Here is a 57671-nt window from a genome sequence, read left to right as displayed (position 1 = left end):
GGCGACCTTCTGCGGGCCCTTGCCCTTCTGGGCCTTCTTGATGAAGATCCAGCCGATCAGGCCGAGCAGCCCGGCCACGAGCACGTTCACGGCGAAGGACAGGACGAAGCAGATCGCCATGTTCCAGTGGGTCCACGTACGGAATCCGTACGCGAGGGCGAAGCTCAGCATCGGCAGCGAGAAGATCAGCACCCCGATGGCCGCCGCGATCGCACCGGCGCCCATCCCGCCGCGCTTGACGTCCTGCCGCAGCTGCGCCTTGGCCAGGGCGATTTCGTCGTGTACGAGCGCTGACATCTCGGCCGTCGCCGAGGCGACCAGCTGACCGAGGCTGCGGTCGGTGGTGCCGGCGGTGCTGCCAGGCTCGCTCATGACTGACTCTCCCTCATCTTCAACTTCGTGTCCGATGTCAGATCATGCCGGACGCTCGCCCTTGTCGCCCGCCGCCCCCGCCAGTTCGGCGAGACGCCGGTGCTCGGCCGCCTTCCCCTCGTAGATCGCGGCCATGCGCAGGTGGTACTCGGGTTTGTCCTGCTCGTAGATGTCGGGGATGCCGTCGTGGTCGTCGTCGCGCTCCTCGTCCTCGCAGAGCGCGCGGTACTTGCGGTTGCGGGCCTTGAGGAGAACGGAGGCCACGACGGCCGCGATCAGCGATCCGACCAGCACAGATGCCTTGATCTCATCGGTCATCAGCTCGTCGCCGTCGAAGGCGAGCTCGCCGATGAGCAGCGAGACGGTGAAGCCGATCCCGGCGAGCGAGGCGACCGCGAGTACGTCGGGCCAGGCCAGGTCGTCGTTGAGTTCGGCCCGGGTGAAGCGGGCGGTGAGCCAGGTGCCGCCGAAGATGCCGACGGCCTTGCCGACGACCAGCCCGAGGACGACACCGAGGGTCTCGGGCTTGGTGAAGACATCGCCGAGGACCCCGCCGCCGACGACGACTCCGGCGGAGAACAGCGCGAACAGCGGCACCGCGAGCCCGGCGGAGAGCGGTCGTACGAGGTGCTCGATGTGCTCGCCGGGGGAGTGGTGCTCCCCGTCGCGCTTGGTGCAGCGGAGCATCAGGCCCATGGCGACACCGGCGATGGTGGCGTGGACGCCGCTGTTGTACATCAGCCCCCAGATGACCAGGGCCAGGGGGACGTACACGTACCAGCCGCGTACGCCCTTGCGTAGCAGCAGATAGAAGACGGCGAGGCCGACGACTGCGCCGCCGAGCGCGGCGAAGTTGATCTCGCTGGTGAAGAAGACCGCGATGATCAGGATCGCGAAGAGGTCGTCGACGACGGCGAGGGTGAGCAGGAAGGCACGGAGCGCGGACGGCAGCGAGGTCCCGATGACCGCCAGTACGGCGAGTGCGAAGGCGATGTCGGTGGCCGTGGGCACGGCCCAGCCGTCCATGGAGCCGCCGCCGACGGTGTTGACGACGACGTACACCACGGCGGGCACCGCCATGCCGCAGACGGCGGCGACGACGGGCAGGACGGCGGCCTTGGGGTCGCGCAGTTCGCCCGCGACCAGTTCGCGCTTGAGCTCGATGCCCGCGACGAAGAAGAAGACCGCCAGGAGACCGTCGGCCGCCCAGTGCTGGATGGAGAGATCGAGGCCGAGGGAACCGGGGCCGAGGTGGAAGTCGCTGACGTTCTCGTAACTGCCGCCCCAGACGTTGGCCCAGATGACGGCGACGACGGCGGCGACGAGCAGCAGCACACCGCCGACGGTCTCGGCGCGCAGGGCGTCGGCGACGTACGTCCGCTCGGGGAGCGAGAGCCGTCCGAGGACCTTACGGCCGTCGTTGTTGCTGGGGGCGGGCGCGGTCATCGCGGGGCGACCTCCGGTCGGTTGGGCAGCACAGAACACATGCCGACCAGACTTCCCGGCGCACCTTTTTGACGTGATGTTGACGCGTCCATCACCTTACCGGGTGCACACAGGGGGGTATCCGGTGATCTTCACCCTATGCGCAGGAAGGGCACCCGGCGCGCTGCCGGATGCCCTTCGGGTGCTCTGCGCTGTTCCGCGCCGCTACGGGGTCAGTCTTCGCTGCCCGCGCTCGGGAGCTTGTTCTGGATGAGGTCCATGACGGAGGAGTCGGCGAGGGTGGTGACGTCGCCCACGGCCCGGTTCTCGGCGACGTCGCGCAGGAGGCGGCGCATGATCTTGCCGGAGCGGGTCTTGGGGAGCTCGGCGACGGGCAGGACGCGCTTGGGCTTGGCGATCGGGCCCAGGACCGTGCCGACGTGGTTGCGGAGGTCGGCGACGAGGTTCTCGTCGTCGGCGTTGGCGGTGCCGCGCAGGATGACGAAGGCGACGATGGCCTGGCCGGTCGTCTCGTCGGTCGCACCGACGACGGCGGCTTCGGCGACGGCGGGGTGGGAGACGAGCGCGGACTCGACCTCGGTGGTGGAGATGTTGTGGCCGGAGACGAGCATGACGTCGTCGACCCGGCCGAGCAGCCAGATGTCGCCGTCGTCGTCCTTCTTCGCGCCGTCGCCGGCGAAGTACTTGCCCTCGAAGCGCGACCAGTAGGTGTCGATGAACCGCTGGTCGTCGCCCCAGATCGTACGGAGCATGGAGGGCCACGGCTCGGTGAGGACGAGGTAGCCGCCCCCGCCGTCGGGGACCTCGTTGGCCTCGTCGTCGACGACGGTGGCCGAGATGCCGGGCAGGGCGCGCTGGGCGGAGCCGGGCTTGGTGGCGGTGACGCCGGGGAGCGGCGAGATCATCATCGCGCCGGTCTCGGTCTGCCACCAGGTGTCGACGATCGGGGTGATGCCGGCGCCGATGTGCTCCCGGTACCAGATCCACGCCTCGGGGTTGATCGGTTCACCGACCGAGCCCAGGACGCGCAGCGAGGAGAGGTCGAACTTGGCGGGGATGTCGTCTCCCCACTTCATGAAGGTGCGGATCGCGGTCGGCGCCGTGTAGAGGATGGTGACGCCGTACTTCTGCACGATCTCCCAGAAGCGCCCCTGGTGCGGGGTGTCGGGGGTGCCCTCGTAGATGACCTGCGTGGCGCCGTTCGAGAGCGGCCCGTAGGTGATGTAGGAGTGCCCGGTGACCCAGCCGATGTCGGCGGTGCACCAGTAGACGTCGGTCTCCGGCTTGAGGTCGAAGACCGCGTGGTGGGTGTACGACGCCTGGGTGAGGTATCCGCCCGAGGTGTGCAGGATGCCCTTCGGCTTACCCGTCGTGCCCGAGGTGTAGAGGATGAAGAGCGGCTGCTCCGCGTCGAAGGCCTCGGGGGTGTGCTCGGCGGACTGCTTGGCGACGACGTCGTGCCACCACACGTCGCGGCCCTCGGTCCAGGCGACGTCCTGCTTCGTGCGCTGCACGACGAGGACCTTCTCGACCGATACGCGGGTCAGCGCCTCGTCGACGGCGGGCTTGAGCGCGGAGGGCTTGCCGCGCCGGTAGCCGCCGTCGGAGGTGATGACGACCTTGGCGTCGGCGTCCTCGATGCGCTTGGCGATCGCGTCGGCCGAGAACCCGCCGAAGACCACCGAGTGCGCGGCACCGATGCGCGCGCAGGCGAGCATCGAGATGACGGCTTCGGGGATCATCGGCAGGTACACGGCGACGCGGTCGCCCTTGGTGACGCCGAGCTCGGTGAGGGCGTTCGCGGCGCGCGACACCTCGTCCTTGAGCTCGGCGTAGGTGATGGCGCGGCTGTCGCCGGGCTCGCCCTCGAAGTGGATGGCGACCCGGTCGCCGTTGCCGGCCTCGACGTGCCGGTCGACGCAGTTGTAGGCGACGTTGAGCTTGCCGTCCGCGAACCACTTGGCGAACGGCGGGTTGGACCAGTCGAGCGTCTCGGTGGGCTCGGTCGCCCAGCTGAGCCGCCGTGCCTGCTCGGCCCAGAAGCCGAGGCGGTCCGTCTTCGCCTGTTCGTACGCCTCCGCCGTGACGTTGGCGTTCGCGGCCAGCTCGGCGGGCGGCGCGAAGCGACGCTCCTCCTTGAGCAGGTTGGCCAAGCTCTCGTTGCTCACGACATCGCCCTTTCTGCAAAACCCTCGTGTCCCAGGTCATACCTCATCAGCCCGTGCCGCTCCCTGACAAGAGCTCACGGCAAGAAATTGGTTTAGACCTATCGAGACCTATGCGGGAGCAACCTGAGCGAAGATCCCTTCCGGCTCGGAAACGTGTGCGTCGGTGAGCAGATACGCCTGGGCCTCGGCCACGTGGAAGTACATGCCGTGCAGCTCGAGCGTGCCCTCGGCCAGCCGCCTGGCCACGGACTCGTGGGCCCGCAGATGCTCCAGCTGCTGTACGACGTTGGTCAGGCAGAGCTGCTCGACGGCATCGGCGGGGAGCCGCCCGGAGATCCGCGCCCAGGAGTGGTGGCGGCTGCGCATCCGCTGCAGGCTGGGCAGCCCGTGCCGCAGCCAGCGCCGCAGCGGGGTCATCGGGGCGTCCGGGCTCGCGTTGAGCAGCGCCTGCATCGCACCGCATCCCGAGTGCCCGCAGACGGTGATCGAGTCGACCCGCAGGACGTCCACCGCGTACTCGATGGCGGCCGCGACGGAGTCGTCCGCGGCCTCCTCGCCGGGCAGCGGCACCAGGTTTCCCACGTTCCGTACGGTGAAGAGATCGCCCGGGCCGCTGGAGGTGATCATGCTGGTGACCACGCGGGAGTCGGCGCAGGTGAGGAAGAGCTGGGAGGGCTGCTGGCCCTCGCGGGCGAGGCGCGCCAGTTCTTCCCGTACGAGCGGGGCGGTATTGCGCTGGAACGAGCTCACACCGCTGGCCAGTTGACGGCTCGCGGGCCGCTGCCTGGGGTGGTGGTCGTCGCAGTGGTGGTTGCGCCACGGCGTCCAGGGGCGGCAGCAGCCCTGTGTGGCGGACGCGGGCTCGGCGATCCGGCCCCCGGCGCGCCCGGTCACCTCGACGCGGCCGCCGTGGGCGGTGTGCGCCTCCTGCCAGTGCTGCAGCGTCTCGTACGCGGCGTGATCCATGAAGGAACCGTCCAACTCCACCACCACATGCGCTCCTTGAGGGATGTGTCCCAGCGTCCGGCTCAGCCGGGGGACAGCGAGGAATGTCAACTGGCCGCGAGCCCGCACCCGGTGGAGCCCGCTCTCCTCCTCCGTGCAGACGATCCGCGTCCGGGCGAGGCGGTGCAGTGCGACGCCGACGGCGACCGCGATCCCGAGGACCACGCCCTGCAGGACACCGAGCAGCACGACCCCGGAGACCGTGGCCACGTACACGAGGAACTCGCGGTGCTTGTGGACGTTGCGGATGTGCGCGAAGTTGACCATCTGGATGCCGACCATCATCACGAGCGCCGCCAGCGCGGCGAGCGGGATCCACTCCAGGACCGTGACCAGCAGACCCGCTGCCAGCAGGACCCACACTCCGTGGAGCACGGTCGAGGCGCGGCCGGTGGCTCCGGCCCGTACGTTCGCGGTGCCGCGCACGGCGCCGCCCGACACGGGCAGTCCGCCGAGCAGCCCGGAGACGGCGTTGGCGATGCCCTGTCCGCGCAGCTCGCGGTCGAGGTCCGCCCGCTTGCCGGTGGCGCCGGGGCGGTCCGCGCTCAGCTTGTCGATGGCCACCGCGGAGAGCAGCGACTCCAGGCTGGCCACCAGCATCACCGTGAAGACGGCCGTGATCAGGCCGAGGACCGGCCCCTTCGGCATCTCCGGCAGCGCGTGCGAACTCCAGGACGGCAGGTCCACGCGGGCGATTCCGGGCGCGGCGAAGGCGGCGACGGCGGTGGCCAGGACGACCGAGGCGAGTGCGGCGGGGATCTTCCGCAGCGCCTTGCCCGTACGGCCGGGAAGGCGCGGCCAGCCCACCAGTACGGCGATGGTGAGCGCCCCGATGAGCGGGGCGGCGGGGCCGATGCGGGCCAACTGGCTGGGCAGGGCGAGTGCGTTGTCCACGGCCGAGCTCTGCGGCGTGCCGCCGAGGACGATGTGGAGCTGGGCCAGCGCGATGGCGACGCCGATGCCGGCGAGGGTGCCGTGCACGATGGCGGGGGAGACGGCGAGTGCGCTGCGGGCGGTGCGCAGCGAGCCGAGGAGGACCTGGAGCAGACCGGCGCAGACGGTGATGGCGCAGGTGGTGCGCCATCCGTACACCTGGATCAACTCGGCGGTGACGACGGTCAGTCCGGCGGAGGGGCCGCTGACCTGGAGGGCGGATCCGCCGAGCAGTCCGGCGAGGATCCCGCCGACGGCCGCGGCGACGAGGCCTGCCTCCAGCGGGGCGTTGATGGCGACCGCGAGCCCCAGAGACATCGGGACGGCGATCAGGAAGACGGTGATCGAGGCGGAGAGATCGGCTCCGGCGATACGGAGCCTGAAGCGCGGTCGGCGGCCGTTTCCGTCGCCGTCCCCGCCGGGCGGCGGGGAGTGGGGGCGCTGGGAGCGCGGAATGCGCAGACGTGCGCGGGAACGAGTGCGAGTGGGGGCGCAGGCAGACATGGTTTCCCGTCTTTTCCGGGGCAGCGCGGTCGCGGACAAGTGGTGACGCGGCCGTGGGTCACGGCGTGCAGCGGCGGGATTTATCAACTCTCGGTAAACGGATCGTAATGCAGAGTAAAGAGCAGGGCAGGGCAAATGGTGCAAATGGTCTAATGGTTCACTCGATTCAGTGACTGTGTCGCTCCACGTCCGTAAAGCCGGAGGGGCAAGGGTGGGGCGCATGATGGCCACAACCCGAAAAATCGCACTCTGGTCGGTTTCCACGGCGCTGCTCGCCGGCGCGGCAGGCTGCTCGGGCGGCGCGGAGCCCGCGGCCCCCACGGGGAAGAAGGGCGCAGCCGCGGCCCAGCCCCAGAAGGCCCCGGCCGCGCCGCCGGTACGCCTCATCGGCGACGGCTCCACGGCCAACACCGGAGCCCAGCCCCATCTCATGCGTCCCGAGCGGCTGAAACCAGGTCAGCAGCCGCCGCAGTTCGTCGTCTTCTCCTGGGACGGCGCGGGCGAGGACAGCCAGAAGCTCTTCTCGCACTTCCGCAAGGTCGCCAAGGAGAGCGACGCGACGATGACCTTCTTCCTCAGCGGCGTCTACATGCTGCCGACCGAGAAGCGCGACCTCTACTCCCCGCCGCAGCACTCCCAGGGCCGCTCCGACATCGGCTTCAACGACATCAAGTCGATCCGGAACACCGCCGAACAGGTCCGCGGGGCCTGGGAGGAGGGCAACGAGATCGGCACCCACTTCAACGGCCACTTCTGTGGGCCCGACGGAGGGGTCGGCACCTGGTCCGTACCGGAGTGGCAGAGCGAGATCCGCCAGGCCAAGTCCTTCGTGAAGACCTGGAAGACCACCACGGGCCTCAAGCACGAGAAGCCGCTGCCCTTCGACTACGAGCAGGAGCTCGTCGGCGGCCGCACCCCGTGCCTGGAGGGCCAGCAGAACGAGATGCGGGCCGCCCGGACGATGGGCTTCCGCTACGACTCGAGCGGGGTCGGCACCCAGGTCTGGCCGCAGCAGCGCGAGGGCATGTGGGACATCCCGATGCAGACGGTGCCCGTGCCGGGCCGGGCGTTCGAGACGCTCTCCATGGACTACAACTTCATGTTCAACCAGTCGGGGACGGTGCACGGCGACCCGTCGAAGCACGAGTACTGGGGCAACCAGATGCGCGACGGCCTGCTGCAGGCCTTCGACCGCGCGTACAAGGGGAACCGCGCTCCGCTGATCATCGGCAACCACTTCGAGTCCTGGAACGGCGGCACGTACATGCGTGCCATCGAGGAAGTGGTCCGCTCGGTCTGCAAGAAGAACGGGGTGCGCTGTGTGTCCTTCAAGCAGCTGGTGAACTGGCTGGACAAGCAGGACCCGTCGACGATCAAGAAGCTCCAGAAGCTCTCGGTGGCCCAGGAGCCGAAGGAGGGCTGGGCGGCCTACCTGGCCGCCCACCCGCACCAGTTGGGCATCAAGAAGCAGCAGCACCACTGAACTCGGGCAGTTTCTCGCCGAGCATGAACGCGGGGTCGACCTGGGCAGCCAGGCAGATTCCTCTTTTTGCACCCCTCGCACCGTTCGGCGCCGGGGCGCCTCACGGGCTTCGAGGTGCGGCGCCGGCCTCCGGCCGTCGGTTTCGGCCGACGGCCGTGGCTGTCATGACGAGTGGGCGACCAGCAGTTTCTCGCCGAGCATGAACGCGGGGTCGACCTGGGCAGCCAGGTCGGCCCCCGTTTTTTCGTTGCCCCAGCTCTCCGCGTTCTTCAGGTGGAAGTGCACCATCTGGCGGGTGTAGCGCTCCCAGTCGCGGTTCTCGTACGAATCCTCCGCCGCGTCCTGAAGCGCCTGCAGCGCCAGCCGGTTGTCGGCCTCCAGGAGTTCGAAGCGGGGCGGGCGGCCCTTCTCCATCGCGCGGACCCAGTCCGAGTGGCCGACGGTGACCAGCAGGTCCTCGCCGACCTCCGCGCGCAGGAAGTCCAGGTCGTCCTCGTCGCGGACCTTGTTGCCGACGACCTTGAGCGCGATCCCGAAGTCCCGCGCGTACTCCTTGTACTGGCGGTACACCGACACGCCCTTGCGGGTCGGCTCCGCCACCAGGAAGGTCATGTCGAAGCGGGTGAACATCCCCGAGGCGAAGGAGTCCGAGCCGGCCGTCATGTCGACGACCATGAACTCCTCGGGTCCGTCGACGAGATGGTTGAGGCAGAGCTCGACCGCGCCGACCTTGGAGTGGTAGCAGGCCACGCCCAGGTCGGACTCGGTGAAGGGCCCCGTCGCCATCAGCCGGATCACGCCGTCGTCGAGCTGGACGGGGCGCGCGCAGGCGTCGTAGACCGGATTGGATTCGGTGATCCGCAGCAGACGCGAGCCCTCGCCGGGGGGCGTCGTCTTGATCATCGTCTCGGCGGAGGCGATGCGGGGGTTGGAGCCGCGGAGGTAGTCCTTGATGAGGGGGAGGTGCGCGCCCATGGCGGGGAGCGCGGCTGCCTCCTCCTCGCCCAGGCCGAGCGCGGCGCCCAGGTGCTGGTTGATGTCGGCGTCGACGGCGACGACGGGGGCTTCGTTGGCGGTGAGGTGGCGGATGAAGAGCGAGGACAGCGTGGTCTTCCCGCTGCCGCCCTTCCCCACGAAAGCGATCTTCATGTTCACGAAGGGTAGCCGGATGATTGCGGTGCGTGGGTGTCGTCAGTGAAGAAGACCACTCCAAGGTGGGGCGGGTGGTAGGGACGCGTAGCCTCCCTACCTATGAGTACGTCTTCAACGGATCCCCTTGCCGCCCTTGGCTCGCTGCCGGGTGTCGGCGATGCCGTGGACTCCGTACGCAAGGCCGTGGACCAGGTCTACGGGCACCGCGTCATGCGGCGCCGCAGCAACGAGGTGACGGCGGAGGCGGCGCTGCGCGGCTCGCGCGGGTCGGCCGCGCTGTCGGGGGCGGACTGGGCGCTGGAGGAGGTACGGCGGCGTACCGACTTCAGCGGCGAGGCCGAGGCCCGTACGGTCGGCGCCGCCCTGCGGCTGACCGCGGAGGCGGGTCAACTCCTGTCCATCTGGCGGCAGTCGCCGCTGCGGGTCCTGGCCCGGCTGCATCTGGTCGCGGCGGGCGGTGTGACCCCGGAGGACACCGTTGGCCGGCCGCGGCTCGCGGGCGAGCCGGTGGACGAGCCGCTGGTGGAGCTCGCGGTGCCCGGCGCGGACGAGGTCGCGGGCCGGCTGGACGGGCTCGCGGAGCTGATCATCGCGGGGAGCTCGGCGCCGGCGCTGGTCACGGCCGCGGTCGTGCACGGTGAGCTGCTCGCGCTGCGCCCCTTCGGTTCGTACAACGGTCTGGTCGCGCGTGCCGCCGAGCGGATCGTGCTGATCGGCAGCGGGCTCGACCCGAAGTCGATCTGTCCGGCCGAGGTCGGCCACGCGGAGCTGGGGCGGGCGGCGTATGTCGCGGCGCTGGACGGCTATGCGTCGGGGACCCCGGAGGGCATGGCGGCCTGGATCGCGCACTGCGGGCGCGCGGTGGGTCTCGGGGTGCGGGAGTCGACGGCCGTCTGCGAGGCGCTGCAACGGGGCGCGGCCTGACGAGGTCGGACGGGAAGTCCTGGAAAGGGTTGCGGCGGTACCGGAATCGGTACCGCCGCTGGCATGTCTGCCGAGTTACCAAGCGTCCTCGAATGTTGCCCATCAGGTCGGGTTCTTTATGCCCGTCACCTGGTGCGGCTGGCCCGTAATCGACGGGTCGACGTCGCGTGGGTGCTCAACTTCCATGCTCGGTCCGTGGGGCCTTACTGCGTCTTCAGGTGATCCTCTCGGATGTCCTTGGTCTCGCGGGCCGTTGAATCCTTTGTACTCCTGATGGCGGGGAAGCGGAACCCCTGGCTGCACTTCTTTACTTTTAGGTTCAAATACGGGCAAATGCACTGCGTCGTCGACCGGCCCGGTTCACGTACCAGACAAGGCCCGCGGTCGCGGCGGCCGCACCGACCGCGGCGGCCGCGACGAGGGCGGGGCGGGGCGGGATCCGGAAGCCGGGCAGTCGCTGCTTGAGCCTGACCGGACGGTTGAAGACGAGAATCGGCCAGTCGCGGGCCGTCGCCTCGCGGCGCAGCGCGCGGTCGGGGTTGACCGCGTAGGGATGGCCGACGGAGGCGAGCATCGGGACGTCGGTGGCGGAGTCGCTGTACGCGTAACAGCGCGCCAGGTCGTAGCCCTCGGAGGCGGCGAGTTCCTTGACGGCCTCCGCCTTGGTGGGTCCGTAGGCGTAGTACTCCACCTCGCCGGTGAAGCAGCCGTCCTCGCCGACGACCATGCGTGTGGCCACCACGCGGTCCGCGCCGAGAAGCTCGCCGATCGGCTCGACGACCTCGGCGCCGGAGGTGGAGACGATCACCACGTCGCGGCCCGCGGCGTGGTGCTCCTCGATGAGGGAGGCCGCCTCGTCGTAGATGATCGGGTCGATGAGGTCGTGGAGCGTCTCGGCGACGATCTCCTTGACCTGCTGGACGTTCCAGCCTTTGCAGAGCGCGGAGAGGTACTCGCGCATCCGCTCCATCTGGTCGTGGTCGGCGCCGCCCGCGAGGAAGACGAACTGTGCGTACGCGGTGCGCAGCACGGCCCTTCGGTTGATCAGTCCGCCTTGGTAGAAGGACTTGCTGAAGGTCAGCGTCGACGATTTGGCGATGACCGTCTTGTCGAGGTCAAAGAAGGCTGCGGTGCGCGGAGAGGAGTGGTTTTCCACGACGCCGAGCATAGGCGCCCACCATTCGGCGTACTCTGTGGCGCGTGGGTTTGCCTGAGAAGGCCTTCGGGTACACCATGGAAGTCACGGATCGTTCGCGACCGTGCTACCCCGGTTCGGCTCCTCCCCCCCCGAGTCGACCGTGGGGACGACCCCAGCTCTCCCCCCCGGCTGGGGTCGTCGCATGTCCGGACGCATTTTCGGCTCCGGTGTCTTTTCTCTTCCCGTCGGTCTCCTTCGCGCTCCGCCGTGCCGGCGCCTTCCTCTGACCATCAAGACTCGTCACGTTGTGTAGCGGTTGCGCTGCGCTCCGGAAGTCACCGGTAAGAGTGGCCGACATATTCACAACCGTTCGCTTGTCCACAGTTTTTGAGCAAGATCCACTCAATATCCAGGATCCCTGCACGGTGATTGCGAGCCCGAACTTCGCGGCTCGAATCAATCGCAGTGAGAGGGGGCGGAGATCGTGGCTGGATCCATCACGCCTGATCGTCTGTCGACTGCAGGGGAACGCAGGGGCGGACCACTGATCGTCACCGAGGATGCGGAACTTCTGGACGACCTGCTGCGCCTGTGCGCGGCGGCCGGAGCGGAACCGGAAGTCCATCACGGGGTGCCGGACCGTAAGGGCCACTGGGAGGGTGCGCCGCTGATCCTGGTCGGCGGCGATGCGGCGTCCCGGGTGCGCGGTGCCGTGCGCAGACCCGGGGTGTATCTCGTGGGCAAGGACCAGGACGATCCCGATGTCTGGCGCCGTGCCGTGGAGATCGGCGCCGACCATGTGCTGATGCTTCCCGACGCGGAGGGCTGGCTCGTCGAGCGGATCGCCGATGTGGCCGAGGGGGTCGGGAAGCAGGCGCTGACCGTCGGGGTGATCGGCGGGCGCGGCGGGGCCGGGGCGTCGACGCTCGCCTGCGCGCTGGCGGTCACGGCCGCACGCAGCGGGCAGCGGACCATGCTGATCGACGGGGATCCGCTCGGCGGCGGCCTGGACGTACTTCTCGGCGGAGAGCAGGCGAAAGGGCGGCGGTGGCCGGATTTCGCCCGGTCCAAGGGGCGGGTCGGCGGGGCCGCGCTGGAGGAATCGCTGCCGCAACTTCACGCACTGCGGGTGCTGAGCTGGGATCGCAAGGACGCCGTGATGATCGCGCCGGACGCCATGCGCACGGTGCTGGCGGCCGCGCGCAGGGGCGGCGGGGTGGTCGTGGTGGATCTGCCGCGGCGGGTCGACGAGAGCGTGGCGGAGGCGCTGGCGCAGCTGGATCTGGGGCTGCTCGTGGTGCCGGGAGAGCTGCGGGCGGTCGCGGCGGCCGGGCGGGTCGCCTCGATGGTGTCCATGGTGCTCACGGATCTGCGGGCGGTGGTGCGCGGCCCCTATGGGTCGGGGCTCGACGAGGAGTGGGTCGCCCGCGCGCTGGCGCTTCCCCTCGCGGGTGAACTTCCTGTGGAGGAAGGGCTGTTGGAGGCGCAGGGCGGAGGGGCTCCGCCGGGAAGCCGGGTGCGGGGGCCGCTGGCGCGCTTCTGTACGGCCTTCTGGGAGCAGGCGCTGGCCGGGGGTGGGGTGGCATGAGTGCGGGACTTCTGGAGGCGGTACGGCAGCGGCTGGCGGAGAGCGGGGCCGAGCCGACTCCGGCCAGGGTGGCGGAGGCGTTGCGGGAGCAGGGGCGGTTGCTGGGGGACGCCGAAGTGCTGGGTGCGGCCGACGAGTTGCGCTCGGAACTGGTGGGCACGGGGCCGCTCCAGGCGCTGCTCGCCGATCCCTCCGTGACGGATGTGCTGGTGGCCGGGCCCGACCGGGTGTGGGTGGACCGGGGCGGCGGGCTCGAGCTGACGGGGGTGGTCTTCGCGGACGCGGCCGCTGTGCGGCGCCTGGCGCAGCGGCTGGCCGCGGTGGCGGGGCGGCGTCTTGACGATGCGCGGCCGTGGGTGGACGCACGGCTGCCGGACGGGACGCGGATGCATGCGGTGCTTGAGCCGGTGGCCGTCGGGTCGACGTGCCTTTCGCTGCGGGTGGTGCGGCCGAAGGCTTTCACGCTGGGCGAGCTGGTGGCGGCGGGGACGGTTCCGCCGGGCGGCGAGGAGGTGCTGCGGGCGCTGATCGGGGCCCGGGTCTCCTTCCTGGTCAGCGGTGGGACGGGCAGCGGCAAGACCACGTTGTTGTCCTCGCTCCTGGGGCTGGTCGGGGCGGGGGAGCGGATCGTCCTGGCCGAGGACTCGGCGGAGCTGCGGCCCGACCATCCGCATGTGGTGCGGCTGGAGTCGCGGCCGCCCAACCAGGAGGGCGCCGGGCGGGTGACCCTCCAGGACCTGGTGCGGCAGGCGCTGCGGATGAGACCCGACCGGCTGGTGGTCGGGGAGGTGCGGGGCGCCGAGGTGACCGAGTTGCTGGCCGCTCTGAACACGGGCCATGAAGGGGGCTGCGGGACGGTCCATGCGAATGCGGCGGCCGATGTGCCGGCGCGGCTGGAGGCGCTGGGGACGGCTGCGGGGCTCGACCGGGCGGCGCTGCACAGCCAGTTGGCGGCGGCGTTGGCCGTGGTCGTCCATCTCGTACGGGACCGGGCGGGGCAGCGGCGGATCGCGGAGGTCAGGGTGCTGGAGCGGGACCGGGCGGGGCTGGTGGTGACCGTGCCCGCGCTGCGGTGGGGTGCGGCGGGATTTGTGCACGAGCGGGGCTGGGAGCGGCTGCGCTCGATGATCGGGGGAGATGCGGGATGAACGGGGCGATGTTCGCGGCGGTGCTGTGTTCCGGGGTGGCGTTGTGGCTGCTCGTGGGCCGCGACCAGGGGCTGCGGAGGGCGCGGCTGCTCCTCGCGGACGGGGCGGTGGTGGAGGCTGCCGGGCCGGTGTGGAAGGCGCCCGTGTGGGCCGCCTGGCGTCGGCTGCGGCGGGAGTGGCTGTGTCTGCCGGTGGCCGTGGTGGTGGCCGTACTGGGCGAGTCCGTACTGCCGTTGATCGCGGGTGCGGTGGCGGTGCCCCTGGTGGGGCGGCGGTTGAGGCGGGCGGCTGAGGCGCGGGTGAGGTTGAGGCGGGTCGATGCGGTGATCGCGCTGTGCGGGGCCATGGCGGGCGAGCTGCGGGCGGGGCGGCAGCCGGGGCAGGCGTTGCTCGCCGTGGGACGGGACTCGGGGGCGCTCAGCGGGGCGGAGGCGGCGGTTCTGGCGGCGGCGCGGTTCGGCGGCGACGTACCCGGTGCGCTGCGGCTGGCGGCGCGGGAACCGGGCGCCGAGGGGCTGGTCGGGGTCGCGGCCTGCTGGCGGGTCTCGGTGGACGGCGGGGCGGGGCTCGCGGCCGGGCTCGAGGGCCTGGAGCGGGCGTTGCGCGCGGAGCGGGACCAACGGGCCGATCTGCGCGCCGAATTGGCGGGGGCGCGCTCGACCGTGGTGATTCTCGCCGTGCTGCCGGTGATGGGGCTGCTGCTGGGGACGGGTCTTGGCGCCGACCCGTTGCGGACGCTGCTGCACTCGCCGGCGGGGATCGGCTGTCTGGTGGTGGGCGGGGCGCTGGAGGCGGCCGGGCTGGTGTGGGCCGGGCGGATCGTACGAGCGGGGGAGTGTGCATGAGCGGCGAAGTTGTCCACAGGCTGGGGGTGGTGGTGTGCGTGATGGCCGCCCTGGGGTGGCTGGTCTTCGAGGCGGAGGAGCGCCGCCGGGACCGGCTGGTGCGCCGGCGGATGGCCGCGCTCCTGGCGATGGAGCGCGAGCGGCGGCCTCGGTGGCGGCCCGCGTACGGAGTGTGGGGGAGGCGATGGGGCGGGCCGCTGGGGGCCGTGGTCACCGGATATGTGCTGGTGGGCGGGGTGGCCGGGGGTGTGGTCGGGCTGTTCGCGGCCTGTGGGGTGTGGCGGTGGCAGCGACGGCGCAGGCCTACCGGGGGTGGCGAGAAGGTCGGGGCCGGTGAACTCCCGCTTGCCGCGGATCTGTTGGCGGCCTGTGTCGCTGCCGGGGCGAGTCCGCGCGAGGCGGCCGGGGCGGTCGGGGAGTCGCTCGGGGGGCGGGTCGGCGAGGCGCTGGCGCAGACGGCGGCGGAGCTGCGGCTCGGTGGTGAACCGGCCCGGGCGTGGGGGCGGTTCGGGGCGATACCCGGGGCGTCGGCGCTGGCCCGCTGTCTGGAGCGGGCCGGGTCCACCGGAGCCCCGGCGGCCGGACCGGTGGCCCGGCTGGCCTCGGGGCTGCGGGCCGAGCAGGCCCGGGCGGCCAGGGCCCGCGCCCAGCGGGCGTCGGTGCTGATCACGGCTCCGGTGGGGCTCTGCTTTCTGCCGGCCTTCCTGGCAGTGGGAGTGGCGCCGGTGGTCATCGGCCTGGCGAGCCATCTGTTGTACGGCAACTGAGTCACGGCAAGTGCAGTACGGATCAAGGGGGTTGTTGACATGTGGAACTGGATGCGGGCCCGGGTGCGGGCGGGCGGCAAGGACACGGGGATGTCCACGTCGGAGTACGCGGTGGGGACGATCGCGGCGTGCGCCTTCGCCGCGGTGCTCTACAAGGTGGTCACGAGCGGGTCGGTGGCGGCCGCGTTGCAGGGGCTTGTGGAGAAGGCACTCCATGCGCCGTTCTGAGGCGGACCGGGGCTATGTGACCGCGGAGGCGGCGATGGTCGTCCCGGCGCTGGTGCTGTTCGTGCTGGCGCTGGTGTGGGCGCTGATGGCGGCCGCCGAGCAGATCCAGTGCGTGGATGCGGCGAGAGCCGGGGCTAGGGCGGCCGCGCGGTCGGAGCCCGAGGACGCTGCGGTGGCCGCCGCCCGGTCGGCGGCGCCGCGGGGGGCGTCCGTGACGGTGGAGCGGGCCGGGGAGCTCTGGCGGGTGCGGGTTGCCACGCCGGCCCCGGGGCCGGGTCCGCTGGGGCTGACGCTCAGCGCCGAGGCCGCGGCGCTGGCCGAGGACGAGGTGGGGGTGGAGCGGTGAACGGGGCAGGCGGGGACCGGGGGTTCGCGACCGTGTGGGGCGTCATGGTGACCACCGCGCTGGGCGTTGTGTTCGCCGTCGTACTGGCCATGGGACAGGTGGTCGTCGCCCGGCACCGGGCCGGCGGGGCCGCCGATCTGGCGGCGCTCGCCGCGGCCGACCGGGCGCTGCGGGGGCAGGCGGACGCCTGTGCGGCCGCCGCTCGGGTCGCCTCGGCGCAGGGGGCGCGGGTCGTGCGGTGCGGGGTGGACGGGGAGATCGCGGATGTGACCGTACGGGCCGCGTTCGGGCCGTACGCGCCCGAGGTCAGGGCCCGGGCGGGGCCTCCCGCAGCAGTTCCGTGAGGAGGCGGATGGCGCCGCGTTTGTGCAGGGGGTCGTTGCCGTTGCCGCACTTGGGGGACTGGATGCACGACGGGCAGCCCGCGTCGCACTCGCAGGAGGCGATGGCCTGGCGGGTCGCTGTGAGCCACTCCCTGGCCGTGTGGAAGGCGCGTTCGGCGAATCCGGCGCCGCCGGGATGACCGTCGTACACGAAGACCGTGGGAAGGAGGGTGTCGGGATGGAGGGGGATGGAGACGCCGCCGATGTCCCAGCGGTCGCAGGTGGCGAAGAGCGGGAGCATCCCGATGGAGGCGTGTTCGGCGGCGTGGAGGGCGCCGCCGAGGATCTCCGGGTTGATGCGGGCGGCGTCCAGCTGGTCCTCGGTGACCGTCCACCAGACGGCGCGGGTGCGCAGGGTGCGGGGAGGGAGGTCGAGCTTGGACTCGCCGAGCACCTCGCCGGTGATGAGCTTGCGGCGGAGGAAGGAGACGACCTGATGGGTGACCTCCACGGAGCCGTAGCAGAGGCGGCCCGATCCCCAGGGGATCTCGGTCTCGGTCTCCAGGACGGAGATGGCCGTCGTGTCGCGGGCGGTCGTGGAGTAGGGCGGGTTGGCCTCCTCGACGAGGGCGGCCGAGTCCTCCAGGTCCAGGTGTTTCACCAGATACGTACGGCCCTGGTGGAGGTGGACCGCGCCGTCGTGGACGGCGGTGTGGGCGGAGCCCTCGTCGACCGTGCCCAGGAGGCGGCCCGTGCCGGCCTCGACGATCTGGACGGGGCGACCGCCCTCGCCCCGGATGTCGGCGAGGTCGGCGGCCCGCTCGCGGCGGGTCCAGTACCAGGACGCGCCCCGGCGGCGGAGCAGCTTGGCCCCTTCCAGCTGGGGCATCAGGTCGGCGCTCGCCGGGCCGAAGAGCTTCAGGTCGGCCGCGGTGAGCGGGATCTCGGAGGCGGCCGCGCAGAGATGGGGGGCCAGGACGTAGGGGTTGTCGGGGTCCAGGACGGTGGACTCGACCGGCTGGTCGAAGAGCGCCTCGGGGTGGTGGACGAGATACGTGTCCAGCGGGTCGTCGCGGGCGACCAGGATCGCCAGGGCGCCCTGACCCGCGCGGCCTGCCCGTCCGGCCTGTTGCCAGAGCGAGGCGCGGGTGCCGGGATAGCCGGCGATGATCACGGCGTCGAGGCCGGAGACGTCGATGCCGAGTTCGAGGGCGGTGGTGGCGGCCAGGCCGAGGAGTTCACCGGAGTGCAGGGCGCGTTCCAGGGCGCGGCGTTCCTCGGGGAGGTAGCCGCCCCGGTAGGCGGCGACGCGGCGGGCCAGGGTGCGGTCGACCTCAGCGAGGCGTTCCTGGGCGATGACGGAGATCAGTTCGGCGCCGCGTCGGGAGCGTACGAAAGCGACCGAGCGCACGCCCTGGACGGTGAGGTCGGTGAGGAGGTCGGCGGTTTCCGCGGTGGCGGTACGGCGCACGGGGGCGCCCTGTTCGCCGTGGAGGTCGGTGAGCGGGGGCTCCCAGAGGGCGAAGACCAGTTCGCCGCGGGGCGAGGCGTCGTCGGCGACCTCCTTCACCGGCAGGCCGGTGAGGCGGCCCGCCGCGACCGCGGGGTCGGCGGCGGTGGCCGAGGCGAGGAGGAAGACGGGCTCCGAGCCGTAGCGGGCGCAGAGGCGGCGCAGTCGGCGCAGGATCTGGGCGACGTGGGAGCCGAAGACGCCGCGGTAGGTGTGGCACTCGTCGATCACGACGTAGCGCAGGGCGCGCAGGAAGGAGGCCCAGCGGGGGTGGGAGGGCAGTATCCCGCGGTGCAGCATGTCGGGGTTGGTGAGGACGTAGTTCGCGTACTGGCGCACCCACTCGCGCTCCTCGACGGGGGTGTCCCCGTCGTACACCGCGGGGCGGATCGCGTTGCCGAGCGGGGCGGCGAGCTCCTTGACCGAGCGGCGCTGGTCGGCGGCCAGAGCCTTGGTGGGGGCGAGGTAGAGGGCGGTCGCGCCGCGGCCGTTGGGGGCCTCGGAGCCGTCGAGGAGGGTCGAGAGGACGGGGGCGAGGTAGGCGAGGGACTTGCCGGAGGCGGTGCCGGTGGCGATGACCACGGATTCGCCGTCCAGGGCGTGCTCCGCGGCAGTCGCCTGGTGGGTCCAGGGGTGCTCGATGCCACTCGACTGGATGGCGTTGATCACTTCCGGCCGGATGCGGTCCGGCCAGACGGCATGGGTTCCCGCACGCGGGGGCAAGTGCTCCGTATGAGTGATGCGCGCAGACCGGCTCGGCCCCGCCGCGAGCCGGTCGAGAACCTCACGGGGGGCAGGCCGAACGCCTGTGCCCGCAGTGGGTCGTCTGGGACGGTGATTCGTGGCCATCGGCACCGAGTGTGTCACTGGCGTGACGGACAATGGTCCCAAGGCGTCGTGCATGGCTGCTGGTAAGTGATTGAATGCCATCGCGGCTGGCGATCCGTTCCCTGGCTCCGCCGGGGAGTTCCCGAGGGGACGGCCGCTCGATAGCAAGGTGCTGGAGGATCCGTGGACCTGTCCCTGTCGACTCGCAATGTGTCCGGCCCTGGTGGCGACCGTACGGTCGTCGAGGTCGGTGGCGAGATTGATGTATATACCGCGCCCAAGCTGCGCGAGCAGTTGGTCGAGTTGGTGAACGACGGCAGCTACCACCTGGTCGTCGACATGGAGGGCGTGGACTTCCTCGACTCCACCGGACTCGGCGTGCTCGTTGGCGGTCTGAAGCGTGTGCGTGCCCATGAGGGCTCGCTGCGCCTGGTCTGCAACCAGGAGCGCATTCTCAAGATCTTCCGCATCACCGGTCTGACCAAGGTGTTCCCCATTCACACCACGGTCGACGAAGCCGTCGCAGCCACTGACTGACGGCTTCCGGAAGAGAACGCAGGGGTGCCGGGCTCCCAGCCCGGTCCCCTGGGATGCACGTTCGCAACACCCGCACGTCTGAACGTCCGCAGGTCTGAGGGGGATCGCATGGCAACCGTTGAACTCCGCTTCAGCGCCCAGCCCGAACACGTCAGGACGGCCCGTCTGGTGGCGGCCGCCGTGGCACGCAGGGCCGGGGTGGACGAGGCGGTCCTCGACGAGGTCAGGCTCGCGGTCGGAGAGGCGTGTTCCCGGGCGGTCGGTCTGCACCGTACGCACGGCATCGCGGCGCCCGTACGGGTCGTGCTGACCGAGGAGGAGAAGGCGTTCTCCATCGAGGTCGGGGACGAGGTCCCGGGCCAGGGCGGCGGAGCTGCTTCGGTTCCCGGTGCGCGCAGCGCCTCCGATCCGTCCGTGGCCGACATCGACGGCTCCGAGGACGACGGCGAGGACGAGATGGGTCTCGCGGTCATCAGCGGTCTCGTCGACGACGTGGAAGTGACCTCCGGTGAGGCCGGGGGCGTCATCCGGATGAGCTGGCCGACAACTCCTGCGACGGTTCTTCCGTAAACCCCTGCGTTTCTTGATTCTTTTTATGGCCCTGCTGAGCAGGGCCTTTTTCTTTTCTTCTAGATCCTTAATGGGTGTGAATGGTTCTGGCCCATTAAGTCGAAGGTCAATTCCATTTTGCAGCACACTGTTTTGATCAGGTTCCGCTCCCTACAATCCGTCCACATCTTGAGCTTTGCGCGTCAAGCGTCAAGGAGGACGAATGGCGGTACTGACCCACGACAACCGCATCATCGTGATCGTCGTCGCCGTGGTGGCTGTGGCGGCCCTGCTCGTCGCCCAGCTGCTGGTGCGCCAGGTACTGGCGGCGGGCGAGGGCACCGACTCCATGAAGAAGATCGCGGCAGCCGTGCAGGAAGGCGCGAATGCCTATCTGGGACGGCAGTTGCGCACACTCGGCGTCTTCGCCGTGGTCGTGTTCTTCCTGCTCTTCCTGCTCCCCTCGGACAACTGGTCGCAGCGCATTGGGCGTTCGTTGTTCTTCCTGGTGGGCGCGGTATTCTCCGCGGTCACCGGCTACATCGGCATGCGTCTGGCCGTACGGGCGAATGTGAGGGTTGCTGCTGCTGCGCGAGAAGCGACCCCCGGGGAGGGTGAGGCGGAAAAAGATCTCACTGCTGTCTCCCACAAAGCAATGAAGATCGCTTTTCGCACGGGCGGTGTGGTCGGCATGTTCACGGTGGGCCTCGGTCTGCTCGGTGCCTCCACCGTTGTTCTGATCTACGCGGCCAACGCCCCCAAGGTGCTTGAGGGCTTCGGACTCGGCGCGGCCCTCATCGCCATGTTCATGAGGGTCGGCGGCGGCATCTTCACCAAGGCCGCCGACGTCGGCGCCGACCTGGTCGGCAAGGTCGAGCAGGGCATCCCCGAGGACGATCCCCGTAACGCCGCCACCATCGCCGACAACGTGGGCGACAACGTCGGCGACTGCGCGGGCATGGCGGCGGACCTCTTCGAGTCGTACGCCGTCACGCTCGTCGCCGCCCTCATCCTCGGCAAGGCGGCCTTCGGCAACTACGGTCTTGCCTTTCCGCTGATCGTCCCGGCGATCGGCGTGGTCACCGCGATGATCGGCATCTTCGCGGTCGCCCCGCGGCGCGCCGACCGCAGCGGAATGTCGGCCATCAACCGCGGATTCTTCATCTCCGCGGTGATCTCGCTCGCCCTCGTGGCGGTCGCGGTCTACGCCTATCTGCCGTCCTCCTACGCCGACTTGAAGGGCGTCACCGACCTCGAGATCAGCGGCCACAGCGGAGACCCGAGGGTCCTCGCGCTCGTCGCCGTGGCCATCGGGATCGTCATGGCCGCCCTGATCCAGCAGCTCACCGGGTACTTCACCGAGACCAGCCGGCGCCCCGTCAGGGACATCGGCAAGTCCTCGCTGACGGGCGCTGCGACCGTCGTGCTCGCCGGGATCTCCATCGGGCTCGAATCCGCCGTCTACACCGCGCTGCTCATCGGCCTCGGGGTGTACGGGGCCTTCCTGCTCGGTGGTACGTCGATCATGCTCGCCCTCTTCGCGGTGGCCCTGGCCGGCACCGGTCTGCTCACCACTGTGGGCGTCATCGTCGCCATGGACACCTTCGGGCCGGTCTCCGACAACGCCCAGGGCATCGCCGAGATGTCCGGGGACGTCGAAGGAGCGGGAGCGCAGGTGCTCACCGACCTGGACGCCGTCGGCAACACCACCAAGGCCATCACCAAGGGCATCGCGATCGCCACGGCCGTGCTCGCCGCCTCTGCGCTGTTCGGTTCGTACCGCGACGCGATCGCCACCGCGGTGGAGGACGTGCACGCCAAGTCCGGGGAGTTGGGCCTGAGTCTGGACATCTCCCAGCCCAACAACCTGGTCGGGCTGATGTTCGGCGCCGCGGTCGTCTTCCTCTTCTCGGGGCTGGCGATCAACGCGGTGGCGCGCTCGGCGGGGGCCGTGGTCTACGAGGTGCGGCGGCAGTTCCGCGAGCATCCCGGGATCATGGACTACACCGAGGAGCCGGAGTACGGGCGCGTCGTCGACATCTGCACCCGGGACGCGCTGCGGGAACTCGCCACGCCCGGCCTGCTCGCGGTGCTGGCGCCGATCGCGGTCGGCTTCACGCTGGGCGTGGGCGCACTCGGCTCGTTCCTCGCGGGAGCGATCGGCACCGGCACCCTGATGGCCGTGTTCCTGGCCAACTCCGGTGGTGCGTGGGACAACGCCAAGAAACTCGTCGAGGACGGGCACCACGGCGGCAAGGGCAGCGAGGCCCATGCGGCGACCGTCATCGGCGACACGGTCGGCGACCCGTTCAAGGACACCGCGGGGCCCGCGATCAACCCGCTGCTGAAGGTGATGAACCTGGTGGCGCTGCTGATCGCGCCCGCGGTCGTCAAGTTCAGTTACGGCGCGGACTCCAGCGCCGGGGTGCGGGCGATCGTGGCGACCGTCGCCATCGTCGTCATCGTGGGCGCGGTGTACGTGTCCAAGCGGCGCGGGATCGCCGTGGGCGACGAGGAGAACAACGAGCACGTGGCCAAGTCGCCGGATCCGGCGGTGGTTTCGTAGCGTCCGCGTCATATCCGCACCGTCCTCACCACCATTCCGCGGCAGTACTGCGGGGTGGTGGTGAGCCTTGTCTCCCCCCGCCTGCTTGGTGCAAATGGCTTCAATACCGGACGGAACGGGTGTACGACACGCGAATGTAGCCCACTTGGCGTGTATGTTCCGGGGCCGAGAGCCTTGGAAGGGACCAATCCGGTGAACAAGAAGCTTGCTGCCGCACTGTCCGGCGGTGCGGTACTGGTGCTGTCGCTGTCTCTGTCGGGATGCAGCAGCGATGACGGCAACAAGAAACTCGACGACTGGGCCAAGTCGCTCTGCGGGCAGATCCAGCCGCAGTTGGCGAAGAGCGCGAAGGCGAACCAGGCGATCATCTCCACCGCGGCGGACGGCAAGCCCGCGGACATCCAGAAGGCCGACGCGGCCGCGTTCCAGGACCTGTCCGACGCGGACAAGGCCATCGCCACGGCTCTGGACAAGGCGGGCGCACCGCCCGTGGACGACGGCGAGACCCTGCAGAAGAACGCCGTGAAGGAGCTCAACACCGCTTCGGCGGCCTACGCGGCGCTGGTGAAGCAGGTCAACGCGCTGGACACCGGCGACCAGCAGAAGTTCGCCGACGGTCTGGCCAAGGTCTCCGACGGCCTGGACGCGATCAACAAGTCCGGCAGCGGCGCCGTCGAGAAGCTGCAGCAGGGCGACGTCGGCAAGGCGCTCGCCAAGCAGCCCGGCTGCAAGGTGCAGACGTCTTCGGCCTCGCCCTCGGCGTCCGCCGGCAAGTCGTAGCGGCTTTCGCTCAGGTCTCTGCGACCGGCACTGCGGCCCGGCACCCATGGGGGGTGCCGGGCCGCAGTGCTGCTCCTGTCGGTGGTTGTCAGTGCGGGCGGACACAATGGACGGGTGAGTACGACCAGCAGTCTTCCCGCGTCCGACCGTTCCTCCGAGCTGCGCGAGGCCCTGCTCGCGGCCGCCTTCACCGCCGACGGGCTGCTCGATCTGCTCGGCGCGCCCGCGTACGCCGCGCTGGCCCGCAGCGAGACGGTGCCCGCGTTGCGGGCCACGCGTGGCGACAGTCCGCTCGAGACGCTGGTGCGCCTGTTCCTGCTGCAGGAGTCCGTGGCGGCCGGGCGGGCCGCCGGCGCGCTTCCGCTGGAGCTCTGCCTCGACGAGGGGTGGCTCGTACGGGAGGGGGCCGGTGGCGGTGACGTACGGGCGACGGTGGATGTGCGGCCGTACGGCGGGCCCGAGGGGCAGGACTGGTTCATCGTCTCCGACCTGGGGTGCGCGGTCGGCGGGGCCGGCGGGGCGAGCGGGCACGGCGAAGGGGTTGTGCTGGGGGTCGGCGGGGCGTCCACCACACTCGCCGGAATCACCGTGCGTACGCCTGTCGGGACGGCCCTGGACCTCGGCACCGGGTCCGGCATCCAGGCGCTGCACGCCGCGCAGCACGCGACGAGCGTGACGGCCACGGACCTCAATCCGCGGGCACTGGACTTCACCCGGCTCACGCTGGCGCTGTCGGGGGCCGGGGAGGCCGATCTGCGGGTGGGTTCGCTCTTCGAGCCGGTCGAGGGCGAGACGTACGACCTGATCGTCTCCAACCCGCCCTTCGTGATCTCGCCGGGGGCCCGGCTGACCTACCGGGACGGCGGGATGGGCGGGGACGATCTGTGCCGCTCGCTCGTTCAGGGGGCAGGGGAGCGGTTGAACGAGGGGGGTTACGCGCAGTTCCTCGCCAACTGGCAGCACGTGGACGGCGAGGAGTGGCAGGAGCGGCTGCGGTCGTGGGTGCCGCGCGGGTGCGATGCGTGGATCGTGCAGCGCGAGGTGCAGGACATCACGCAGTACGCGGAGCTGTGGCTGCGGGACAGCGGGGATCACCGGACGGACCCCGCGGAGTACGCGGCGCGGTACGAGGCGTGGCTCGACGAGTTCGAGGCGCGCAAGACCCGGGCCGTGGGCTTCGGGTGGATCACGCTCTACAAGTCGGGGGCCGAGCGGCCCTCGATCGTGACGGAGGAGTGGCCGCACCCCGTCGAGCAGCCGCTGGGCGAAGCCGTACGGGCGCACTTCGCGCGGCAGGCGTATCTGCGGGCGCACGACGATGCGGCGCTGCTGGCCGACCGGTTCCGGCTGGTGGAGGAAGTGGTGCAGGAGCAGGTCGGGCTGGCCGGGGCCGAGGACCCGGAGCATGTGATCCTCCGTCAGAACCGCGGTATGCGGCGGGCGACGAAGGTGGACTCGGTCGGGGCCGGGTTCGCCGGGGTGTGCGACGGGACGCTGACGGCCGGGCAGATTCTGGACGCCATCGCGCAGTTGCTGGAGGAGGACCCGGTCGTACTCAGGGACCGTACGCCCCAGGCGATCAGGCTCCTGGTGGAGGAGGGCTTCCTGGAGCCGGTGGGAGGGGCGGGGGTGGAGTGAGCGGGTTTGCCCGTTAAAGGGGTCCTGTGGGGGGTGGCTTCGCGGCTACCGTCTTAAGGGTGCGGGGAGTGCTGTCTCGGGGGAGGCGCCATGGTGGGGGAGACGCCGGATCGGGGCGAGGGCAGGATCGTCGCCGGGCGCTACCGGCTGCTGCGCAAGCTCGGCGCGGGCGGGATGGGACGGGTCTGGCTCGCGTACGACCAGGAATTGGCGTGCGAGGTCTCCATCAAGGAGATCGCCGTCCCGGGCGGCGGGGTGATGGACGCGGGCGAGCGGGCCTCGCGGATCGCGCGGGCGCGCAGCGAGGCCCGGCATGCGGCGCGGCTCCGTGGGCATCCGTATGTCGCGACCGTCCACGATGTGGTGGTTCATGATGAACTCCCCTGAATCGTCATGGAGTTCGTGCCCGAGGCGATCGATCTGCAGGCGCTGGTACGGCAGTCAGGGCCGCTGCCGCCCGCCGAGACGGCCAGGATCGGGCTCGCCGTACTCGACGCGCTGATGGCCGGGCACCGGATCGGGATCCTCCACCGGGATGTGAAACCGGCCAATATTCTGCTGGCACCCGATGTGTCGGGCAGTCCGTACGGGCGGGTCCTGCTGACCGACTACGGGATCGCCCTGCAGCCCGAGTCCCGGGAGCCCAGGCTGACTTCGACCGCGGGGATCCTGGGCACGCCGGGGTTCCTGGCGCCGGAGCGGGCGCGCGGGGAGCCGCCGACGCCCGCCGCCGATCTGTTCTCGCTCGGCGCGACCCTGTATCTGACGGTCGAGGGGCACGGCGCCTACGACCGCGAGGACGCGTACGCGACCCTGACCGCGCTGCTCACGGAGGATCCCGCGCCGCTGGTGCGCGCCGGTGAACTCGCCCCCGTACTGCACGGTCTGCTGAACAAGGACCCGGTGCGGCGGACGGCGCCCGAGGCGGCGGCGCGGGCGCTGGAGAGGGTGGCGCAGGGGCCGGTCGCGGGGTTCGGGCCCGCGCCGCCGATGGGGGTGCCGCTGCCCGGTCCGAGTACCCCGGCGGGCACGCCCCCGCAGGGGCTGCCGCCTGCGGTGACGCCCCAGGCGGCGTACGACGGCTGGAACCCGTACAGCGCGCCGGTCACGGTGCCGGAAGCACCTCGTCCGGCACGCCGGAAGATGATCGTCCTGGCGGTGGTCGCTGCCGTTGTTCTGGCGCTCGGCGGGGGCGTGTGGACGGCGCTCGCGCTCGGCGGAGGAGGGAACGGCGACAAGGACGCGAAGGCGGGCAAGTCGCCCACCGGCGCGGCTGGTTCGGCATCGGCGTCGGCTTCGGTGTCCGCCACGGGTCCTGTCTTTCCGTACGGGACGACGGCGGGGCAGTGCGTCAGCGCGGTCTGGCCGGGCGAGGCCTTCAAGGGGACGCCGAATCTGGGGGCGGTGAACTGCGCGGAGGCCTGGCCGGACGGACAGGTGATGACGGTGGAGAAGTTCCCCGACGCCGCCACCGCCGGCCGGGAGGGGGCCGACCGCTGCAGGACCCAGACCGCCAAGGATGTGGCGGCACTTCCCGATGCGGGCGCGATGTCCGTGGGGGACTGCTGGAGGTACATCCCGAAGGACGACACCTACGAGGCGCCTCTGACGGACTGCTCGAAACCGCACACCGAGCAGGTGGTCGCCTCCATACCGACGCCGCAGGGCATGAGCCGCAAAAAGGCCGTCGACAGCGGCACCAAGCTCTGCGGCAACGCGTACGAATCGAGCTGGGCGCCCGGGGCGGACAAGGTGATGCTCGGCTGGCTGCCGTCGGAGAACGACTGGAACGCCGGATTCACCAAGGTGATCTGCACGGTCGCCAGGGCGGACGGCAAGGACGCGGCGGGGACGGTCGCGCAGGCGCAGGGGTGAGTCGGGGGTGAGTGGCGTACGGCACGTGGGCGTGCGCCCGCTTCCGGCGTTCACCCGTAGTTCGCACCGTCGACGCCTTGTCGTGTCCCTGGCGCGTCCGGGGGCTGCCAGCGTCGCGTTCCTGGGTACACGGGGTCGGGAAGGATGGGGTGGGAAGTGTCATGGAGAGCACGCCAGCGATCTTCGCGGGGACGGTGTTCGTGCTGTTCGGCGGCGCACTGCTGCTGTGGACGGGGGCGCGCACCCTGCACCGTGCGCCGGTCGCGCACGGAGTGAGCCCCACGGCCTCCGCCGTGCTCGCCGCGCTCTTCGGCGTGGCCTTTCTCGCCCTCGGAGTGTGGTGCTTCGCCCGGATCTGAGACAAAGGCCTCTCCGGAGCGTCGATACTGCGGGCACGGGGTGTCACCTGAGGCAGTGAATCGGTCCGGGCGGCGGAATTGTCGGTAGTCGGGTTACCGTTCGAGTGGCCGTTGCGGGCTTTAGCCGTTTGACACGGGGGCGGGTTGTACCGTCACACTCCGCAGCGTCACCGCACGACTGACCGCACAGTGCCGACCGGAGAGAAGAGCCACGTTGTCCCCGACCAGCGAGACCGCACACGGCGGCCGCCGACTCGTCATTGTCGAGTCGCCCGCCAAGGCGAAGACGATCAAGGGCTATCTCGGCCCGGGTTACATCGTCGAGGCGAGCGTCGGGCACATCCGCGACCTCCCGAACGGCGCCGCCGAGGTACCCGACAAGTACACCGGCGAGGTGCGCCGCCTCGGCGTGGATGTCGAGAACGACTTCCAGCCCATCTACGTCGTCAACGCAGACAAGAAGGCGCAGGTCAGGAAGCTCAAGGAGCTGCTGGCCGAGTCCGACGAACTCTTCCTCGCCACCGATGAGGACCGCGAGGGCGAAGCCATCGCGTGGCACCTGCAGGAAGTCCTGAAGCCCAAGGTCCCGGTCCACCGGATGGTCTTCCACGAGATCACCAAGGACGCGATCCGGGCCGCCGTCGCCAACCCGCGCGAGCTGAACACGCGCATGGTCGACGCCCAGGAGACCCGCCGCATCCTCGACCGTCTCTACGGCTACGAGGTCTCGCCGGTCCTGTGGAAGAAGGTCATGCCGCGGCTGTCCGCCGGCCGTGTCCAGTCCGTCGCCACACGACTTGTCGTCGAGCGGGAACGCGAGCGCATCGCTTTTCGTTCTGCTGAGTACTGGGACCTGACCGGTACGTTCTCCACCGGCCGCAAGGGCGACGCCTCCGACCCGTCGACCCTGCTGGCCCGGCTGAACAGTGTCGACGGGCGCCGGGTGGCGCAGGGTCGCGACTTCAACTCAACAGGGCAGCTCAAGTCCGACGTCCTGCACCTGGACGAGGCCAATGCGCGGGCCCTGGCCGCCGCGCTGGCCGACACCGCGTTCGCGGTGCGCTCGGTCGAGTCCAAGCCGTACCGCCGCTCGCCGTACGCCCCCTTCCGTACGACGACGCTCCAGCAGGAGGCCTCCCGCAAGCTGGGCTTCGGGGCGAAGGCGACCATGCAGGTGGCGCAGAAGCTGTACGAGAACGGCTTCATCACCTATATGCGTACGGACTCCACGACGCTCTCCGAGACCGCGATCACGGCGGCCCGTGCGCAGGTCACGCAGCTCTACGGCGCCGACTACCTCCCGGACAAGCCGCGTACGTACGCCGGGAAGGTCAAGAACGCGCAGGAGGCGCACGAGGCGATCCGTCCCTCGGGCGACCGCTTCCGCACCCCGGCCGAGACCGGCCTCAGCGGCGACCAGTTCCGGCTGTACGAGCTCATCTGGAAGCGGACCGTCGCCTCCCAGATGAAGGACGCCGTCGGCAACTCCGTCACCGTGAAGATCGCGGGCACCTCGAACGACGGCCGGGTCGCCGAGTTCTCCGCATCCGGCAAGACGATCACCTTCCACGGCTTCATGAAGGCGTACGTGGAAGGCGCCGACGACCCGAACGCGGAGCTCGACGACCGCGAGCGGCGCCTCCCGCAGGTCGCGGAGGGCGACGCGCTGTCGGCCGAGGAGATCTCGGTGGACGGGCACGCGACGAAGCCGCCGGCCCGCTACACGGAGGCCTCGCTCGTCAAGGAGCTCGAAGAGCGCGAGATCGGGCGTCCTTCGACGTACGCCTCGATCATCGGGACGATTCTTGATCGCGGGTATGTGTTCAAGAAGGGCACGGCGCTCGTGCCGTCCTTCCTGAGCTTCGCCGTGGTCAATCTGCTCGAGACGCACTTCGGACGGCTCGTCGACTACGACTTCACCGCCAAGATGGAGGACGACCTCGACCGCATCGCGCAGGGCGAGGCCCAGGCGGTGCCGTGGCTGAAGCGTTTCTACTTCGGCGAGGGCGACGAGGGCGCGGGCGCTGCTTCGGCCGCCGGCAACGGTGACGGGGACCACCTCGGCGGGCTCAAGGAGCTCGTCACCGACCTGGGTGCGATCGACGCCCGGGAGATCTCCTCGTTCCCCGTGGGCGACGGGATCGTGCTGCGGGTCGGGCGCTACGGCCCGTACATCGAGCGCGGCGAGAAGGACTCCGAGAACCATCAGCGCGCCGATGTGCCCGACGACATGGCGCCCGACGAGCTGACCGTCGAGTACGCGGAGGAACTGCTCGCCAAGCCGAGCGGTGACTTCGAGCTGGGCGCGGACCCGGTCTCCGGGAACCAGATCGTGGCGAAGGACGGCCGGTACGGGCCGTATGTGACCGAGGTGCTGCCCGAGGGCACGCCCAAGACCGGGAAGAACGCGGTCAAGCCGCGGACGGCGTCGCTGTTCAAGTCGATGACGCTCGACACGGTGACGCTGGACGATGCGCTGAAGCTGATGTCGCTGCCGCGCGTGGTGGGCGTCGACGCGGAAGGTGTCGAGATCACCGCGCAGAACGGGCGGTACGGCCCGTATCTGAAGAAGGGCACGGACTCGCGGTCGCTGACCGAGGAGGACCAGCTCTTCTCGATCACGCTCGAAGAGGCGCTGGCGATCTACGCGCAGCCCAAGCAGCGGGGCCGGGCCGCGGCCAAGCCCCCGCTGAAGGAGCTGGGCACCGACCCCGTGAGCGGGGCGCCGGTCGTCGTGAAGGACGGGCGCTTCGGTGCGTACGTCACCGACGGCGAGACCAACGCCACCCTGCGGACCGGGGACAGCGTCGAGGAGATCACGCCCGAGCGCGGTTACGAGCTGCTGGCCGAGAAGCGGGCCAAGGGGCCGGTGAAGAAGAAGACGGCGGCCAAGAAGGCGCCGGCGAAGAAGGCCCCTGCCAAGAAGGCCGCGGCGAAGAAGACGGCTTCGGGTACGGCTGCCAAGAAGACTGCGGCGAAGAAGACCACCGCTGCGAAGAAGGCTCCGGCGAAGAAGGCGACCGCGAAGGCGGCGACCGGGGTTGACGAGTAGGGCGTACGTCACGTTCCGGTAGAGGCCGGGGTCGGGCGGGGCCCCCAGTTCGGGGGCTCTGCCCCCGGACCCCCGGTCCTCAATCGCCGGACGGCTTGATGTGGCAGGACAGTTGTTCGGGTGCGGCCCACGGGGAGTTGTCCGCTCCGGATAGGCTGGGCGGATGACGCGAGCCGAGCAGCCAACGGTCGTGAGCCCCAACTCCGACGAACTAGCCGCAGACTCACGCGAGCGCGCCGTACGGGCATTGCTGCGTTTCCCCCCGCTCAGGCGGTTGTGGAGCGCGCATCTCGTCGGTGCAACCGGCGATGCACTCGCCCTCCTCGTGCTTCTGCTGCTGTCGTTGCAGGCGGCCATCACGCAAGGATCATTCGGGGGCGGATACCGCGGTGTCGCCCTCGCCGTCACCGCCGTCTTCGGCGCCCGCGTGCTGGCCACGCTGCTCTTCGGGGCGGTGTTGCTCGGGCCCGTGTCCGCGCTGACCGCGCCCGGTGGGCCGCTGGACCGGCGCTGGACCATGATCGGCGCCGACGGGCTCCGGCTCGCGCTGCTCGTCGTCGCACCGCTGTGGATCGACTGGACCCCGGACAGGGCCCTCGCCTTCCTCCTGGTCACCGTCTTCCTCGGCGGAGTCGCCGAACGCTTCTGGACCGTGGCCAAGGAGAGTGCGGCACCCGCCCTGCTCCCGGCCCCGCCCATCGAGGGCGCCGCCGTGCGCCCGCTGCCCGACCACCTGGACGCCCTGCGCCGGCTGTCTCTCCGTACGGCCTTCGCGGCGATCCCCCTCGCCGCCGCCGCGCTTCTCGTCGCGACGCTGATCGGGCGGCTGCTCGGGACCGGGATCGACTGGTTCTCGCTGCACCAGGCCGCGCTCGGGTCGTACGTCGCCGCGGGGCTCTTCGGCGCCTCCGTATCGACGCTGTACTTCCTGGAGCTGCCCGGCGGTCAGACGCCCCGGCCGCGCTCCCCGCTGGAGGGCCTGCGTCGGCCGTCGGCCGGGAGCGGTCCCGACAACGGGCGCACCGGGGCGACCCCGCTGCTTGTGCTGGCGGGTGCCGCTGTCGCCGGAGCCATTGCTTCCGCCGCTGCTGTTTCGGTTCTGCACGCCATCGATCTGCACGGCGGGCCTGTCGCCTTCTCGCTGCTGATCCTGGTGCTGACCGGCGGCGTGGGTGTCGGGATTCGTAGTGCGGCTGCTGTGCTGCCCGCGCTTTCGCGCCGACGGCTCCTCGCCATCGCCATCGCGCTCACCGGTGTCGCACTGCTCGCCATGGGCCTCGTCCCCGACCTGGCGACCGTCCTGCTCATCGGGACGCTCGCCGGTTACTCGGCCGGAGTCGCCGCCGCCACCGCGCACACGCTGATCGACCTGGAGACCGAGGAGTTCCGCCGCGCGCGGACCACCGAGCACCTCCAGGCCGTCGTACGGGTCGCCGTCGCGCTCGGCGCGATCGTCGCCCCGCTGCTGGCCGGCGCGATCGGCCCGCACCACCTCGGCAACGGCACGTTCGTCTTCGCCCACGGCGGGGCCGCGTTCACGCTGATGCTGGTCGGCGCACTGCTGCTGCCGGTCGCAGCCCTCGTACTCGCCAAGACCGACGACCGCTCCGGCGTCCCGCTCCGCCGCGATCTGCGCGACGCGCTCACCGGCGGCGACGACCCGGCGCTGGCCCAGTCGGCCACCGGCTTCTTCATCGCCCTGGAGGGCGGCGACGGCGCCGGCAAGTCCACGCAGGTCGAGGCGCTCGCGGAGTGGATCCGCGCCAAGGGTCACGAGGTCGTCGTGACGCGGGAGCCGGGTGCGACGCCGATCGGGAAGCGGCTGCGGTCGATCCTGCTGGATGTGTCGAGCGCGGGTCTGTCGAATCGTGCGGAGGCGCTGTTGTACGCCGCCGACCGTGCGGAGCACGTCGATTCGGTCGTACGGCCCGCCCTGGAGCGCGGCGCGATCGTCATCACCGACCGCTACATCGACTCGTCCGTGGCCTATCAGGGCGCGGGCCGGGACCTCTCCCCGACCGAGATCGCCCGCATCAACCGCTGGGCGACCCACGGTCTCGTACCGCATCTGACGGTGCTGCTCGACGTCTCGCCCGAGACCGCGCGCGAGCGCTTCACGGAGGCGCCGGACCGGCTCGAGTCGGAGCCGATGGAGTTCCACCAGCGGGTGCGGACCGGCTTCCTGACCTTGGCCGCTGCTGACGCGGGGCGTTATCTGGTGGTGGACGCCGGGCAGGAGCCGGAGTCGATCACGACTGTCGTACGGCACCGACTCGACCAGCTCCTTCCGCTCTCCGAGGCCGAGGTCAAGGCCAAGGAGGACGCACGCAGGGCTGCCGAGGCCGAGGCCAAGCGCCTCGCCGAGGAGGAGGCCGCGCGCAAGGCGGAGGAGGAGCGGCTCGAGCGCGAGCGCCAGGCCCAGCTGGAGAAGCTCCGCGCCGAGGAGGAGGAGCGCAAGCGCATCGAGCTGGAGGAGGCGCGCCGCCGCGAGGAGGAGCGCCAGGCCGAGGAGGCCAGGCTCCGGGCCGAGGAGGCGCGCCGTCTCGCCGAGGAGGAGCGGGTACGCCGGGAGGCCGAGGAGCGGGCTCGCGCCGCGGAGCAGGAGCGGCTGCGCCGGCAGAAGGAAGAAGAGGACCGGCTGCGCGCGGAGGCGGACGAACGCCGCCGCGAGAAGCAGCGCAAGGCGGAGGAGGCGCTGCTGCGGGCCGAGGAGGCGAGGCGGCTCGCGGAGTCGGCTTCGGTCGCCGCGGCTGCGGCTGCGCAGAGTTCGGCGGCGGAGGGTGCTGCCGCGGCTGCGGAGGCTTCGGATGCCGAGACGACGGTCGAGACGCCGGTCGTCGGGGCGAACGAGATCACGCAGCCGGTGCGGAGTCCTGCTCCCGCTCCTGCGGAGGACTCGGAGGAGACCACGGTCATGCCGCGGGTCCCGGACGCCGACGAGACCGCGGTGATCCCGAAGGTCCCGGACGCGGAGGAGACCGCGGTGCTTCCGCCCGTACGGGAGGACCGGGTGCCGCCCGGCTTTTTCCGTGACGAGGCGGGGTCCGCGCAGTCCGCGCCGGAGAGCGCGAACGAACGCACCCGCGAGATCCCCAAGGTCGACCCGAGCAGGCCGCGGCCGCGGTCCGACTGGGCGGAGGAGACCCCGCTGGACGATCTGCCGTCGCTGGCGGACGAGTTGCTGGGCGACCGGGACGAGGACGAAGGGCGCGGACGCGGGGGCCGGGGGCGGCGCTAGTCGGGGGCGGGGAGGTTTTCCCCGATCCCGCCCCTTCCCGAAGCTGGGGCTCCGCCCCAGACCCCCGGGACCCCGCTTGCGGGGGCTTCGCCCCCTGCGCCCCCGTACGCGACCTTCGGCCGCGTGTCCTCAAGCGCCGGACGGGCTGAAATTCAGCCCGTCCCCGATTGTCAGACCCCTGCCCCACAATGGGACCCGTAGCAACGCACAACGCACCAGCAGAGCCACCAAAGGGGCGACCACCATGGCCGTATGGGACGACCTCGTCGGGCAGGACCGGGTCCAGGCGCAGCTGGCCTCCGCCGCCCGCGACGCCGACGCGCTCGTCACCGCCGCGGCCACCGGCGGGACCGCCCCCGACGTGTCCAAGTCGACGATGACCCACGCCTGGCTCTTCACCGGGCCGCCGGGGTCCGGGCGGTCCACCGCAGCCCGTGCCTTCGCCGCCGCCCTGCAGTGCGTCAGCCCCGACCGTGCCCTCGGCGGCGCCCCCGGCTGCGGGTTCTGCGACGGGTGTCACACCGCCATGGTGGGCAGCCATGCCGATGTCGAGGTCGTCCGTACCGACCTCCTCTCCATCGGTGTGAAGGAGACCCGCGACCTGGTCCGCCGCGCCCAGCTCTCCCCGGCCACGGGCCGCTGGCAGGTCATCGTCCTGGAGGACGCCGACCGCCTCACCGAGGGCGCGGGCAACGTCCTTCTCAAGGCCGTCGAGGAGCCCGCTCCCCGTACGGTCTGGCTGCTCTGCGCGCCCTCCCTGGAGGACGTGCTGCCCACCATCCGCTCCCGCTGCCGCCACCTCACGCTCCGTACGCCGCCCGTCGAAGCCGTCGCCGACCTGCTCGTCCGCCGTGACGGCATCGACCCGCAGGCGGCGCTCGCCGCGTCCCGCGCCACCCAGGGGCACATCGGGCGCGCCCGCCGCCTCGCCACCGACGACCGCACCAAGGCCCGGCGTGCCGCCGTCCTCAAGATGCCGCTCCGCGTCGAGGACATCGGCGGCTGTCTCAAGGCCGCCCAGGAGCTGATCGACGCGGCGAGCGACGACGCCAAGCAGATGGCGGAGGAGGTCGACGAGAAGGAGACCGAGGATCTGAAGGCTGCGCTCGGCGCGTCCGCGGGGGGCCGGATGCCCCGCGGCACCGCAGGGGCGATGAAGGAGCTGGAGGACCGGCAGAAGCGCCGCAAGACCCGTACGCAGCGCGACAGTCTCGACCTCGCCCTGACCGATCTCACCGGCTTCTACCGGGACGTGCTGGCCCTGCAGTTCCGCTCCGGAGTGGCCATCTCCAACGAGGACGTACGCGACTCCCTCGACCGGATCGCCCGCGCCTCGGGCCCCGAGCGCACCCTGCGCCGCATCGAGGCGATCACCGCCTGCCGCCGCGCCCTGGACCGGAACGTGGCCCCGCTCCTGGCGGTCGAGGCGATGGCGGTGGCGCTGCGCGCGGGCTGACGCGCGGGCCGACGCCAGGTGGGAGGCGTTGACCGTCTCACTCGTACGAGCGCGAACGCGCACCGCCCGTCAGCAGCCGACTACGCTCCGGGGATGGACACCAGGCGCCTGCTCTCCACCCTCGCGACCACGCTGGCCACGGCCGGCCTGCTCATCTCCGGCTGTACGTCGGGGAGTTCGACCCCGAGCGCCTCGGCGTCGGCGACCGCGACCGGGTCGTCCAAGGCGGCTCCGGCCGCCGCCCTCGCCACGTACTACGCGCAGAAGCTGACCTGGCGCGACTGCGGCGCCCCTGGTTTCGAGTGCTCCACCATGAAGGCCCCGCTCGACTACTCCCAGCGCGCCTCGGGCGACATCAAGCTCGCCGTCTCCCGGAAGAAGGCCACGGGCCCGGGGAAGAAGATCGGCTCGCTGTTGGTCAATCCGGGCGGCCCCGGCGGCTCGGCGGTCGACTACCTCCAGGGGTACGCGGGGATCGGCTACCCCGCCCAGGTCCGGGCGCGCTACGACATGGTGGCCGTCGACCCGCGCGGTGTGGCCCGCAGCGAGCCCGTCGAATGCCTGACGGGCAAGGAGATGGACGCGTACACGGAGGTCGACCAGACCCCGGACGACGCGGCGGAGACCCGCCAACTCACCACGTCCCTCAAGGACTTCGCGAAGGGCTGCGAGAAGCGCTCCGCCACCGTCCTGCCCCATGTCTCCACGGTCGAGGCGGCCCGCGACATGGACATCCTCAGGGCGGTGCTCGGCGACGACAAGCTCCACTACCTCGGCGCCTCGTACGGCACCTTCCTCGGCGCGACCTACGCCGAGCTCTTCCCCGACCGCGTCGGCCGCCTCGTCCTGGACGGCGCGATGGACCCCTCGCTGCCCGCCATCGAGATGAACCGCGACCAGACGGCCGGCTTCGAGACCGCCTTCAAGTCCTTTGCCGCGGACTGCATCACGCACAAGGACTGCCCGCTGGGCACCACGTCCGTGGCGGACGCGTCGGCGAACCTGAAGGCGTTCTTCAAGAAGCTCGACGCGCAGCCCGTCCCCACCGGCCAGTCGCGCACGCTCGGCGAATCCCTCGCCACCACCGGTGTGATCGCCGCGATGTACGACGAGGCCGCCTGGCCCGAGCTGCGCGCCGCCCTCACCCGCGCGATGAACGACGACGGCGCCGGCCTGCTCTCCCTCGCGGACTCCTACTACGAGCGCCAGGAGAACGGCAGTTACTCGAACCTGATGTTCGCCAACGCCGCCGTCAACTGCCTCGACTCGCCGCCCTCCTTCACCGGCCCCGACGCCGTCACCCTGGCCCTGCCCTCCTTCGAGAAGGCCTCCCCGGTCTTCGGCGAGGGCTTCGCCTGGGCCTCCTTGAACTGCACGTACTGGCCGACCCCGGCGACCGGCAGCCCGCACCGCATCGCGGCGAAGGGCGCCGCCCCGATCGTGGTGGTGGGCACGACCCGCGACCCGGCGACCCCGTACAAGTGGGCCAAGTCCCTTGCCGCGCAGCTGGATTCGGGCACGCTCCTCACGTACGAGGGGGACGGCCACACGGCGTACGGCCGCGGCAGCGACTGCATCGACACGGCGATCAACACCTACCTCCTGGAAGGCAAGGTTCCGGCGGACGGGAAGACCTGCCGGTGAACGGAAGCTGACGCACCCTCAAAACTCTCCGGAACTCCCGCTCCCGGCCCCTCAGGGGCCGCTGGGGCGGGAGTTCCGCCGATTACCGTCGACCCTCTCGGCACAGGGGGACGGGGAATTCGGGGGATTAGGGGATGTCGACGGAACTCACCCAGGCGCTCTGGGCGGTCATCGCGACCGTCCTCGCCTCGGCCTGCACGGGCCTGTGGCAGTACTACCGCCTGCGCCACCGCATCGCGTACCGCGTCCAGCTCAACATCCCCATCAGCATCATCCGTGACGGCCCCGGCGGCGCGGTCCGCCTCCGCCCGCCCGGCACGGGCCCCTCGGACGGCTCCCCGGGCGAATCGGCCAGCCTCGTCCTCCTGCGGATCGAGAACGTCGGCTTCCAGGAGCTCCGCACCGAGGACATAGAGCATTCGCTGTACGTACGGTTCCCCGGCCGCACCCTCATCCACGTCGAGCCGGTCGAGGTCGAGCGCGACGTCCTCCTCGACACCCTGCGCAGCCCGCCGGGCCTGCACGCCACGGGCGAGCGGCTGCCGATCCCGCGCTTCGCGATGAAGCGCAAGGACCACTTCAAGCTCCTGATGCTCCTCGACGGCCCGCACGGCGGCGACATCCGCCTCAACGGCCATATAGGCGGGGGCGACATCGTCCGCGGCCATGCCCGCCTGGAGCGCGCCAAGGCGTTCCGCAACTCCGCCCTGCTGCTCACCCTGGGCCTGGGTTTCCTGGCCGGTTACGTGGCGGCCCCGCGCTCCGCCGCCCCTTCCAGCTGCCCGAGCGGCCCCCTCACGGTCACCGGCTCCACCGCCTTCAAGCCGGTCCTGGACCGCGCGGTGACGTCGTACGCCGCCGCCTGCCCGCACGCCCCCGAGATCAAGGTCGAGCTGGACGGCAGCGCGGCGGGCATCCGCTCGGTCACCACGTCCGCCCGGATCGCCTTCAGCGACACCCGTCTGCCGGGCAACGAGTCGGGCCTGACCGGCGCCCCGGTGGCGGTCACGGTCTTCCGGGTGGTGGTCAACCGCTCGGCGAAGATCGACAGCCTCACGCTCCCGCAGCTACGCGACCTCTACGCGGGCCGCGTCCGCAACTGGAAGGCCCTGGGCGGCGCGGACCTCCCCGTACGCCTGGTGGGCCGCAACGGCGACTCCGGCAGCCGCCAGATATTCGAGTCCAAGATCCTCGCCAACCACCCGGAACCCCCGACGACCTCGGGCGACTGCCGTAAGGCCGACCGCGACCTCTCCCTCCCCACGATCCGCTGCGAACGCCCCACCACGGACGAACTCCTCACCGCGGTGGACACCACCCCCGGCGCCATCGGCTACGCGGACGCCGGAGCGGCCGCCTCCACTGCCCGCGCGCACACCCTCGCCGTGGCGCTGAACCGGGTGACCCCGTCGCTCGACGCCCTGAAATCGGGCCGCTACCCGTACTGGTCCATCGAGTACGCCTACACCCGCGGCCGCCCGCCCGCAGGCTCCCCGGCCGCCGCCTTCCTGGACCGCCTGGCAGGCCCGCACGGCGAATCGGCGATCACCGCGGCAGGCAACTACCCGTGCGATCCGGGAGCCCGGGGCCTCTGCGGCTGACCTGGGGCGGAGGTGATCCGGGGGTGGTCCGGAGCACGGTGTTAAACCCTGTAGACTTGGCCCCGCTGCTGACCGCACCATGGTGTGGAAGACGGCGCGCCGCCTTAGCTCAGTTGGCCAGAGCAACGCACTCGTAATGCGTAGGTCTCGGGTTCGAATCCCGAAGGCGGCTCGGAATCACCCCAGGACTCACTCGCCGTGACCTGGGGTTTTTTCATGCCCGGGGCGCGCCGAGCCGCACGACGGGGATGCCGTGGAAGGGCTTGCGTGAGCGATGCGTGAGCGGAGGGCTCGGCGATCTACTTCTTGGGCCTCTTCGCCTTGCCCTTCTTCTTGCTCATGGCCTTCGCCTTCTTGGCGGCCTTCGCGGCCTTGCGGGCCGCCTGCTCGGCCTCGGTCCTGCGCTGGAGGGGGACCAGCTTGGCGGTGGCCTCGGCCGCGCTCTTGCCGACGTGGGGCAGGACGCTCTGGTAGATGTCCCGCGTGATGCGGGTGTCGCTGTGCCCGAGGGTGTCGGAGACGATCTTGACGTCGATGCCGGCGGCGAGCATGAGCGTGGCCGCACCGTGCCGGAGGTCGTGAAGCCGGATCGGCGGAAGACCAGAGGCGGCGACGAGGCGCTCGAAGAGGTCGGTCACCTTGCCGGGGTGGAGCCAGGAGCCATCGGCCTGAGTGAAGACCAGGCCGGTGTCCACCCAGGCCGTCGCCCACTCCTCGCGGTCCGCGTCCTGCTGCTTGCGGTGGCGCTCCAGGACCTCGACGGTGTCGTCGTCGAGCGCTACGACGCGGAAGCCGCTGTCGGTCTTGGGCTCGGACGTCTCGACCTCCCATCCGTCCTGGACGAGTTGGGAGGAGACGGTGAGGGAGTGGATGTCGAGGTTGGTCTCCGACCAGGGCTGGCCGCATGCCTCGCCGCGTCGCAGGCCGCGGAAGGCGATCAGGTGCCACATGGCGTACAGCCGGTCGGTGGCGACGAAGTCGAGGAAGGCGCCGGTCTGTTCGGGCGTCCAGACCATGACGGGAGACGGCTTCTCGCCGGTCTGCTGCCACTTGGCGACGCGCTCGTCCGTCCAGACAAGAGCCTTCGGCTTGCGTACGGAGTCGATCTCGACGTGGGCGGCCGGGTTGAAGGTGATGATCTGCTGACCGATCGCATCGTTCAGTGCGGCGCGCAGCGTTGCCTTGATGTGCTGGCGGGTGGAGGGGCCAGTGATGCGCCGGAAGGGCGGCATCGCATCGATAGCGGCCTTCATCGCCTTGCGGCGGGCGCGATTGTCCGTCCCCTTCCACGGCACTGCCGCCAACTCGTCGATCGCAGTTCGCCGTTGGGCGTTCTGCTCCAGGATCTGGGCGTTGGCGTCGCGGATGTCGGTGAACATCTCGCTGAGGTGGCTGACGCGCAGCCGGTCGAGGCGCCGGCTCCCTATGCGCGGCTTGAGGTGCATGCGGATGTCGGTCTCGTAGCGGTTCAGGCCGGACTTCCGTATGCGCTTGCCCGCCAGCCACTGGTCGAGCCACTCGCTCACCGTCAGGCTGCCGATGAGGTCCTGGCCGGCGTTGAGACGCCGCCTCGTCTCCTCGACCTGTGGCAGGGGAACCTTCTCGCTGCTGACCTCCGCCAGCATCGCGGCAAGGAGCTCGATGCCCTCGGGATCATCCGACTTGGCCAGGCCGAGGAGAGCGCGGACATGGTCGAGGTCGGCCTGGGCGGCCTTGCGGCTGTCGTAGCCGCCACGGGCGAAGGACCTGCGGCTGCCGTCTTCGCGCGGCGGCAGCTCCTGGCGTATGGAGTAGGTGCAGTGGTTCCTGCTGTTGCGCTTGGGGCAGGAAGTGCCGAGCTCCTTGCCGGACTTCGGGTCACGGCAGGAACAGCGGCGGTAGGCAGAGCCCTTCAAAGGTCAAACTCCTCGGTGTCGTCGTCGGTTTCGGGTGGGTCGATGTCGGTGAGTTCGGGTGGCAGGTAGGGGAGGAGGCCGCGGTCTCGGCGGATGAAGGAGCGGGCTACGCGCAGGCGTTGCTTGGCGTTTTCGATCTGCTCCAGGCTGGTGGCCTGTTCGCGTAGGGCCTTCGCTCGTTGGGTGGCATCGGTTGCCCGGTTGACCGCGTACTGCGCGTAGCTCTCGCTGGCGATCGCGGAGCGCGCCGCGGCGATGGCCTGGATGTGTTCTTGCTGGTAGCGGAGCATGTCGCGGTCGGCCAGGGAGCCGTTGTCCTGGGCGATGAACCAGGTCATGGCGTTCCAGGGGGCGATGCGGTCCTCGTAGGGGAGTCGCTGGACTTCGGGGATGTACCCGATCGGGTAGATGAGGCAGATCGGGTTGGTGCGCAGGGCTTTGGCCAGGACCATGACGTCGACCAGGGGCAGGTTGGAGCGGCGGCCGGATTCCATGTTGGCGATGACGTTGCGCGGGATGGGGTGGCCGAGCTCTTCACATCGCTCGGCGAGGTCCTGGGCGCTCATGCGCAGCTCCTTCCTTCGGCGTCGGACCTCTGCGGCCACGGTGGCCATGACGTGGTCGGTCCACTCGGGGACGTCGTCATCGTCCTCGTACTCAGCATCGGAATCGTGTTGTGTCATGAAGACACATTAGCTTTCCTAACGTTGATTCCGTGGCTTGGAGACGAACGCGATCGCCGTGTTCGCCGAGAGCTGTGTCATGGACGGAGCGCGCATGCAGGAGAACGAACTCGCCGAGCAGGCAAAGGGCATGACGCGGGAGGAGCTGCTGGCGCTGCCGGTGGCCGTTGACCTGGAGACCGGCAATCGGGCGCTGGGTCTGGGGCGGAGCAAGGGGTACGAGCTCGCGAAGCGCGGTCTGTACCCGTGCAAGGTGCTGCGGCTGGGGAACGCCTACCGGGTGGTGACCGCCGACCTGTTGGCCCTGTTGGGCCTTGCCGCATGAGCGGGCGTGCGCATAGCAGGCGCTTCTGCGCTGAGCTGACACAGAAACGCTGGACTGCGGGCGGGTGTGACCGTACTGTCCGTGGTCCCTCGCGGTGCCCGAGTGCCCGCGAGAAAGGGGTGAGCCCCCGACGCGCCAACGTCGGAGGCTCCGAACGCCTCATCGCCCGTAATCCCACGAACGCCCTGCGCGGCTCGGGCCTGCGTGCCCAAAGCCGCCGGAAGAGGAGCTGCTCCATGCAACCTGCCACACCCGAGCCTCATTCCGCACCTGCCCAGGCTCTCTGGCCGACCACGGCCATCCCCGGCCAGCCCGGCGCGCACCTGGCCGGTCCGAATACTGAGGGCGCCGACCGTACCGAGCCTGCCGCCGGTCCCGGGGAGGAAGCTGCGCCGGGCGGGCTGGAAGCGATGCCCGATGCGGCGGCGACACCTGGCTCCGGCCTGCTGGATGAACTGCGTGCGGAGATAGCGAAGTTCGTGATTCTGCCCTCGCCGGAGGCGCTGGATGCGGTGACGCTGTGGGCGGCGGCGACGCATCTGCAGCGTGCGTGGCAGCACGCGCCGCGTCTGGCGGTGGTCGGTCCGGCCAAGCGGTGCGGCAAGTCGCGGCTGCTGGATGTGCTGGTCGAGATCGTGCACGAGCCGATGCTGACCATCAACACCACACCGGCGGCGATCTTCCGGTCCATCACCGAGGATGATCCGCCGACGCTGCTGGTGGACGAGGCGGACACGATCTTCGGCCCGAAGGTCGCGGAGAAGAACGAGGAGACGCGCGGCCTGCTCAACGCCGGTCACCAGCGGGGCCGTTACGTGACGAGGGTGGTGGGCAACGACCACACCCCGCACCGGTTCGCGACCTTCGCGATGGCGGCGATCGCGGGGATCGGCGACCTGCCCGATACGATCATGGACCGGGCGGTCGTGATCCGTATGCGGCGCCGTGCCGAGGGCGAGAAGGTCAAGCCCTTCCGTTCCCGCCGGGACATCCCGGGCCTGCACGAGCTGCGCGACCGCATCGCCGCGTGGGCCGGGCCGCTGCTGGAGCAGGCGGCGAGCCTGGAGCCGGACCTGCCGGTCGAAGACCGGGCCGCCGACACCTGGGAGCCCCTGGTGATCGTCGCCGACCTCGCGGGCGGCGCGTGGCCCCGGCTGGCGCGGATCGCGTGCGCGCGGATGGTCGCCGCCGAGGTGGCGGCCGAGGAGGACCACCCCAGCGGGGCACGGATCCTCGCCGACATCCGCCGGATCTACGCGGGCCGGGGCGAGCCGGAGAGCCTGACCACCGAGGAGCTCCTTTTCCTCCTGCGCCAGGACGCCGAGAGCCCGTGGGTGGAGTGGGGCCGCAGGGGACTGGACGCGCGTGATCTCAGCGGGTTGCTGCGCGAGTACGGCATCAAGTCCGGCAACGTCCGCATCGCCGACGGAACGCAGCGCAAGGGCTACATGCGCAACAAGTTCCTCGACCCCTGGCGCCGCTACTGCCCCACCGTTCACCCAGTGAACACCCCGACTGTCCCGACCAGGGACAACCGGCCCGTCCCGACTGGGGACAACGCGCGTGTCCCGATTCGGGACAGCAGACCTGCTGGCCTCAGCGAGAGCTGAGCCCGCACTCCTCCCGGTTGCCGTCCTTGCCGTCCCTGCCGTGATCTCGCAGGTCAGACAGGGTGCGCGCAAGACGGCAGCCGGGCCCAAGACGGCAACACGATCATCAACCGCGTCCTCCCGCCAAGACGGCGCCCGGTTCCGTCTCGACGCGTCCCAGCCGTCCCTGCCGTATCGCCGCAGGTCACAGCCCTAACCGCTGGGACGGAAGGCGCACCCGCCCCTGTTCCGACCCGGAACACGGCCCGCGTGAGGCCGGGCCCGCCCAGGACCCGCCGCTTCGTGTCCCGAGAAGGGACAAGACGGTGGCGGCGTTCGCCGGGACGAAGCGCCATGGCGGTTGCCGTACCCGCGCTGACCTGCGCTTGCAACGGCTGAGACGGCCAAGACGCCCCACAGCACCCCCAGGAGTAGTCCGCTTGAAACTCTCTTCTCTTCGCCACCAGATGCGCCGCAAGTTTCCACGCAAGCGGCCCGGCACACGAAGGCCGCAGGTGACCAAGCATGCTGCCGAACAGTTCGTGCTCATCACGGCGGGCATCGTGATCGTTGCCCTGACGGCCGGAGCGTTCTGGCTGTCCTACGCGCACCTTGCCGAGGTGGCCGGCCAGCACGGACTGGGCGGCTCCCCGATACGCCAGTGGGCCTGGCCCGCAACGTTGGACGCGTTCATCGTCGCGGGCGAACTCCTCATGCTCCACACGGGCCTCCGCGGGGAGGGCGACTTGTCGGCCGTCGCGCTGACCGCGACCGGATCGCTCGGCTCCATCGCGCTGAACGTGGCCGGGGTCAATGGGACCGGTCATGGCCGCGACATACCGCTGCTCGACTACGTGGTGGCTGCGGTGCCGCCGACCGCAGCCCTGCTGGCCTTCAGCGTGCTCATGGGCCAGATCCACCGGCTGGTCGACCGCTCCGTCAGCAGCGCGGAGCCTGCTTCGGTCCAGGTACCGAAACCACCGGTCACCGCGCCCACCCAGCAGGTTGAGCGAGTCCAGCCCAGCGGGCTGCCCGCCGCGGTATCCGCCCAGTGCCCGGAACCGTCAACGGAAGTTGCGCAGCGCAGGCCGCGGGGAGGCCGTCCGCCCGGCGCCCCGCTGGAGGTACTCGTCGAGACCGGCCGAGTCGCGGTAGCCGACCAGGGCAAACTCACTCGCGCCGTCGTCCGCAAGGCAGTTGAGGCCAAAGGACTCACGATCGGCAGCAAGCGGCTGACCGAGGTGATGAACATCCTCCGGCCCGAATTCGAAAACGCCACCGAGACCCATCCGGCCAACGCCTGACCGGAACCCGACCGGGTGGCCGGAACCTCTTCCGACCACCCGGCTCCGGTCACCGACTACCACCCCGCCCGTCCGTCCACACCTGTGGATGGGGTGGCGGTCAGCCGAACGATTCCCAGACGTTCCCCGTCGAGCCTCCCGCTCGCCCTGCCTCTTCCGGAGAGCCGCTCATGCCGCACGACCTGCACCACCCTCGAGACGCCTCCGAAGAGTCGTTGCAGTTCACGAAGTCCCTGACACTGACGGAACGTTTGCGGCGGGCGTTGGGACGGGCTGCTCCTGGCGGAGCCAGTAGTACCCCGAGTCCGACTCATGGCCGGTCTTCGGGGGTCTCCGCCCCAGGGGTGGCGGAGACGGCCCAGCGCCAGGGGGCGCCGGACCAGGAGGTCGGGGCCGGGAGCGGCCCCGACCCGGACATGCTCCACACCGTCCAGCACGAGATCCTCCGCCCCACACGTGAAGACGTTGCCGTGGCCGGCGAGCCGACCGTGAAGAGCGCCCAGCCCACGATTCGCCGCTACACCGGCACCAAGCGCACCGCTCGCGTCGGCCCCCTGCGCTTCACCACTGACGAGCACGCCCGCCTCCTGGAGGCCGCCGCCGAGCACGGCTACAAAGGCGACTCCGGCCTTGCTGCCGACATCACTCTCGCTTTCATCGACGGCCGGTTCACCGCCAACCTGCCCCTGTCGGAGGACCGCCGCCGCACCCACATGTTCCGCGCCCAAGTGCTGCGCCAGCTCAACCGCATCGGCGTGAACGTCAACCAGATCGCCCGCGCCCTCAACAGCGACCTCACCCCACCCGACATCCGCCAGCACCTGACCGAACTCCAGCAACTGCTGGAACTGATCGCCGAGGCCCTGCGCGAGCCCGCCGTGCCGGACGAGGGAGAGGCCGCCGCATGATCGCCGCCATCAAACGGGCCGGGTCCAACACCCGTGGTCTGCTCGCCTACCTCTACGGACCTGGCCGCCAGGACGAACACCTCGACCCGCACCTCGTCGCCGCCTTCGCGATGCTCGCCATGCCCGACCCCGGCCGCGACGAGAACGCCACCCTCACCCAGCTCGGCCGTCACCTCGACGCACCCGTACGCCTGCGGAACAGCGAGTTCGGCGAACCGGTCACCGACCATGTCTGGCACTGTCCCGTGCGCGCCGCACCCGAGGACCGCTACCTCTCCGACACGGAGTGGGGCGAGATCGCCCAGCGCATTGTCGAAGCCGCCGGCATTGCCCCGCCCGGCGACGACCTGGGCTGCCGGTGGATCGCCGTACGTCACGCGGACGACCACATCCACATTCTGGCCACCACTGTCCGCGAGGACGGCCGCCGCCCCAAGCTCCACGACAGCGGCATCCGCGTCGGCGACGCCTGCCGCCAGGTCGAAAAGGACTACGGGCTACGGCAGTTGAAGAAGGGCGACCGTACCGCCACTCGCCGCCCCACCCAGGGTGAGATGCACAAGGCCGAGCGCCTGGGCTGGGAACAGCCCAGCAAGCAGTGGCTGGAGGCCGGCATCCGAGCCGCCATCCCCCACGCCCGCAGCGCCGAGGAACTCCTCGCCTACCTCGAAGCCGAGGGCATCGCCGTCAAGCCCAGGCGCGGCCCGTCCGGAGACCTCCTCGGCTACGCGGTCGGCCGACCCGGCGACGTGAACAAGGACGGCGAGCAGATCTACCACCCGGGCGGGAGGATCGCCCCCGACCTTTCCCTGCCCAAGCTCAAGGCCCGACTGGAAAGCGTCGTCCCCGAAGAACACCCCACCGCCCGCCGCAACCAGCCCACCACTCCCTGGCGGCAAGCCACCGACGCCCTCGACACCTTCCACACCGACCTCACCGAAACCAGCACAGGCGACGGAGGGGACGCGCGGGCCCAGGCCCACATCGCCGCTCTCGGTGAACTCATCGAAGCCACTGCCCAACGGGCACCAACTCACCAGCGTGCAGAACTCCATGCCGCTGCACGGGTGTTCGCCCGCGCTGAGCGATCTCGGATACGGGCGGAAGACCGCGCCGCCGGCACTCTGCGCCGTGCGGCCCGCGACATCGTGCACACGGCCACCGGCCCCGACGGCAGCGCCCTGGCCGCTTTGGTCGCAGCCCTCGTCTGGGCCGCGATCCTCGCCGGACGCTGGCACGAGGCCAAGGGACACGCCCACCAGGCAGACGCCGCCCGCCAAGCCGTCCAGCACCTCCAGGCTGCTGCCAACACCGCGCTCCTGCCGGTGCTCGCCGACCTCGAAGTCCGCTCGCCCAAGGAGCAGGCCCGCTTCACCCTGGCCAGTGACGTACGCAATGCCATCCCCGACCAGGCTGAGCGCATCCTCGCTGATTCCGCTTGGCCCGCGCTCGCCACGGTCCTCGCCGACGCCGAAGGTCGCGGCCATGAACCCCACCGACTCCTCAAGGAGGCTGCGGTGCACCGCGAGTTGGACACCGCCCGCCAGCCCGCTCGCGTCTTGATCACCCGCATTCAGCACACCGGCCACCACCCCGCAACCAACCGGCGAGCCGAAGCCGCCCGCCAACGCTCGACCATGGCAGCCGGGTTCTCCCGACAGCCGCAGCGGGACGAACAGTCACCCTTGGCCACTACGCGAGAGGCCGCTCAGCAGCAACGGAAGCGCTGAGGGGCGGTTCGGCGGGGCCGGCGGGCCGGCTGAGGACGCGGGCCGCATTCAGTTCTTGAGGGTGGCGACCTCGTGGGCTCGGCCTGCCAGTTCCCGTACTGAGCGCACAGTGGAGTGTGTGCGCAGCCTCTTGCGCATGGTGTCGAAGTGCTCATCTCCGCGCGCTGATGAGATGTGCTCGTACTCATCAAGGAAGCGGCCCCACGAGGCGCATGCCGCGTCCAGGTGTCCGTGTTCGTACTGGCGTTGAGCGAGTACGGCATACGCGTGGACGCGGCCTTGCCGCTCGTTGGGGGCCTGGATGCGCAGCGAGTTCTGCAGGGCCTTGATCGAGCCGGGCAGATCCCCGGTCTCGTTCAGTACGTGTGAGACGTGGAACAGGTAGGCGGTCTTGTCGTAGCCGCCGATCGCGTCGCGCCGGTTGTCCGCCTTGGACAGGGCTGTCTCGGTCTCCCGCAGTCTGGAGAACGCTGCGGTTTTGTTGCCCACCATGGCCTCGGCGTGGGCCTGCTGGCCGCGGAGGAAGGCGACCAGGCGCGGACCGGCCGAGGGGGCGGCCTCCGCGGCGGAGTCGGCGAGATTCAGGGCCAGTTGGCCGTGTCGGAGGTTGGATGCCTGAAGGCTCATTCCGCGCAGGGTGCGGCAGTAGGTGACATGGTCCTCCGCGTCGGCGGCCAGGCGCAGGGCCTTGACGTAGTAGGTCTGACCGAGGCCATGGGCCCGCTCGTACATGGCCATCCAACCGGTGAGGTACACGAGGTCGGATGCCGCGGCGAGCATGTCTTTGCGGTCTTGCTGGGAGGCTTCGGCCTTGAGCCATGGGCCGACGGTGTTGGTCAGGAACGCGGCTGCCATGGGGCGTGCGTGGCCTGCGCCGAGCTCGTCGAGGATGTCGGCGATCCGGTCGGTCATCGTGCGTACGGCGCGGACCTGGGCCTCACCGATGCGCACGGTCTTCTTGCCCGGTGAGACCGGTTCGTCGGCGTGCGCGGTCAGGCTCTCGAAGAGAGGCACCACTAACGCCGCGCTGAAGATGCCGGCGGTCACCAGCTTGCGACGGGTTGGGTCCATGTCCGCCCTTGTGAGGTCGATCAGTTCCTCGACAGTGTCATCCGATTCCGTGGTGGCGGGTGGCGTGAGCCCGGCTTCGGCGTGGGTGACGGGGCGGCCGAGTTTTCGTTCGAACGCGGCCAGAATCAGCGGCCTGACCTGCTCTCGCGGCTGCGCGCCGTTGAGCCAGTGGGCCACTGCGGGCTGTTGGTAGGTGAGCTTGAGTCCGGTCTCGGTGCCGAGCCGGTTCACCTGTTGTGCGAGTTGCCGCTCGGACCAATTCGCCTGGTCAAGCAGGCTCCTGAGTCCTGTATTGGGGGTGCGCGCACGATCCGCCATTACCAACTCCCGCCAGTGTTAATGGCATTAATGCCCCGGCCTCCTTTCCAAGCTACCCGTCCTGGGGGCGGTGGGGGTTAGCTCTTCGTATGCGATCCAGCCAAGCGAGGGGACCAGAGGTGATGACGGAGGAGCGGGACGAGCCGAGAGCGGCGACGCGGCGAATTGTGGTCATCGGCGGGCCGGGGAGGCGGATCGCGTGAGTGCACTCCCTGTCGGTGAGCTCGTCCGCGACGGTGCCACGGGTCGCGTCGGTGAAGTGAGAGGGCACGAAGGACCGTACGTTCAGCTCCGGCCCGTCAACGGTGGCAAGGAGTGGGACGCGAGGCCCGAACAGGTCGAGCCGGTCTGTATGGCAGAGCTGTTGAGCGCCCGCGTCGCAGAGGCGAATGCCCGCAGTCGCAACGGGGGCCGGGCATGAGTACCCGCGCGTTCCAGGCCCACGCGGAATGGACCCTCAGCGGAGACAACGGCGAAGGCGTTCCCGTAGCGATCTTCCAAATGACATGCATGACGTGTCAGGCCGAGTCCCCGGCCGCCGACAACGACGGCAACCCATCGCAGACATGGGCCCTGGACCACACCGGACGCAACCCTGACCACCGCGGCTTCAAGCTCCTCACCGAGACGTTCTGGCGTGTGGAGCCCCGGCGAGGCAACCCGTACGCGGAGGTCCGGCCATGAGGCGATGGGCAACCTACGTGGGCCGCTACGCAGGGCCTCTGCTCATCATCGCGATCTCGGCTTCCTGCGGGTTCGTCATCGGTGCAGGGCTCGCCTCCACACCCCCATGACCCCCGTCTCCTGCCGGGAGGTCTCCGCCATGGCTCCCCCACCGCGATGGGCGGCCCCGACAGGAGACGGGTCCAGGCGCCCGGCCTCGGTGGCAATGTCCCGGCAGGACCACGCCGGGGCCGGGTTCGCAGCACTCTCCATCACAACCGAGGAGGCACAATGCACCAGCAGCCCGCCCATCAGACGGCAACCCCTTGGGGTATGCAGCGCATGGCCCCGCTCAGCAATGGCGAGGCAACACCCTGGCAGTACGGGGGACTTGACCCACAGACGCAGACCGGCCGATGGATCGGAAGCGACGGGCAGATGCTCCCGGTGGAGTTCGGCAAGCACGGCACGTCGGTCAACACCTACCCACCGACGCAGGTGAGCAAGGACGGGAAAGTCGACCCCGACACCGGCCACGACGCAGAGCAGGACGAGACGGACGACGGCCAATGAGCACGGACAGGCGCCCGGTGCTGATCTCCACCCAGAACGAAGACGCGACCGCGGATCTGGTCATCCATGAACTGAACCGACGCCGGGTGCCTGTCCTACGGCTCGACCCCGGCCGGGACTTCCCCAGCCCCGCTGTCCTCCGCGCCAGCCTGGGACCAAGCGGATGGACCGGAACCCTGGGCAGGGAGGGACGCACCGCGGACCTCGGCGGGGTGCGCGCGCTCTACCACCGCCGACCGAACATTTACGCCCCGGCCGACGATACTCAAGACGCCGCGTTCGCAGCACGGGAGAACCGGCGGGGCCTGGGCGGCGTCCTCGGCGCGCTCTCCGGCTGCCTGTACCTGAGCCACCCCTTGGCGATCGCACGGGCCGAATACAAGCCCGCCCAGTTGGCGACTGCTTGCCGGGCCGGACTCACCGTGCCCGCGACGCTGATCACCAGCGACCCGGCAGAAGCCAAGTCGTTCACCGCCGAACAGGCGACGATCTACAAGCCGCTGCACGCCGCCGCCTACGAGGTGGACGGAGAGCCCGCCGGAATCTGGGCATCACCGGTGGACCCCGGCGAGATCGACGAGACCGTGGGCCACTGCGCCCACCTGTTCCAGGCCCAGGTACCCAAGACCGCGGATGTGCGCGCTGTCGTCGTGGGCACCGAAGTGTTCTGCGCCCGGATCACGTCCCCGCCCGGCGTCGTTGACTGGCGCGCGCAGTACCGAAATCTTCGCTACGAAGCCGTGCAGTGCCCTCCAGACATCAGGAGCGCACTGCTTCAGTTCCTGGCGTACTTCGGCCTCCAATTCGGGTCCTTTGATTTCGCCGTGACCGCAGACGGCACCTGGTGGTTCCTGGAGTGCAACCCCAACGGCCAATGGGCATGGCTGGAAGCGGCGGCCGACCTCCCCATCACCACAGCGGTCGCCGACCTCCTGGAGAACGGAGAGCCCCCACGTGACTGACCACCCCACATCCGAGCTCCTGCGCGCCGAACTGGTCCAGAGGATCACCAAATCCCGAGCCCTGCGCACCCCCGCATGGCAGGACGCCGTCGCCTCGGTCCCCCGCGAGGCATTTCTTTCCCGCGGCTGGTTCGAGCACGAGGGAGGCGGCTGGTACCGGCCCGTAACCCCGGCCGCCGACGGCGGACTTGCCGCGATCTATGAGGACACCACCCTGGTCACCCAGGTCGCTGGAGCGGTCTTCCCTGAACAGTTGGACGGCCGTATCGCCGCTGCTCCGACCTCCTCTTCTACCCTGCCGAGCCTCGTGGTGCGCATGCTGGAAGAGCTGCACGCGACGCACGGCATGCGGATCCTGGAGATCGGCACCGGAACCGGATACTCAACAGCCCTGCTGTCACGCGTAGTGGGTGAGGAGAACGTGACCACGATCGAGGTCGATCCGGAGGTCTCGGCACGCGCCGCAATGGCACTGGCAGGCATTGGAAGCCGGCCGCTGCGGATCGTTGGGGACGGCCTCGCCGGGCACGCCGACGGGGGCCTGTACGACCGCATCATCGCCACCTGCGGTGTGCGCACCGTCCCGCCTGCCTGGATCGAACAGACCAAGCCAGGCGGGGAAATCCTGGTGACGGTCGGCGGGTGGATGCACGCCTCCGAACTGGTCCGCCTCACCGTCGCCGAGGACGGCACCGCAAGCGGCCCCTTCCTCGGCGGACAGGTTTCGTTCATGCTCGCGCGCGCCCACCAACCGCCACCACTCGGCATCCTGCCCAACCTGACCGCGGCCGCGATGGAACCGACTTCGATGGGCGCGAGCATGCTGGCCGACTGGACACCCCGGTTCATCGCCCAGTTCGCCGCCCCGAGCACCCAACACCTCGTCCTGGAGCGCGATGGCCGCACGGAACACCTGCTCATCGACGTGACATCCGGAGCCTGGGCAACGGTCTTCCAGGACGACGGCCGATGGCTGGCCCGCCAGGGCGGCCCTGAACGCCTCTGGGACAAGATCACCGGCAGCATCGAGGACTGGAAATTGGCGGGGGAGCCCCCGCCGGAGAGGCTGCGCCTCCAGATCGGCTCCTCGGGGCACACTCTCACCTGGGACTGAACCGGCCGCCCGGCAGACAGCCGGGGGCCCTGCCGCGACGGGCGTGGGCATCCTGTCGAAGGCGACAGCCGCAAGATGCCCGGACGCCACGCGCCGCGATTCGTACTGCGGGGAAGCGTGCCAGGGGTGGACCCAGCCGTTGCCATTGCTGGCGTCGGTGGCCGACTGGCCTGTGTACGACGGTGGCTGACACCCGGAATGCTGCCGTCTCCAACGCAGTGCCCCCCACCCGACGCGCCGAACACCGCCACTTGCCGGGGTCGGATCGACTGGCGAAGACGCGATTGCGTCGTGAACGGGGCGTGCGATGACATTCCGCAAGGAGCCGCCACCGGTTTGCTGACCGATAGCAGCACCAAGGTCGCGTCAACTGGAGGTCAAGATTCTGCATGGTCGTTTCTCGTCAGGTGTGGCTGCGTGTGGCTGGCGGACGTCGGGGGAGCGGGCGGTGACTGGTCGAGATGTCCATGTATGTGGCTGAGCTAAATCGGGCGTGCAGTGATCTTCCATGCCGATTGCCTGGTCCGTCGCGAAAGGTAAAGCGCTTTCCATCTGGTGTCGGCTGGGGTTCTGGAGGACGTAGCTCTCGGGCTTGACCTGCTCACGTAGGGCGGGCGTAAGGTCCGCTGGAATCTGTGAAGTTGATGTGTAACTGGGGTGGGGGCTTCGGGGTGCGTATTTCTGCATGGCGTGTGAGAGGCGGGATGCTCACGGCGACCGCCGCACTGGCGGTGCTGGTGGGCTTGGTGCCTCAGGCGGGCCTTGACGGGGTGGCGCATGCCGCGGCACACCCGGCCGCGCTTGCCGGCGGGGCGAAGCCGGTGAAGTCCGCGCTGACACAGCAAGCGGCCCTGGATGCGGCGGAGTCCGGTGGCGCGAACGTGGAGATCACGTCGATGCGGGACGAGTCGAGCGAGACGTATGCCACGCCGGACGGCCAGTTGGAGGCGGTGCAGCATCTGCGCCCGGTCCGTACTCGGGTCGGCGGGGTGTGGAAGGACATCGACAACACCCTTGCCAAGCGGGCGGATGGTTCGGTTGCGCCGAATGCGGCGGCGACCGGGATCACGTTTTCCGGTGGCGGTACTGGCCCGATGGCACAGTTGGAGCAGGCGGGGCGCACGCTCGCCTATACCTGGCCGACGCCGTTGCCCGTGCCGGAGTTGAGCGGTGACACGGCTCTGTACAAGAACGTGCTGCCGACGGTGCCGGATGTGGACCTGCAGTTGCGGTCGGACACCGATGGCTTCTCGGAGTTGCTGGTGGTGCGGACGGCGGCCGCGGCCGCGAGCCCGGAGCTGGCCGAGCTGAAGCTGGGTGTGGACACCCAGGGTCTGACGGTGGGCACGACCGCGGACGGCGGGCTGCAGGCCACCGACACTGCGGCGGGCGGGCTGGTGTTCGCCGCACCGAAGCCGGTGATGTGGGACTCGGGCACCACATCGGTTGCCACGCAGAGCACGAAGACCGGCCTGGCCGCGGCAGCGGACAGCACCTTGGCTGACGATGCGGCCCAGGGTCCGACGGATGCTTCGCAGATTGCACCGATCGGCACGGCGGTGAGCGCGGACGGGTCACAGCTGACGCTGACCCCCGACCAGTCGATGCTCACCGATGCCAAGACCAACTGGCCCGTCTACATCGATCCGAAAACCTATACCCCCAAGGCGGGGGACTGGACGATGGTCTCCCGATACTGGGCGAGCAGCCCCCAGTATCGCTTCAACGGTGATTCCGATGCGGGTGTCGGTGACTGCGCGTGGGACTACTGCGCCCCCTATGACCTCAAGCGGCTTTTCTACAAGGTCAGCACCTCGGCGTTCGCGGGTAAGACCATCCTGAGTGCGCAGTTCATCGCGCACGAGACTCATTCGGCTTCGTGTGACGGGCGGTCGGTTGAGCTGTGGCGGGCGAAGGCGTTCGATTCGTCGACGACGTGGAACAGCTCGGATGACAACTGGCTAGAGAAGCTGGATTCCCGGGATGTCGCCTACGGTGGTGGCAGCGGGTGCCCGGGTGCGGACGTGGAGTTCAACGCGATCAACGGGGTGAAGTACGCCGCCGCGCACAACTCGGCGTACACCTACTTCGGGCTGCGGGCCGGCACGGAGACCGACAAATACGGGTGGAAGCGGTTCTCCGACGACGCGTATCTGCGGGTGAAGTACAACAAGCCGCCGAACCAGATCCCGATGTCGAAACTGTCCATGAGTCCGGGCGGCGACTGCGATGGTCCGTCCACCCAGGACTGGGTGCGCTCGCGGCCTTCGGTGACGGCGGTGGCGACCGATCCGGACAATGAGCCGGTGCAGGTGCAGTTCGCCGTGTCCTGGGACACCGGGGACAGCAAGGGTTTCGCTACCCGTTGGACCTCCTCGCTGACCACGGCCAAGGCGTCCGGCTCGCCCTTCACGATCACCCTGCCGACCACTGTCCCGCTGAACAAGTCGCTGGCCTGGTATGCCCGTGCCTATGACGGGGCGCAGTATTCGCCGTGGTCGCAGACCGGTGCGGCGACCGCCTGCTACTTCACGATCGACACGACGATTCCGGCGGGTCCGGCGATCGTCTCGGGTGACTACCCGGGTGTGATGACCGGTGACCCCACGGACGCGGGGTATGACGGGCCGGGCCGTTACGGCAGCTTCACTATCGGGAAATCCTCTACGGATGTGGTGAAGTACTGCTACGGCATCAACAGCGACCCGGACTGCACCAAGCACACGGTGACGACCACCAGTGGTGCGGCGGTCAACGTCAGCATCGCGCCGACCGACTCGGGGCTGCAGTTCATCACCGCCTCCGCCTTCGACAGCGCGGGCAACGTGGGAAAGACCGAGGTCTCCACCTACAAGTTCCGGGTGAGGTCCGGCCAGCCCTCGCGCGCCCAGTGGAAACTGGATGAGCCGGACGGCGCCACCCAGGCCGAGGGCAGCGCCCAGGAGCGCACCGCGACGCTCGAGCAAGGAGCCCAAACAGGGGCGGCCGGCACCCTGGACGGGGCGCTGCAACTCGACGGCACCGACGACTACGCGGACACCGACATCTCCGCGGTAGAAACAGGCGAGTCCTTCTCCGTCTCCGCCTGGGTGAACCTCTCCAAGATGCCTGATACCGATGCGGTGTCCGTCGCCCAACTGGGCAACAACCGACCGGGCTTCGACCTGTACTACTCCAAGACTGACAATCGCTGGGTCTTCGCCGACTATTCGGCCGACACCACGACGGCAACCCCGACCAAGGCCATGGCCGCGCAGGCCGGCGGTGCCACCGCCGGGCAGTGGACTCATCTGGTGGGGGTCGCCGCCCTGGGTGACCAGGTGCTGCGCCTGTATGTGAACGGCGTCTTGGTGGGTACCACGCCGCGTACCGCGTACTGGAACGCCCGGCGGGGACTGCAGATCGGTGCCAGCTCCTACGGCGGGGCGGGCCCCTCGAAGTTCTTCCCCGGCCTGGTCGATGACGTGAAGCTGTTCGACAAGCCGTTGTCCGATGGGGACGTGGTCAATCTCTTCAACAAGCGGTCGATCGGCACCGGCCGCCCCGCCGTCTCGCACTTCCGCCTGGACGAGCCCGCCACGGCGGACGACGGCACTGCGACGACCGAGGTGAATGGGCCCGCTGACGTCAATCCCGCGGTGTTCTCCGGTGGTCTCAAGGCGGGGGACGCCGGGGTGTACGGAAAGGCGCTGACGCTGGACGGAGTGAACGACTACGCGGCCACCGACGGCCCGCACATGGAGACCCGGCGCAGCGTCACGTATTCCGCGTGGGCGAAGCTGCCGTCCACTCTCCCCACCACCAACAACATGGTCGTCAACCAGATCGGCACGAACCGCGGCGGACCGGGCCTGTACTTCTCCCCGTCCGTGGGCTGGACCTTCAGCCAGCCGACCGCCGACACTGCCACCGCGACGAACAATTACATCGCCCAGGGCGCTGCGGCGAAGGCCACCCCGGGCGAGTGGTCCTACCTGGTGGGCGTACGCGACGCCGTGACCGACGAACTGCGCCTGTACGTCAACGGAAAACTGGTCGGGGCGAAAGCCAACCCCGACGCCTGGTATGCGGGCGGCCCGGTCATGATCGGGGCGCTCTCCCAGGCCGGCACGGTCAGCCAGTACTTCAAGGGCCAGATCGACGACGTGCAGATGTACGACCGGATCCTGACCGATGCGGAGATCGCCAAGCTCTACCAGGTGCGTCCCCTGGTCAAGGGCCGGTGGAGACTCGACGCATCCGCGGGCACTCCCGCAGTCTCCGCCGACGAGGCAACCACTGCACAGCACCCGCTCACCCTGGGCACCGGCGCTCAAATCGATGCCAGCGGAAGCAACAACATGGTCGGCACCGGTGGCCTACTCCTCGACGGCACCAGCAACGGCTACGCGACCACAGCAGCCGCACCGATCGACACCAGCACCAGCTTCACCGCGAGCGCGTGGGTGACCACACCAGGCCGGCCCACCAAGCCAGTGACGGTGATGAGTATGGGCGGGACCACCGCCAACGCCCTCTCGGTGAGGTACGTGCCAGACGCGACAGATCCGGCGAATGCGGGACGCTGGCAGGTGGTCATGGCCAATGCCGATTCCGCCACCGCCACCACCGCGATCGCCGAGCATACGAACTTCCAGAACAACATGTCCTGGAACCACATCGCGCTCGTCTACGACGCCCTCGCCGGACAGGTGCGCCTGTACGTCGACGGCCAGCTGCAGCAGAACCTGTGCGCGGACGACGACGACAACGGCGAACCCGACGACCCCACCTGTACCGAGAAGGTCTCGTGGAACTCGGCGGTGCGTCCGTTCGCTGCGACGAAGGGGCTCCAGCTGGGCCGGACGATGACCGGCGTCAGCACCTGGGGCGAGTACTTCAGCGGCGCCATCGACGACCTGTGGCTCTTCCAGGGCGCAGCCAGCGACACCCAAATCGCCGAGCTGGCCAACGGCGACGAGCTCGCTACCACCCCGGGCCCGTGACCTGAAGCACCGGGTGGGGCGGCGGGTCCAGCCGCCCCACCCGGTCAGACGTGGTCGGACATGAAGCAAAGTCAGAACTTTCTTTGATGGGGGCTCCCCGCCGTGCGGGGCTCATATGGCCTGCACGGCAAGGAGACGAACACAGTGAGGGAACACTTCATGGCAGCCAAGACGGCCACGCGGATACGCCGCAGGATCGCACTATCGGTCTCGACGGTATTGATCGGCGCATTGCTGCAGGCCACGGTCGCCGAGAGCGCGCAGGCAAGCACCCTGGCCAAGGTGCCGGCTTCGGAAAAGCCGCTGACCGGTCACGGGGTGCAGATGAAGCCCCGCCCCGCGGACAGTGAACCGCGGGTGCCCGCAAAGGCACCCAAGCACACCTGGGCCAAGGCCGGCTCGGCCACCGTGACCCTCACCCCGAGCGCCAAGTCTCCCGCAGCGGCCGGCAGTCTGCCGATCGCGCTCACCGTCCCGAAGACGCAGGGCAAGACACCTTCGACCAAGGGGGCGACAGCTGACCGCACCCCGCTGTCGGGCAAGACCACCGTGCGTGTCCTGGACGAGACGACGGCCAAGCACGCCGGGATCGACGGCCTGCTGTTCACTCTCCAGCCCCAACAAGGCGCCGCAGGCAACGCGGTTGGTGTCAAGGTGGACTACTCCGCCTTCGCCCAGGCATATGGGGGTTCGTATGCGGCCCGCCTGAAACTGGTGCGCCTGCCCGCCTGCGCGGCGACCAGCCCCGGCAGCAAGAACTGCACGAGCGCCACACCGGTAGCCACGGACAACGACACCACCACACATACCCTCACCGCCTCCGCACTGCCCGTGGCCACATCGCCGAGTGTCGCTGCCGCGCCGATGGTGCTCGCGGCAACTACCGGTACCTCCAGCGCCTCCGGTGACTACACGGCCAGCCAGTTGTCGGCCTCCTCGGCCTGGGACACGAACCTCAACACGGGTGACTTCTCGTGGTCCTACGACATGCCCGTGCCCGGCGTGCCGGGGAAGCTCGCGCCCAAGGTCGGCCTCAGCTACTCCTCTGGTGGGATCGACGGCCGTACGGCGAACTCCAACAATCAGTCCTCCTGGGCCGGTGACGGATTCAACCTGTGGCCGGGGTCTATCGAGCGCGCCTACAAGCCGTGCGCCGACGACGGGATCAAGAACGCCGACGGCAGCAAGCCGGGCGATGTGTGCTGGGCCTACGACAACGCCTCGTTGTCCTTCAACGGGCACTCGGGCGAGCTGATCTCGACCGGCAAGGACACGTTCAAGATCAAGGGTGACGACGGCACCAAGGTCGACCGGATCTACGGCTCCTCCACCGACGTCCGTTCCAACGGTGCGCACAACGACGAGTACTGGCGTGTTACCACCACCGACGGCACCCGCTACTACTTCGGCTACAACAAGCTGGAGGGTTGGGCGAGTGGCAATGAGACCACCGACTCCACCTGGACCGTTCCGGTGTACGGCGACGACACCGATGAGCCCTGCCATGCTGCGACGTTTGCCGACTCTTGGTGTCAGCAGGCATGGAAG

The 57671-nt window shown here is 70.0% G+C and carries 43 protein-coding genes and 1 tRNA gene (2 of these 44 running past the window's edge); 34 read left to right on the top strand and 10 right to left on the bottom strand.

Going from position 1 to position 57671, the window contains the following annotated elements:
- The 4 genes from OG707_RS17810 to OG707_RS17795 all read right to left on the bottom strand — a co-directional run.
- Window positions 1–372, bottom strand: partial view of a phage holin family protein gene (locus OG707_RS17810; protein ID WP_329119380.1) — the 5' portion only. Its footprint begins 126 nt before the window's first position; 372 of the gene's 498 nt are visible here — the first part of the coding sequence; its start codon is at window positions 370–372; its stop codon lies beyond the left edge, outside the window.
- A gap of 42 nt (window positions 373–414) precedes the next feature.
- Window positions 415–1818, bottom strand: coding sequence for a Na+/H+ antiporter NhaA (nhaA, locus tag OG707_RS17805; protein ID WP_329119377.1), 1404 nt, complete (start codon window positions 1816–1818; stop codon window positions 415–417).
- 212 nt (window positions 1819–2030) lie between these two features.
- Window positions 2031–3986, bottom strand: a complete 1956-nt coding sequence (acs, locus tag OG707_RS17800; RefSeq protein WP_329119375.1) for an acetate--CoA ligase — start codon at window positions 3984–3986, stop codon at window positions 2031–2033.
- A 108-nt stretch (window positions 3987–4094) separates the two neighbouring features.
- Window positions 4095–6428 carry a SulP family inorganic anion transporter gene (locus OG707_RS17795; RefSeq protein ID WP_329119373.1) on the bottom strand — a complete coding sequence of 778 codons (2334 nt, stop codon included), beginning with the start codon at window positions 6426–6428 and terminating at the stop codon, window positions 4095–4097.
- A gap of 220 nt (window positions 6429–6648) precedes the next feature.
- Here OG707_RS17795 and OG707_RS17790 point away from each other — a divergent pair, with 220 nt between their 5' ends.
- Window positions 6649–7911, top strand: a complete 1263-nt coding sequence (locus OG707_RS17790) for a hypothetical protein (RefSeq protein WP_329119371.1) — start codon at window positions 6649–6651, stop codon at window positions 7909–7911.
- Between the two features lie 162 nt (window positions 7912–8073).
- Here the strand turns inward: OG707_RS17790 and OG707_RS17785 are convergent, their stop codons facing one another.
- The gene (locus OG707_RS17785; RefSeq protein ID WP_329119369.1) at window positions 8074–9060 is read right to left on the bottom strand and encodes an ATP-binding protein; all 987 of its coding nucleotides are present in this window, start codon (window positions 9058–9060) and stop codon (window positions 8074–8076) included.
- 102 nt (window positions 9061–9162) lie between these two features.
- Between OG707_RS17785 and OG707_RS17780 the strand changes: the two genes are divergently transcribed.
- Window positions 9163–9987, top strand: coding sequence for an oxidoreductase (locus OG707_RS17780; protein ID WP_329119367.1), 825 nt, complete (start codon window positions 9163–9165; stop codon window positions 9985–9987).
- Window positions 9988–10306: 319 nt separating this feature from the next.
- Here OG707_RS17780 and OG707_RS17775 read toward each other — a convergent pair whose 3' ends face one another.
- Window positions 10307–11155 (bottom strand): HAD family hydrolase, encoded by an 849-nt coding sequence (locus tag OG707_RS17775; protein ID WP_329119365.1) that lies wholly within the window; start codon window positions 11153–11155, stop codon window positions 10307–10309.
- A gap of 454 nt (window positions 11156–11609) precedes the next feature.
- Here OG707_RS17775 and ssd point away from each other — a divergent pair, with 454 nt between their 5' ends.
- The 7 genes from ssd to OG707_RS17740 are packed head-to-tail and all read left to right on the top strand — an operon-like array spanning window position 11610 to window position 16391.
- Complete coding sequence (ssd, locus tag OG707_RS17770; protein WP_329119364.1) at window positions 11610–12713, top strand: septum site-determining protein Ssd; 1104 nt, start codon at window positions 11610–11612, stop codon at window positions 12711–12713.
- Window positions 12710–13861 (top strand): TadA family conjugal transfer-associated ATPase, encoded by a 1152-nt coding sequence (locus OG707_RS17765; RefSeq protein WP_329119362.1) that lies wholly within the window; start codon window positions 12710–12712, stop codon window positions 13859–13861. The genes ssd and OG707_RS17765 overlap by 4 nt, the downstream gene beginning before the upstream one ends.
- Entirely contained in the window at window positions 13858–14706 is an 849-nt protein-coding gene (locus OG707_RS17760) for a type II secretion system F family protein (protein ID WP_329119360.1), read from the top strand. The genes OG707_RS17765 and OG707_RS17760 overlap by 4 nt, the downstream gene beginning before the upstream one ends.
- On the top strand, window positions 14703–15473 hold the full coding sequence (locus OG707_RS17755; RefSeq protein WP_329119358.1) for a type II secretion system F family protein: 771 nt from the start codon (window positions 14703–14705) through the stop codon (window positions 15471–15473). Before OG707_RS17760 ends, OG707_RS17755 begins: the two co-directional genes overlap by 4 nt.
- Before the next feature lie 39 nt (window positions 15474–15512).
- Entirely contained in the window at window positions 15513–15701 is a 189-nt protein-coding gene (locus OG707_RS17750) for a DUF4244 domain-containing protein (protein WP_329119356.1), read from the top strand.
- On the top strand, window positions 15688–16047 hold the full coding sequence (locus OG707_RS17745; protein ID WP_329119354.1) for a TadE family type IV pilus minor pilin: 360 nt from the start codon (window positions 15688–15690) through the stop codon (window positions 16045–16047). The genes OG707_RS17750 and OG707_RS17745 overlap by 14 nt, the downstream gene beginning before the upstream one ends.
- The gene (locus tag OG707_RS17740; RefSeq protein ID WP_329119351.1) at window positions 16044–16391 is read left to right on the top strand and encodes an Rv3654c family TadE-like protein; all 348 of its coding nucleotides are present in this window, start codon (window positions 16044–16046) and stop codon (window positions 16389–16391) included. The genes OG707_RS17745 and OG707_RS17740 overlap by 4 nt, the downstream gene beginning before the upstream one ends.
- Here OG707_RS17740 and OG707_RS17735 read toward each other — a convergent pair.
- On the bottom strand, window positions 16354–18810 hold the full coding sequence (locus OG707_RS17735; RefSeq protein WP_329119349.1) for a DEAD/DEAH box helicase: 2457 nt from the start codon (window positions 18808–18810) through the stop codon (window positions 16354–16356). The two genes, OG707_RS17740 and OG707_RS17735, sit on opposite strands and share 38 nt — an antisense overlap.
- Window positions 18811–18891: 81 nt before the next feature.
- Here OG707_RS17735 and OG707_RS17730 point away from each other — a divergent pair, with 81 nt between their 5' ends.
- The 14 genes from OG707_RS17730 (at window position 18892) to OG707_RS17665 (ending at window position 38175) form a co-directional block, all read left to right on the top strand.
- A complete protein-coding gene (locus OG707_RS17730) occupies window positions 18892–19245 on the top strand; it encodes an STAS domain-containing protein (protein ID WP_003967428.1) in 354 nt (117 codons plus the stop codon).
- A gap of 108 nt (window positions 19246–19353) precedes the next feature.
- Window positions 19354–19815, top strand: a complete 462-nt coding sequence (locus tag OG707_RS17725; RefSeq protein WP_329119347.1) for an ATP-binding protein — start codon at window positions 19354–19356, stop codon at window positions 19813–19815.
- Window positions 19816–20017: 202 nt separating this feature from the next.
- Window positions 20018–22360 carry a sodium-translocating pyrophosphatase gene (locus OG707_RS17720; protein WP_329119345.1) on the top strand — a complete coding sequence of 781 codons (2343 nt, stop codon included), beginning with the start codon at window positions 20018–20020 and terminating at the stop codon, window positions 22358–22360.
- A 192-nt stretch (window positions 22361–22552) separates the two neighbouring features.
- On the top strand, window positions 22553–23140 hold the full coding sequence (locus tag OG707_RS17715; protein WP_329119343.1) for a small secreted protein: 588 nt from the start codon (window positions 22553–22555) through the stop codon (window positions 23138–23140).
- A gap of 114 nt (window positions 23141–23254) precedes the next feature.
- On the top strand, window positions 23255–24778 hold the full coding sequence (locus tag OG707_RS17710; RefSeq protein WP_329119341.1) for a class I SAM-dependent methyltransferase: 1524 nt from the start codon (window positions 23255–23257) through the stop codon (window positions 24776–24778).
- Between the two features lie 90 nt (window positions 24779–24868).
- On the top strand, window positions 24869–25165 hold the full coding sequence (locus tag OG707_RS17705) for a hypothetical protein (RefSeq protein ID WP_329119339.1): 297 nt from the start codon (window positions 24869–24871) through the stop codon (window positions 25163–25165).
- A gap of 6 nt (window positions 25166–25171) precedes the next feature.
- Complete coding sequence (locus OG707_RS17700; RefSeq protein WP_329119337.1) at window positions 25172–26653, top strand: protein kinase domain-containing protein; 1482 nt, start codon at window positions 25172–25174, stop codon at window positions 26651–26653.
- Between the two features lie 161 nt (window positions 26654–26814).
- Complete coding sequence (locus tag OG707_RS17695) at window positions 26815–27012, top strand: hypothetical protein (RefSeq protein WP_329119335.1); 198 nt, start codon at window positions 26815–26817, stop codon at window positions 27010–27012.
- Window positions 27013–27226: 214 nt separating this feature from the next.
- The gene (topA, locus tag OG707_RS17690; RefSeq protein WP_329119333.1) at window positions 27227–30064 is read left to right on the top strand and encodes a type I DNA topoisomerase; all 2838 of its coding nucleotides are present in this window, start codon (window positions 27227–27229) and stop codon (window positions 30062–30064) included.
- 163 nt (window positions 30065–30227) lie between these two features.
- Complete coding sequence (gene tmk, locus OG707_RS17685) at window positions 30228–33302, top strand: dTMP kinase (RefSeq protein ID WP_329119331.1); 3075 nt, start codon at window positions 30228–30230, stop codon at window positions 33300–33302.
- 244 nt (window positions 33303–33546) lie between these two features.
- Window positions 33547–34758 carry a DNA polymerase III subunit delta' gene (locus OG707_RS17680; protein WP_329119329.1) on the top strand — a complete coding sequence of 404 codons (1212 nt, stop codon included), beginning with the start codon at window positions 33547–33549 and terminating at the stop codon, window positions 34756–34758.
- A 93-nt stretch (window positions 34759–34851) separates the two neighbouring features.
- Entirely contained in the window at window positions 34852–36402 is a 1551-nt protein-coding gene (locus tag OG707_RS17675) for an alpha/beta hydrolase (RefSeq protein ID WP_329119327.1), read from the top strand.
- 134 nt (window positions 36403–36536) lie between these two features.
- The gene (locus OG707_RS17670; RefSeq protein ID WP_329119325.1) at window positions 36537–38003 is read left to right on the top strand and encodes a PstS family phosphate ABC transporter substrate-binding protein; all 1467 of its coding nucleotides are present in this window, start codon (window positions 36537–36539) and stop codon (window positions 38001–38003) included.
- A gap of 98 nt (window positions 38004–38101) precedes the next feature.
- Window positions 38102–38175 (top strand) — tRNA-Thr (locus OG707_RS17665).
- A 127-nt stretch (window positions 38176–38302) separates the two neighbouring features.
- Here OG707_RS17665 and OG707_RS17660 read toward each other — a convergent pair.
- A complete protein-coding gene (locus OG707_RS17660; protein ID WP_329119323.1) occupies window positions 38303–39898 on the bottom strand; it encodes a tyrosine-type recombinase/integrase in 1596 nt (531 codons plus the stop codon).
- Window positions 39895–40581, bottom strand: a complete 687-nt coding sequence (locus OG707_RS17655; protein WP_329119321.1) for a helix-turn-helix domain-containing protein — start codon at window positions 40579–40581, stop codon at window positions 39895–39897. The genes OG707_RS17660 and OG707_RS17655 overlap by 4 nt, the downstream gene beginning before the upstream one ends.
- 94 nt (window positions 40582–40675) lie before the next feature.
- On the opposite strand from OG707_RS17655, the gene OG707_RS17650 reads away from it, so the two are divergent.
- The 5 genes from OG707_RS17650 (at window position 40676) to OG707_RS17630 (ending at window position 46437) form a co-directional block, all read left to right on the top strand.
- Complete coding sequence (locus OG707_RS17650) at window positions 40676–40906, top strand: hypothetical protein (protein ID WP_329127846.1); 231 nt, start codon at window positions 40676–40678, stop codon at window positions 40904–40906.
- A gap of 236 nt (window positions 40907–41142) precedes the next feature.
- Window positions 41143–42516, top strand: coding sequence for a DUF3631 domain-containing protein (locus OG707_RS17645; protein ID WP_329119319.1), 1374 nt, complete (start codon window positions 41143–41145; stop codon window positions 42514–42516).
- A gap of 494 nt (window positions 42517–43010) precedes the next feature.
- Window positions 43011–43799 carry a DUF2637 domain-containing protein gene (locus tag OG707_RS17640; protein WP_329119317.1) on the top strand — a complete coding sequence of 263 codons (789 nt, stop codon included), beginning with the start codon at window positions 43011–43013 and terminating at the stop codon, window positions 43797–43799.
- 344 nt (window positions 43800–44143) lie between these two features.
- A complete protein-coding gene (locus tag OG707_RS17635; RefSeq protein ID WP_329119315.1) occupies window positions 44144–44707 on the top strand; it encodes a MobC family plasmid mobilization relaxosome protein in 564 nt (187 codons plus the stop codon).
- Complete coding sequence (locus OG707_RS17630; protein ID WP_329119313.1) at window positions 44704–46437, top strand: relaxase/mobilization nuclease domain-containing protein; 1734 nt, start codon at window positions 44704–44706, stop codon at window positions 46435–46437. The genes OG707_RS17635 and OG707_RS17630 overlap by 4 nt, the downstream gene beginning before the upstream one ends.
- A 48-nt stretch (window positions 46438–46485) precedes the next feature.
- Here OG707_RS17630 and OG707_RS17625 read toward each other — a convergent pair whose 3' ends face one another.
- Window positions 46486–47826 (bottom strand): hypothetical protein, encoded by a 1341-nt coding sequence (locus OG707_RS17625; protein ID WP_329119311.1) that lies wholly within the window; start codon window positions 47824–47826, stop codon window positions 46486–46488.
- A gap of 417 nt (window positions 47827–48243) precedes the next feature.
- Here OG707_RS17625 and OG707_RS17615 point away from each other — a divergent pair, with 417 nt between their 5' ends.
- The 6 genes from OG707_RS17615 to OG707_RS17590 all read left to right on the top strand — a co-directional run.
- Window positions 48244–48510, top strand: a complete 267-nt coding sequence (locus OG707_RS17615) for a DUF7848 domain-containing protein (protein ID WP_443071343.1) — start codon at window positions 48244–48246, stop codon at window positions 48508–48510.
- A gap of 270 nt (window positions 48511–48780) precedes the next feature.
- Window positions 48781–49062 carry a putative ATP-grasp-modified RiPP gene (gene tgmA, locus OG707_RS17610; RefSeq protein WP_329119305.1) on the top strand — a complete coding sequence of 94 codons (282 nt, stop codon included), beginning with the start codon at window positions 48781–48783 and terminating at the stop codon, window positions 49060–49062.
- Entirely contained in the window at window positions 49059–50024 is a 966-nt protein-coding gene (gene tgmB / locus OG707_RS17605; protein ID WP_329119304.1) for an ATP-grasp ribosomal peptide maturase, read from the top strand. Before tgmA ends, tgmB begins: the two co-directional genes overlap by 4 nt.
- Entirely contained in the window at window positions 50017–51138 is a 1122-nt protein-coding gene (gene tgmC, locus OG707_RS17600; RefSeq protein WP_329119302.1) for an ATP-grasp peptide maturase system methyltransferase, read from the top strand. The genes tgmB and tgmC overlap by 8 nt, the downstream gene beginning before the upstream one ends.
- 704 nt (window positions 51139–51842) lie before the next feature.
- A complete protein-coding gene (locus OG707_RS17595; RefSeq protein ID WP_329119300.1) occupies window positions 51843–56123 on the top strand; it encodes a LamG domain-containing protein in 4281 nt (1426 codons plus the stop codon).
- A 159-nt stretch (window positions 56124–56282) separates the two neighbouring features.
- Window positions 56283–57671, top strand: partial view of a polymorphic toxin-type HINT domain-containing protein gene (locus OG707_RS17590; RefSeq protein WP_329119298.1) — the 5' end (the start) only. It continues 5544 nt past the right edge of the window; only the first 1389 of its 6933 coding nucleotides appear in the window; its start codon is at window positions 56283–56285; its stop codon lies beyond the right edge, outside the window.

The sequence above is a fragment of the Streptomyces sp. NBC_01465 genome, from assembly GCF_036227325.1.
Classification (GTDB): Bacteria; Actinomycetota; Actinomycetes; order Streptomycetales; family Streptomycetaceae; genus Streptomyces.
This window is presented reverse-complemented; position numbering and strand designations above follow the sequence as displayed.

Bases quoted from the DNA above. Each gene is read 5' to 3' on its own strand.
- OG707_RS17745 (WP_329119354.1), top strand. From the start codon at position 15,688: ATGCGCCGTTCTGAGGCGGACCGGGGCTATGTGACCGCGGAGGCGGCG.
- OG707_RS17670 (WP_329119325.1), top strand. From the start codon at position 36,537: ATGTCGACGGAACTCACCCAGGCGCTCTGGGCGGTCATCGCGACCGTC.
- OG707_RS17765 (WP_329119362.1), top strand. From the start codon at position 12,710: ATGAGTGCGGGACTTCTGGAGGCGGTACGGCAGCGGCTGGCGGAGAGC.
- OG707_RS17675 (WP_329119327.1), top strand. From the start codon at position 34,852: ATGGACACCAGGCGCCTGCTCTCCACCCTCGCGACCACGCTGGCCACG.
- OG707_RS17725 (WP_329119347.1), top strand. From the start codon at position 19,354: ATGGCAACCGTTGAACTCCGCTTCAGCGCCCAGCCCGAACACGTCAGG.
- nhaA (WP_329119377.1), bottom strand. From the start codon at position 1,818: ATGACCGCGCCCGCCCCCAGCAACAACGACGGCCGTAAGGTCCTCGGA.
- OG707_RS17695 (WP_329119335.1), top strand. From the start codon at position 26,815: ATGGAGAGCACGCCAGCGATCTTCGCGGGGACGGTGTTCGTGCTGTTC.
- OG707_RS17720 (WP_329119345.1), top strand. From the start codon at position 20,018: ATGGCGGTACTGACCCACGACAACCGCATCATCGTGATCGTCGTCGCC.
- OG707_RS17655 (WP_329119321.1), bottom strand. From the start codon at position 40,581: ATGACACAACACGATTCCGATGCTGAGTACGAGGACGATGACGACGTC.
- tgmA (WP_329119305.1), top strand. From the start codon at position 48,781: ATGCACCAGCAGCCCGCCCATCAGACGGCAACCCCTTGGGGTATGCAG.
- OG707_RS17625 (WP_329119311.1), bottom strand. From the start codon at position 47,826: ATGGCGGATCGTGCGCGCACCCCCAATACAGGACTCAGGAGCCTGCTT.
- OG707_RS17650 (WP_329127846.1), top strand. From the start codon at position 40,676: ATGCAGGAGAACGAACTCGCCGAGCAGGCAAAGGGCATGACGCGGGAG.
- OG707_RS17790 (WP_329119371.1), top strand. From the start codon at position 6,649: ATGATGGCCACAACCCGAAAAATCGCACTCTGGTCGGTTTCCACGGCG.
- OG707_RS17750 (WP_329119356.1), top strand. From the start codon at position 15,513: ATGTGGAACTGGATGCGGGCCCGGGTGCGGGCGGGCGGCAAGGACACG.
- OG707_RS17705 (WP_329119339.1), top strand. From the start codon at position 24,869: ATGGTGGGGGAGACGCCGGATCGGGGCGAGGGCAGGATCGTCGCCGGG.
- OG707_RS17680 (WP_329119329.1), top strand. From the start codon at position 33,547: ATGGCCGTATGGGACGACCTCGTCGGGCAGGACCGGGTCCAGGCGCAG.
- OG707_RS17775 (WP_329119365.1), bottom strand. From the start codon at position 11,155: ATGCTCGGCGTCGTGGAAAACCACTCCTCTCCGCGCACCGCAGCCTTC.
- OG707_RS17785 (WP_329119369.1), bottom strand. From the start codon at position 9,060: ATGAAGATCGCTTTCGTGGGGAAGGGCGGCAGCGGGAAGACCACGCTG.
- tmk (WP_329119331.1), top strand. From the start codon at position 30,228: ATGACGCGAGCCGAGCAGCCAACGGTCGTGAGCCCCAACTCCGACGAA.
- OG707_RS17780 (WP_329119367.1), top strand. From the start codon at position 9,163: ATGAGTACGTCTTCAACGGATCCCCTTGCCGCCCTTGGCTCGCTGCCG.
- OG707_RS17735 (WP_329119349.1), bottom strand. From the start codon at position 18,810: ATGGCATTCAATCACTTACCAGCAGCCATGCACGACGCCTTGGGACCA.
- OG707_RS17595 (WP_329119300.1), top strand. From the start codon at position 51,843: ATGCTCACGGCGACCGCCGCACTGGCGGTGCTGGTGGGCTTGGTGCCT.
- OG707_RS17755 (WP_329119358.1), top strand. From the start codon at position 14,703: ATGAGCGGCGAAGTTGTCCACAGGCTGGGGGTGGTGGTGTGCGTGATG.
- OG707_RS17645 (WP_329119319.1), top strand. From the start codon at position 41,143: ATGCAACCTGCCACACCCGAGCCTCATTCCGCACCTGCCCAGGCTCTC.
- OG707_RS17615 (WP_443071343.1), top strand. From the start codon at position 48,244: ATGAGTACCCGCGCGTTCCAGGCCCACGCGGAATGGACCCTCAGCGGA.
- OG707_RS17760 (WP_329119360.1), top strand. From the start codon at position 13,858: ATGAACGGGGCGATGTTCGCGGCGGTGCTGTGTTCCGGGGTGGCGTTG.
- OG707_RS17795 (WP_329119373.1), bottom strand. From the start codon at position 6,428: ATGTCTGCCTGCGCCCCCACTCGCACTCGTTCCCGCGCACGTCTGCGC.
- OG707_RS17630 (WP_329119313.1), top strand. From the start codon at position 44,704: ATGATCGCCGCCATCAAACGGGCCGGGTCCAACACCCGTGGTCTGCTC.
- tgmB (WP_329119304.1), top strand. From the start codon at position 49,059: ATGAGCACGGACAGGCGCCCGGTGCTGATCTCCACCCAGAACGAAGAC.
- OG707_RS17700 (WP_329119337.1), top strand. From the start codon at position 25,172: ATGGAGTTCGTGCCCGAGGCGATCGATCTGCAGGCGCTGGTACGGCAG.